The organism is Mesorhizobium sp. M1169, assembly GCF_040318345.1.
Taxonomy (GTDB): domain Bacteria; phylum Pseudomonadota; class Alphaproteobacteria; order Rhizobiales; family Rhizobiaceae; genus Mesorhizobium.
Genome location: NZ_JAMYME010000017.1, coordinates 1 through 54,414 on the forward strand (window position 1 = coordinate 1; position 54,414 = coordinate 54,414).

General features: G+C 63.2%; 58 protein-coding genes (1 of these 58 only partly in view). 36 read left to right on the forward strand and 22 right to left on the reverse strand.

The features are described 5' to 3' along the window. The first annotated feature begins 891 nt into the window (after nucleotides 1-891). Nucleotides 892-1,389, forward strand: coding sequence for a methyltransferase family protein (locus NKH41_RS17940; protein WP_352772940.1), 498 nt, complete (start codon nucleotides 892-894; stop codon nucleotides 1,387-1,389). A gap of 19 nt (nucleotides 1,390-1,408) precedes the next feature. Here NKH41_RS17940 and NKH41_RS17945 read toward each other — a convergent pair whose 3' ends face one another. Next, complete coding sequence (locus tag NKH41_RS17945) at nucleotides 1,409-2,161, reverse strand: SDR family oxidoreductase (RefSeq protein ID WP_352469808.1); 753 nt, start codon at nucleotides 2,159-2,161, stop codon at nucleotides 1,409-1,411. Between the two features lie 122 nt (nucleotides 2,162-2,283). Between NKH41_RS17945 and NKH41_RS17950 the strand changes: the two genes are divergently transcribed. Beyond that, the gene (locus NKH41_RS17950) at nucleotides 2,284-2,928 is read left to right on the forward strand and encodes a TetR/AcrR family transcriptional regulator (RefSeq protein ID WP_352772937.1); all 645 of its coding nucleotides are present in this window, start codon (nucleotides 2,284-2,286) and stop codon (nucleotides 2,926-2,928) included. 104 nt (nucleotides 2,929-3,032) lie between these two features. On the opposite strand, the gene NKH41_RS17955 is transcribed toward NKH41_RS17950, so the two are convergent. Together NKH41_RS17955 and trxB are read right to left on the reverse strand one after the other, a co-directional pair. Then, nucleotides 3,033-3,929: a LysR family transcriptional regulator gene (locus NKH41_RS17955; protein WP_023678345.1), complete on the reverse strand. Its 897-nt coding sequence runs from the start codon at nucleotides 3,927-3,929 to the stop codon at nucleotides 3,033-3,035. A 98-nt stretch (nucleotides 3,930-4,027) separates the two neighbouring features. After that, nucleotides 4,028-5,002: a thioredoxin-disulfide reductase gene (gene trxB, locus NKH41_RS17960; protein ID WP_352469805.1), complete on the reverse strand. Its 975-nt coding sequence runs from the start codon at nucleotides 5,000-5,002 to the stop codon at nucleotides 4,028-4,030. A gap of 255 nt (nucleotides 5,003-5,257) precedes the next feature. Between trxB and NKH41_RS17965 the strand changes: the two genes are divergently transcribed. After that, nucleotides 5,258-5,734 (forward strand): Lrp/AsnC family transcriptional regulator, encoded by a 477-nt coding sequence (locus NKH41_RS17965; RefSeq protein WP_352469300.1) that lies wholly within the window; start codon nucleotides 5,258-5,260, stop codon nucleotides 5,732-5,734. Nucleotides 5,735-6,156: 422 nt separating this feature from the next. Here the strand turns inward: NKH41_RS17965 and NKH41_RS17970 are convergent, their stop codons facing one another. The 3 genes from NKH41_RS17970 to NKH41_RS17980 all read right to left on the reverse strand — a co-directional run bounded on the left by NKH41_RS17970 (nucleotide 6,157) and on the right by NKH41_RS17980 (nucleotide 8,990). Continuing rightward, entirely contained in the window at nucleotides 6,157-6,732 is a 576-nt protein-coding gene (locus tag NKH41_RS17970; RefSeq protein ID WP_352541065.1) for a D-sedoheptulose-7-phosphate isomerase, read from the reverse strand. A 7-nt stretch (nucleotides 6,733-6,739) separates the two neighbouring features. Continuing rightward, a complete protein-coding gene (rfaE1, locus tag NKH41_RS17975) occupies nucleotides 6,740-8,218 on the reverse strand; it encodes a D-glycero-beta-D-manno-heptose-7-phosphate kinase (protein ID WP_352771004.1) in 1,479 nt (492 codons plus the stop codon). Between the two features lie 139 nt (nucleotides 8,219-8,357). Continuing rightward, the gene (locus NKH41_RS17980) at nucleotides 8,358-8,990 is read right to left on the reverse strand and encodes a LysE family translocator (protein WP_352771003.1); all 633 of its coding nucleotides are present in this window, start codon (nucleotides 8,988-8,990) and stop codon (nucleotides 8,358-8,360) included. 176 nt (nucleotides 8,991-9,166) lie between these two features. Between NKH41_RS17980 and rfaD the strand changes: the two genes are divergently transcribed. From rfaD to waaC, 3 genes are read left to right on the forward strand one after another with little or no spacing between them, the layout of a single operon-like run. After that, complete coding sequence (gene rfaD / locus NKH41_RS17985; protein ID WP_352771002.1) at nucleotides 9,167-10,117, forward strand: ADP-glyceromanno-heptose 6-epimerase; 951 nt, start codon at nucleotides 9,167-9,169, stop codon at nucleotides 10,115-10,117. Beyond that, nucleotides 10,090-11,097 (forward strand): lipopolysaccharide heptosyltransferase II, encoded by a 1,008-nt coding sequence (waaF, locus tag NKH41_RS17990; RefSeq protein WP_352771001.1) that lies wholly within the window; start codon nucleotides 10,090-10,092, stop codon nucleotides 11,095-11,097. The genes rfaD and waaF overlap by 28 nt, the downstream gene beginning before the upstream one ends. Continuing rightward, nucleotides 11,094-12,077 (forward strand): lipopolysaccharide heptosyltransferase I, encoded by a 984-nt coding sequence (gene waaC / locus NKH41_RS17995; protein WP_352770999.1) that lies wholly within the window; start codon nucleotides 11,094-11,096, stop codon nucleotides 12,075-12,077. The genes waaF and waaC overlap by 4 nt, the downstream gene beginning before the upstream one ends. Before the next feature lie 207 nt (nucleotides 12,078-12,284). Here waaC and greA read toward each other — a convergent pair whose 3' ends face one another. After that, nucleotides 12,285-12,758 (reverse strand): transcription elongation factor GreA, encoded by a 474-nt coding sequence (gene greA / locus NKH41_RS18000; protein WP_023719113.1) that lies wholly within the window; start codon nucleotides 12,756-12,758, stop codon nucleotides 12,285-12,287. Nucleotides 12,759-13,076: 318 nt separating this feature from the next. Next, nucleotides 13,077-13,616, reverse strand: coding sequence for a tetratricopeptide repeat protein (locus NKH41_RS18005; protein ID WP_352770997.1), 540 nt, complete (start codon nucleotides 13,614-13,616; stop codon nucleotides 13,077-13,079). Between the two features lie 236 nt (nucleotides 13,617-13,852). Here NKH41_RS18005 and NKH41_RS18010 point away from each other — a divergent pair, with 236 nt between their 5' ends. From NKH41_RS18010 to NKH41_RS18025, 4 genes are all read left to right on the forward strand, one after another. Beyond that, entirely contained in the window at nucleotides 13,853-14,278 is a 426-nt protein-coding gene (locus tag NKH41_RS18010; protein WP_023678354.1) for a DUF3775 domain-containing protein, read from the forward strand. 112 nt (nucleotides 14,279-14,390) lie between these two features. Beyond that, nucleotides 14,391-15,323 (forward strand): extensin-like domain-containing protein, encoded by a 933-nt coding sequence (locus tag NKH41_RS18015; protein ID WP_352770995.1) that lies wholly within the window; start codon nucleotides 14,391-14,393, stop codon nucleotides 15,321-15,323. Nucleotides 15,324-15,439: 116 nt separating this feature from the next. After that, the gene (locus tag NKH41_RS18020) at nucleotides 15,440-16,294 is read left to right on the forward strand and encodes an extensin-like domain-containing protein (RefSeq protein WP_352770993.1); all 855 of its coding nucleotides are present in this window, start codon (nucleotides 15,440-15,442) and stop codon (nucleotides 16,292-16,294) included. Nucleotides 16,295-16,360: 66 nt separating this feature from the next. After that, the gene (locus NKH41_RS18025) at nucleotides 16,361-17,068 is read left to right on the forward strand and encodes an LssY C-terminal domain-containing protein (protein ID WP_352770991.1); all 708 of its coding nucleotides are present in this window, start codon (nucleotides 16,361-16,363) and stop codon (nucleotides 17,066-17,068) included. 47 nt (nucleotides 17,069-17,115) lie between these two features. On the opposite strand, the gene NKH41_RS18030 is transcribed toward NKH41_RS18025, so the two are convergent. Further along, the gene (locus NKH41_RS18030) at nucleotides 17,116-18,135 is read right to left on the reverse strand and encodes a zinc-dependent alcohol dehydrogenase family protein (RefSeq protein WP_352770989.1); all 1,020 of its coding nucleotides are present in this window, start codon (nucleotides 18,133-18,135) and stop codon (nucleotides 17,116-17,118) included. A gap of 127 nt (nucleotides 18,136-18,262) precedes the next feature. On the opposite strand from NKH41_RS18030, the gene NKH41_RS18035 reads away from it, so the two are divergent. The 3 genes from NKH41_RS18035 (at nucleotide 18,263) to NKH41_RS18045 (ending at nucleotide 21,388) form a co-directional block, all read left to right on the forward strand. Further along, complete coding sequence (locus NKH41_RS18035) at nucleotides 18,263-19,204, forward strand: LysR family transcriptional regulator (RefSeq protein ID WP_352770988.1); 942 nt, start codon at nucleotides 18,263-18,265, stop codon at nucleotides 19,202-19,204. 59 nt (nucleotides 19,205-19,263) lie between these two features. Further along, the gene (locus tag NKH41_RS18040; protein WP_352770986.1) at nucleotides 19,264-20,574 is read left to right on the forward strand and encodes a hemolysin family protein; all 1,311 of its coding nucleotides are present in this window, start codon (nucleotides 19,264-19,266) and stop codon (nucleotides 20,572-20,574) included. Between the two features lie 76 nt (nucleotides 20,575-20,650). Then, on the forward strand, nucleotides 20,651-21,388 hold the full coding sequence (locus NKH41_RS18045; RefSeq protein ID WP_352770984.1) for a class I SAM-dependent DNA methyltransferase: 738 nt from the start codon (nucleotides 20,651-20,653) through the stop codon (nucleotides 21,386-21,388). 119 nt (nucleotides 21,389-21,507) lie between these two features. Here the strand turns inward: NKH41_RS18045 and NKH41_RS18050 are convergent, their stop codons facing one another. Then, nucleotides 21,508-21,768 carry an NAD(+)--rifampin ADP-ribosyltransferase gene (locus tag NKH41_RS18050; RefSeq protein WP_352933218.1) on the reverse strand — a complete coding sequence of 87 codons (261 nt, stop codon included), beginning with the start codon at nucleotides 21,766-21,768 and terminating at the stop codon, nucleotides 21,508-21,510. Between the two features lie 179 nt (nucleotides 21,769-21,947). Here NKH41_RS18050 and NKH41_RS18055 point away from each other — a divergent pair, with 179 nt between their 5' ends. Beyond that, complete coding sequence (locus NKH41_RS18055) at nucleotides 21,948-22,241, forward strand: hypothetical protein (protein WP_352541050.1); 294 nt, start codon at nucleotides 21,948-21,950, stop codon at nucleotides 22,239-22,241. 52 nt (nucleotides 22,242-22,293) lie between these two features. Here NKH41_RS18055 and NKH41_RS18060 read toward each other — a convergent pair whose 3' ends face one another. Next, on the reverse strand, nucleotides 22,294-22,584 hold the full coding sequence (locus NKH41_RS18060) for a hypothetical protein (RefSeq protein ID WP_352450454.1): 291 nt from the start codon (nucleotides 22,582-22,584) through the stop codon (nucleotides 22,294-22,296). Nucleotides 22,585-22,779: 195 nt separating this feature from the next. Here NKH41_RS18060 and NKH41_RS18065 point away from each other — a divergent pair, with 195 nt between their 5' ends. The 4 genes from NKH41_RS18065 (at nucleotide 22,780) to NKH41_RS18080 (ending at nucleotide 26,548) form a co-directional block, all read left to right on the forward strand. Then, complete coding sequence (locus tag NKH41_RS18065; protein ID WP_352771007.1) at nucleotides 22,780-23,097, forward strand: ArsR/SmtB family transcription factor; 318 nt, start codon at nucleotides 22,780-22,782, stop codon at nucleotides 23,095-23,097. Then, nucleotides 23,094-23,582 carry an SRPBCC family protein gene (locus NKH41_RS18070; RefSeq protein WP_352770982.1) on the forward strand — a complete coding sequence of 163 codons (489 nt, stop codon included), beginning with the start codon at nucleotides 23,094-23,096 and terminating at the stop codon, nucleotides 23,580-23,582. Before NKH41_RS18065 ends, NKH41_RS18070 begins: the two co-directional genes overlap by 4 nt. Nucleotides 23,583-23,818: 236 nt before the next feature. After that, nucleotides 23,819-25,816: an ABC transporter ATP-binding protein/permease gene (locus NKH41_RS18075; protein ID WP_352770980.1), complete on the forward strand. Its 1,998-nt coding sequence runs from the start codon at nucleotides 23,819-23,821 to the stop codon at nucleotides 25,814-25,816. A 258-nt stretch (nucleotides 25,817-26,074) separates the two neighbouring features. Then, nucleotides 26,075-26,548 carry a VOC family protein gene (locus tag NKH41_RS18080; RefSeq protein WP_352450557.1) on the forward strand — a complete coding sequence of 158 codons (474 nt, stop codon included), beginning with the start codon at nucleotides 26,075-26,077 and terminating at the stop codon, nucleotides 26,546-26,548. Nucleotides 26,549-26,604: 56 nt separating this feature from the next. Here the strand turns inward: NKH41_RS18080 and gcvA are convergent, their stop codons facing one another. Continuing rightward, on the reverse strand, nucleotides 26,605-27,498 hold the full coding sequence (gcvA, locus tag NKH41_RS18085) for a transcriptional regulator GcvA (RefSeq protein ID WP_352450458.1): 894 nt from the start codon (nucleotides 27,496-27,498) through the stop codon (nucleotides 26,605-26,607). Between the two features lie 205 nt (nucleotides 27,499-27,703). Here gcvA and NKH41_RS18090 point away from each other — a divergent pair, with 205 nt between their 5' ends. The 5 genes from NKH41_RS18090 to NKH41_RS18110 all read left to right on the forward strand — a co-directional run bounded on the left by NKH41_RS18090 (nucleotide 27,704) and on the right by NKH41_RS18110 (nucleotide 30,830). Next, nucleotides 27,704-27,889: a DUF1127 domain-containing protein gene (locus NKH41_RS18090; RefSeq protein ID WP_352770978.1), complete on the forward strand. Its 186-nt coding sequence runs from the start codon at nucleotides 27,704-27,706 to the stop codon at nucleotides 27,887-27,889. 72 nt (nucleotides 27,890-27,961) lie between these two features. Then, the gene (locus NKH41_RS18095) at nucleotides 27,962-28,447 is read left to right on the forward strand and encodes a VOC family protein (protein WP_352770976.1); all 486 of its coding nucleotides are present in this window, start codon (nucleotides 27,962-27,964) and stop codon (nucleotides 28,445-28,447) included. A gap of 34 nt (nucleotides 28,448-28,481) precedes the next feature. Beyond that, nucleotides 28,482-29,207, forward strand: a complete 726-nt coding sequence (locus NKH41_RS18100; protein ID WP_352567972.1) for an SDR family oxidoreductase — start codon at nucleotides 28,482-28,484, stop codon at nucleotides 29,205-29,207. 234 nt (nucleotides 29,208-29,441) lie between these two features. Continuing rightward, entirely contained in the window at nucleotides 29,442-29,876 is a 435-nt protein-coding gene (locus tag NKH41_RS18105) for an FKBP-type peptidyl-prolyl cis-trans isomerase (RefSeq protein ID WP_352468461.1), read from the forward strand. A 276-nt stretch (nucleotides 29,877-30,152) separates the two neighbouring features. Beyond that, nucleotides 30,153-30,830: an HAD family acid phosphatase gene (locus tag NKH41_RS18110; RefSeq protein WP_352770975.1), complete on the forward strand. Its 678-nt coding sequence runs from the start codon at nucleotides 30,153-30,155 to the stop codon at nucleotides 30,828-30,830. 49 nt (nucleotides 30,831-30,879) lie between these two features. Here the strand turns inward: NKH41_RS18110 and NKH41_RS18115 are convergent, their stop codons facing one another. Continuing rightward, nucleotides 30,880-31,860, reverse strand: a complete 981-nt coding sequence (locus tag NKH41_RS18115) for a quinone oxidoreductase family protein (protein WP_352770973.1) — start codon at nucleotides 31,858-31,860, stop codon at nucleotides 30,880-30,882. Nucleotides 31,861-31,958: 98 nt separating this feature from the next. Here NKH41_RS18115 and NKH41_RS18120 point away from each other — a divergent pair, with 98 nt between their 5' ends. Continuing rightward, on the forward strand, nucleotides 31,959-32,351 hold the full coding sequence (locus tag NKH41_RS18120) for a winged helix-turn-helix transcriptional regulator (protein WP_352450464.1): 393 nt from the start codon (nucleotides 31,959-31,961) through the stop codon (nucleotides 32,349-32,351). 74 nt (nucleotides 32,352-32,425) lie between these two features. Here the strand turns inward: NKH41_RS18120 and NKH41_RS18125 are convergent, their stop codons facing one another. After that, complete coding sequence (locus NKH41_RS18125; RefSeq protein WP_352469781.1) at nucleotides 32,426-33,031, reverse strand: NADPH-dependent FMN reductase; 606 nt, start codon at nucleotides 33,029-33,031, stop codon at nucleotides 32,426-32,428. Between the two features lie 90 nt (nucleotides 33,032-33,121). On the opposite strand from NKH41_RS18125, the gene NKH41_RS18130 reads away from it, so the two are divergent. After that, nucleotides 33,122-33,490: a winged helix-turn-helix transcriptional regulator gene (locus tag NKH41_RS18130; RefSeq protein ID WP_023678378.1), complete on the forward strand. Its 369-nt coding sequence runs from the start codon at nucleotides 33,122-33,124 to the stop codon at nucleotides 33,488-33,490. 50 nt (nucleotides 33,491-33,540) lie between these two features. On the opposite strand, the gene NKH41_RS18135 is transcribed toward NKH41_RS18130, so the two are convergent. The 3 genes from NKH41_RS18135 to NKH41_RS18145 form a co-directional block, all read right to left on the reverse strand. Then, nucleotides 33,541-33,861, reverse strand: a complete 321-nt coding sequence (locus NKH41_RS18135; RefSeq protein ID WP_352541039.1) for a hypothetical protein — start codon at nucleotides 33,859-33,861, stop codon at nucleotides 33,541-33,543. A gap of 144 nt (nucleotides 33,862-34,005) precedes the next feature. Next, complete coding sequence (locus NKH41_RS18140; RefSeq protein ID WP_023678380.1) at nucleotides 34,006-34,401, reverse strand: acyl-CoA thioesterase; 396 nt, start codon at nucleotides 34,399-34,401, stop codon at nucleotides 34,006-34,008. A 396-nt stretch (nucleotides 34,402-34,797) separates the two neighbouring features. Beyond that, the gene (locus NKH41_RS18145; protein WP_352770972.1) at nucleotides 34,798-35,724 is read right to left on the reverse strand and encodes a LysR family transcriptional regulator; all 927 of its coding nucleotides are present in this window, start codon (nucleotides 35,722-35,724) and stop codon (nucleotides 34,798-34,800) included. 106 nt (nucleotides 35,725-35,830) lie between these two features. Here NKH41_RS18145 and NKH41_RS18150 point away from each other — a divergent pair, with 106 nt between their 5' ends. The 5 genes from NKH41_RS18150 (at nucleotide 35,831) to NKH41_RS18170 (ending at nucleotide 40,931) form a co-directional block, all read left to right on the forward strand. After that, the gene (locus tag NKH41_RS18150; protein ID WP_352770970.1) at nucleotides 35,831-36,622 is read left to right on the forward strand and encodes an alpha/beta fold hydrolase; all 792 of its coding nucleotides are present in this window, start codon (nucleotides 35,831-35,833) and stop codon (nucleotides 36,620-36,622) included. Nucleotides 36,623-36,842: 220 nt separating this feature from the next. Beyond that, nucleotides 36,843-37,322 carry a GNAT family N-acetyltransferase gene (locus NKH41_RS18155; protein ID WP_352933248.1) on the forward strand — a complete coding sequence of 160 codons (480 nt, stop codon included), beginning with the start codon at nucleotides 36,843-36,845 and terminating at the stop codon, nucleotides 37,320-37,322. Then, on the forward strand, nucleotides 37,303-37,959 hold the full coding sequence (locus tag NKH41_RS18160; protein WP_352683509.1) for a hypothetical protein: 657 nt from the start codon (nucleotides 37,303-37,305) through the stop codon (nucleotides 37,957-37,959). Before NKH41_RS18155 ends, NKH41_RS18160 begins: the two co-directional genes overlap by 20 nt. Nucleotides 37,960-38,106: 147 nt before the next feature. Continuing rightward, nucleotides 38,107-39,723: a GMC family oxidoreductase gene (locus NKH41_RS18165; protein ID WP_352770966.1), complete on the forward strand. Its 1,617-nt coding sequence runs from the start codon at nucleotides 38,107-38,109 to the stop codon at nucleotides 39,721-39,723. Continuing rightward, nucleotides 39,720-40,931 carry a mandelate racemase/muconate lactonizing enzyme family protein gene (locus tag NKH41_RS18170; protein WP_352770964.1) on the forward strand — a complete coding sequence of 404 codons (1,212 nt, stop codon included), beginning with the start codon at nucleotides 39,720-39,722 and terminating at the stop codon, nucleotides 40,929-40,931. Before NKH41_RS18165 ends, NKH41_RS18170 begins: the two co-directional genes overlap by 4 nt. A gap of 101 nt (nucleotides 40,932-41,032) precedes the next feature. Here NKH41_RS18170 and NKH41_RS18175 read toward each other — a convergent pair whose 3' ends face one another. Next, entirely contained in the window at nucleotides 41,033-41,455 is a 423-nt protein-coding gene (locus NKH41_RS18175; protein ID WP_352469774.1) for a GNAT family acetyltransferase, read from the reverse strand. A gap of 128 nt (nucleotides 41,456-41,583) precedes the next feature. After that, nucleotides 41,584-42,522, reverse strand: a complete 939-nt coding sequence (locus NKH41_RS18180; RefSeq protein ID WP_352770962.1) for a diacylglycerol/lipid kinase family protein — start codon at nucleotides 42,520-42,522, stop codon at nucleotides 41,584-41,586. Nucleotides 42,523-43,259: 737 nt separating this feature from the next. On the opposite strand from NKH41_RS18180, the gene NKH41_RS18185 reads away from it, so the two are divergent. The 3 genes from NKH41_RS18185 to NKH41_RS18195 all read left to right on the forward strand — a co-directional run bounded on the left by NKH41_RS18185 (nucleotide 43,260) and on the right by NKH41_RS18195 (nucleotide 45,507). Beyond that, nucleotides 43,260-43,694 (forward strand): hypothetical protein, encoded by a 435-nt coding sequence (locus tag NKH41_RS18185; RefSeq protein WP_352690658.1) that lies wholly within the window; start codon nucleotides 43,260-43,262, stop codon nucleotides 43,692-43,694. Between the two features lie 6 nt (nucleotides 43,695-43,700). Continuing rightward, nucleotides 43,701-44,831, forward strand: a complete 1,131-nt coding sequence (locus tag NKH41_RS18190; protein WP_352770960.1) for a hypothetical protein — start codon at nucleotides 43,701-43,703, stop codon at nucleotides 44,829-44,831. 160 nt (nucleotides 44,832-44,991) lie between these two features. After that, on the forward strand, nucleotides 44,992-45,507 hold the full coding sequence (locus NKH41_RS18195; RefSeq protein ID WP_352770959.1) for a hypothetical protein: 516 nt from the start codon (nucleotides 44,992-44,994) through the stop codon (nucleotides 45,505-45,507). Between the two features lie 8 nt (nucleotides 45,508-45,515). Here the strand turns inward: NKH41_RS18195 and NKH41_RS18200 are convergent, their stop codons facing one another. After that, a complete protein-coding gene (locus NKH41_RS18200; RefSeq protein ID WP_352770957.1) occupies nucleotides 45,516-47,138 on the reverse strand; it encodes an FAD-binding oxidoreductase in 1,623 nt (540 codons plus the stop codon). Between the two features lie 118 nt (nucleotides 47,139-47,256). Here NKH41_RS18200 and NKH41_RS18205 point away from each other — a divergent pair, with 118 nt between their 5' ends. Further along, nucleotides 47,257-47,742, forward strand: coding sequence for a YegJ family protein (locus tag NKH41_RS18205; RefSeq protein ID WP_352770955.1), 486 nt, complete (start codon nucleotides 47,257-47,259; stop codon nucleotides 47,740-47,742). Between the two features lie 26 nt (nucleotides 47,743-47,768). On the opposite strand, the gene NKH41_RS18210 is transcribed toward NKH41_RS18205, so the two are convergent. Both NKH41_RS18210 and NKH41_RS18215 read right to left on the reverse strand, forming a co-directional pair. Then, a complete protein-coding gene (locus NKH41_RS18210) occupies nucleotides 47,769-48,740 on the reverse strand; it encodes a hypothetical protein (RefSeq protein WP_352450482.1) in 972 nt (323 codons plus the stop codon). 61 nt (nucleotides 48,741-48,801) lie between these two features. After that, nucleotides 48,802-49,842 carry a CapA family protein gene (locus NKH41_RS18215; RefSeq protein WP_352450483.1) on the reverse strand — a complete coding sequence of 347 codons (1,041 nt, stop codon included), beginning with the start codon at nucleotides 49,840-49,842 and terminating at the stop codon, nucleotides 48,802-48,804. Nucleotides 49,843-49,986: 144 nt separating this feature from the next. Between NKH41_RS18215 and NKH41_RS18220 the strand changes: the two genes are divergently transcribed. Together NKH41_RS18220 and uvrB are read left to right on the forward strand one after the other, a co-directional pair. Further along, nucleotides 49,987-51,240: a hypothetical protein gene (locus NKH41_RS18220; RefSeq protein WP_352770953.1), complete on the forward strand. Its 1,254-nt coding sequence runs from the start codon at nucleotides 49,987-49,989 to the stop codon at nucleotides 51,238-51,240. 112 nt (nucleotides 51,241-51,352) lie between these two features. Continuing rightward, nucleotides 51,353-54,414, forward strand: partial view of an excinuclease ABC subunit UvrB gene (gene uvrB, locus NKH41_RS18225; protein WP_352770951.1) — the 5' portion only. Its footprint extends 229 nt past the window's final position; 3,062 of the gene's 3,291 nt are visible here — the first part of the coding sequence; its start codon is at nucleotides 51,353-51,355; its stop codon lies off the right edge, out of view.

The window sequence follows — 54,414 nt, forward strand, 5'->3', positions numbered from 1 at the left end:
TTGTTGTATACGCCCCCGCAACCCACCGGCCGGTGGCCCGCCGACGCGCTCAACCCCAACGCCACGGCCGCCTTCGCTGCCCTTGCGCCCCAACCGCAACCGCCGCCCGGATGCCCGGGGCGCCGTTTCTTGCGGACCGTCTTCGTGGGAGGCGAAACGGCAGGTCCGCCGCATGCTTGCCGCCGGTGTTTTGGCGGAGGAAGGTTCGGACGCGGTAGCTGCCTGAGCCCGGGTCGTCCGAGTGATGCCCCCATCCCCCGGACGAGCCACACCGCGTCCTATGCTCTGCTTAATCGATTTGGCGCGCCCGCGGCATGTTACCCGAGGTTACATGTCACTGTTACGCGACCGTTCCGGCCGATTTTCTGGCGATGTGTTGGTTTCGGGCAACAAAAAAGCCGGATCAATGAAGACCCGGCTGAGTTTGATTGGAAGTGCCTGTTAAGGCTAACCTCCAGAGGGGAACACTCGAGAGCGCTAATGGGAGGAGAACGCGCTCAGGAGATGATCTATATATGTGCTCTTCATGCCCAAGAAACAAGCATCTATTTTGCAACACTCACATGCAAAAAGGCGCCGGCTGTGGTCTAATCCGTCCCGAAGCGCAATAGGACCAGTTGAATCGCTGAAATACAGCCTGCGGCAAGGCAAAAATCGATCCGCGGCCGCGAATCAGCAGCGATTCCTGCTCGGAAAGTCGAAAAACGCAGGATGACGTGGAATCGTGCAGCACGCGTTTGTTTTTTCGGCAGGCAGACCTTGCTGGTGCATGCCGCCCAAAAGCCCGCCATCGAGCTTGACCTGAGGTGCGGCGGCTTGGGTTACGTGCCGGACAAGACCTGAAGCGCGTTGCAGGAGACCGTTCAAGGCCGCGCCCGTAAGGAGAGCTATATGCGAGCCACTTCGGCGATCGCCGGCAGCGTCATCTTCCTTGCTGTAGTGCCCGGCGTGGTCGCCGGACTGTTGCCTTGGCTGCTGACCGATCGCTATCGCCTGCCCTGGTCGAGACTGCCCGGTTTCGTTCCTGTGGGCTGGCTGCTGGTTGTCGCCGGCACAGCCATACTGCTGCACGCCTTTGCCCGGTTTGCCCTGGAGGGCCTGGGTACGCCCGCCCCGGTCGCGCCGACCGAGAGGCTGGTCGTCGGCGGCATCTACCGCCACGTCCGCAATCCGATGTACGTCGCCGTGCTGTCGATCGTCCTCGGCCAGGCATTGCTGTTTTCGAGCTGGACGGTCGCCGCCTATCTAGTCATCGCCGCGGTCGCCATGATCTCCTTCGTGAGACTATATGAGGAACCGACGCTTGCCCGCCGCTACGGTGACGAATATGAGGCCTACCGCCGTGCCGTACCAGGCTGGCTGCCCCGCCTGACGCCTTGGCGCGGCTGAAGCAGGCTCCAACGCAACGTCACCACGGCAGCGGGCCGTCCTCGTTCGAGAACGTGCCCGTCGGACCGTTCGCGTCGAGAAGCGCGAGGCGCACGGGCTCCCGCGCGGCCTGTTCGACTGTGCGCGGACCTTCGAAGTTGTTGAGCTCCGTCGCGGTGTAGCCCGGGCACGCAGCGTTGACCTTGATGCCGGTCTCCTCGAGCTCGATGGCGAAGGCGAGCGTCATCGCGTTGACGGCCGTCTTTGACGGGTTGTAAACGGCGCCAAACGACGTGCGGTACGGAAAGGCCGGATCCGCGTTCAATGTCAGCGAGCCGGCGCCGCTCGATACGTTGACGATACGCGCCGCCGGCGCCTCACGAAGGAGCCGCAGCATCGCTTGCGTAACGGCAACGATGCCAAACACGTTCGTCTCGAATACCGCGCGTACGTCGTCGAGGGAGGCAATGCTCGGGCGGCCCGAATTGATGATCTCCTCGAGCGGCCTGCCCGGCTTTCCCGCATGGGAGATGCCGGCATTGTTCACCAGCACGTCGAGGCGGCCGAGTTCGATGCGGATGCGCTCTGCCGCGGCGGCGATCGACGCCTGATCGGTGACGTCGAGCTGCAGGGCGTGGGCATCCTCTCCGATGCTATTTGCGGCTGCCTCGGCATGCTCCAGCCTGCGCGATCCTACGAGCACGGTAAGGCCGTTCGCCGCGAGGTCCTTGGCGATCTGAAGACCGATGCCCTTGTTGGCCCCGGTGACCAGGGCGACGGGTTTGTCCTGCATGGTAATCTCCTTTTGTGAACCGATGTGTGGCCAGCACCGCTTTGCCGTGCTAGATACAAGTCAAACGGAACCACGTTCCATATATATCCGGAACAAGGTTCCGTTTGCAAGAGGTAAATTTGATGGGCGAAAAAACGCCGAACGGCAAAACGGATCAAGGCGATGGTCTGGCATCCCGCGACCGCGCGGATCGCCAGGTGCGCGCCGACGCACGGCGCAACATCGACGCGTTGCTCCGGGCGGCCATGGCGGTGTTCGCGACCTCCGGCGTGGAGGCTCCGGTGCGAGAGATCGCGGAAAAGGCTGGCGTCGGCGTCGGCACCGTCTACCGCCATTTTCCACAGCGCTCGGACCTGATCGTGGCCGTCTTCCGCAACGAGGTCGACGCCTGTGCGGACGCCGCGCCGATCCTGGCCGGAAAGCATGAGCCCGGTGAAGCGCTGGCCCTGTGGATGCAGCGCTATGTGGATTTCATCACGGCAAAACGCGGCCTCGCGGCAGCCTTGTACTCAGGCAATCCGGCATTCGACAATTTGCCTGCCTATTTCAACCAACGGCTCCGGCCCGCGCTTCAAACATTGCTGGAGGCGGCGGCCGCGGCCGGCGAGGTGCGCGCCGATATCGAGCCGGGCGATCTGTTAGGGGCGGCCGCCAGCCTTGCCATGCCGGCACATGGCGGCGGCCCTGCCCAGGCGCGGCGCATGGTTGCCCTGCTGGTCGACGGTTTGCGCTACGGCGCCAGCACGCTGGCGGATACGCCTTCCTAAAGCGCGTTGCGTTCGACCGACCTGATGCGACGCGCTTTAGGTTCTTGTTTGATGCATGTCCTTATCGCAAAACCGCTGCACGCTTTTGCGCGACATGCATTAAATCAGAACGACCAGCTGCGCGCCTTGGCGATGATGAAATCGCGGAAGACATGCAGCTTCGCCTGGTTCTTCATCGCATCGGGATAGGCGAAATAGGTATCGAAGGACGGCACTTCGGTCTCGGGCAGCAACTGCACCAGTCCGGAATCCTTGCTGACCACGTAATCCGGCAGCATGGCGATGCCGGCGCCGCCCTGCACCGCCCGCTTGATCGACAATATGTCGTTGATCTGCAGCGTCGGCACCCTTTGCCCGCCTTCGAAATCGCCGACCGTCTCCAGCCAGTTCAGTTCCGACAGATGCGCCGGCACCGGCACGCCGAAGGTGACGATGCGATGGGTTTTCAGCTCGGCGATCGAATTCGGCTTGCCATATTTGTTTACATAGGATGGCGCCGCGTAGAGATGGAAATGCACGGTGAACAGGCGGCGCTGGATGAGGTCCGGCTGCTGCGGCTGGCGCAGCCGGATGGCGCAGTCGGCCTGGCGCATCGTGAGATCGAGCTCCTCATTGGCCAGGATGAGCTGCAGGCTGACCTCGGGATAGAGCTCGATGAATTCCTGCACGCGCTCTGTCAGCCAGCCAGCGCCGAGGCCGACCGTGGTCGTCACCCTGAGCACGCCGGAGGGCCGGTCCTTGGTTTCGGTCAGTCGCGACTTGATGGTTTCGAGCTTCATCAGCACGTCGTGCGCCGTGCGGAACAGCATCTCGCCCTGCTCGGTCAGCACCAGGCCGCGGGCATGGCGATTGAACAGCGGCACGCCGACGTCATGCTCGAGCGCGCTGACCTGCCGCGAGATCGCCGATTGCGACAAATGCAGTGTTTCCGCGGCATGGGTGAACGACCCCGCTTCCGCCGCGGCGTGAAACACGCGTAGCTTGTCCCAATCCAACGCCATGATTTCCCCTCGTCCTGTTTTCTGGCGTCCGCCTGTTTTCGGCGTCTGAATGAAAAATCAGGCTTTTGCGCGGCTTTTCTCAGCCGCTTATCGAACAATCACTCCGCCGCTTCGCGGTGAACCTCGATCCCCGCCAGATATTTTTCCGCCTCGAGCGCGGCCATGCAGCCGAGACCGGCCGCCGTCACCGCCTGGCGGTAGATGTCGTCGGTCACGTCGCCGGCGGCGAACACACCCGGCATATCGGTGCGGGTCGAATCCGGCGCCGTCCACAGATAGCCGTTCGGCTTCTGCTTCAGCTTGCCGGCAAACAGCTCGACCGCCGGCGCGTGGCCGATCGCCACGAACACGCCGTCGACCACCAGATGCATCTCCTGCCCGGTCACCACGTTGCGCAGCTTCAGCCCTTCGACCGACGGCGGCAGCGGCGCCTTGCCGGGCCTGCCGGTGATCTCGTCGACCACCGTGTCCCAGATGATGCGGACATTGTCTTTCCGCAGCAGCCGCTCGCGCAGGATGCGCTCGGCGCGGAAATCGCTGCGCCTGTGGATGACGGTGACGCTCTTGGCCAGGTTGGAGAGATAGAGCGCTTCCTCCACCGCCGAATTGCCGCCGCCGATCACCGCGACATCCTTGCCGCGGTAGAAGAAGCCGTCGCAGGTGGCGCAGGCCGAGACGCCAAAACCCATGAAGGTGTGTTCGCTCGGGATGCCCAGCCATTTCGCCTGGGCTCCGGTGGCGATGATCAGCGCGTCGGCGGTATAGATCGTGCCGGAATCGCCCTTGGCGCGGAACGGCCGCACGTTGAGGTCGACCTCGGTGATGATGTCGTTGACGATGTCGGTGCCGACATGCTCGGCCTGCCTGAGCATCTCGCTCATCAGCCATGGACCCTGGATCGGTTCGGCGAAGCCCGGATAGTTTTCGACATCGGTGGTGATCATCAGTTGCCCGCCTTGCTGCAGGCCGGCGACCAGCATCGGCTTGAGCATGGCGCGGGCGGCATAGATCGCCGCCGTATAGCCGGCGGGGCCGGAGCCGATGATGAGAACAGGCGCGTGCTTGGTGATCATGAAAAACCTCTGCGGGGAGCAGCCATGGATTGTGGCATGAACTCTCGTCGATTGTTGCGCGTAATGTAAGTGTTGCCTGCGACGCCAGCAAGGCAAGTTGCCGTTCGTCCCCGGAAAGCTTCGGCGCCGGCGACAGCGACAAGCAACCCGCAGCAAGATGATGCGAAAATCCTCGATCCAGCGGATGGAATAGACAGCAAAGTCGTTTAATTACAAAGTCGCGAAAGATTCTTTCGCGTCACCACGGAAGCCACCATGCCGATCAAGGCCGATCTCGATGCCATCGACTGGAAGATCCTGCGCGAGCTTCAGCAGGACGGACGCATGACCAATGTCGAACTGTCGGGCCGCGTCGGCATTTCGGCGCCGCCGTGCCTGCGCCGCGTCAGGAGGCTGGAAGAGGCCGGCATCATCCGCGGTTACCGCGCTTTGCTCAACGCTCCGGCGCTCGGCCTCGACGTCGTCGCCTTCTGTCTGATCGGCCTGCATCACCAGGCCGACGCCGAACTCAAGACCTTCGCCGAGCGCACCCGCGGCTGGCCGATCGTGCGCGACGCCTGGATGGTGTCGGGCGAGTCCGATTTCCTGCTGCATTGCGTGGCGAGCGATCTCGGCACCTTCCAGACCTTCGTCATCGAGGAACTGGCCTCGGCCCCCAATGTCGATACGGTGCGAACCGCGCTGACCATCCGCCGGGTCAAAGACGAAGGGCTGGTGGCGTTTTCGGCTTAAGAGAGCAGGCAAAGCGGCTGCGAAACAAAAAACCGGAAACAAAAAACCCGCCTCGGCGGGCGGGATCGTCGGTGGAATCATCACCATACCGAAATTAGTAGCATAGCTGCCGGCACAAAGCAAGAACAAAATTGCCTTCAGCGTTGAAGATTGGCTTCATTCCAGCTTGGGTTCCTCGCCCCACGAAAGTGGGGAGAGGTGGCTCGGCGAAGCCGAGACGGAGAGGGAACCGCGCTCTACGAAGCCCCCTCTCCGGGGGGGGGGGGGGGGCCCCGGCCCCCCCCCCGGGGGGGGGGGGGGGCCCCCCCCCCCCCCCACGCCGCGGCACCCGCGCCCTCCCCCCCCCCCCCCCGGCCCCCGGCCCGGCCACCTCTCCCCCGCTTCGCGGAGGGCGAGGAATCCAGGTCCTGAGAGTTCGAGGATCACCCTGCGTCGCAGAGGCGCGTTTCGACCATTTCGCACAAATGGTGGTAGAGGCACAAATGCCCCTGCTGGATGATCGGCGTCGAGGTCGAGGGTACGTTGAGCAGGACGTCGGAGAGCGGCTTCAGCTTGCCGCCGGTGTCGCCGGTCAGGCTGATCACCGTCATGCCCATCATGCGCGCCTGCTCTGCGGCGGCGAGGATGCTTGGCGAATTGCCGCTGGTCGAGATGGCGAGCAGCACGGCGCCCGCCGAACCATGCGCCTCGACCTGGCGCGCAAACACCGTGTCGAAGCCGTAATCATTGCCCCAGGCGGTCAGCACCGCCGCGTTGGCCGGCAGCGCGATGACGTTATAGGCCTTGCGCTCCCTGAGGAAGCGGCCGACCAGCTCGCCGGCGATATGGATGGCGTCGCTGGCCGAACCGCCATTGCCTGCTATCAGCAGCGCCTTGCCCTGCGAAAGCGCGGCGACGACGGCGCTGACCGCCCGCTCCATCTCGCTGGTCAGGTCGCGCTCGACCATCGCCGAAATCGCGGCCGCCGAGCGCGCCAGGTAATCGTTCAGTTCGGACATGAAACCCTCAGTTCCCGGCGCGCAATCTGCCGATAGTGCCGGTCGTGCTCTTGCCGGCGACGAGGTCGACCAGCACGACGCGCCCGCCGGCCTTCTGCACGACATCGGCGCCAACCACCTGATCGACCGTATAGTCGGCGCCCTTGACCAGTATGTCGGGGCTCAGCGCCTCGATCAGCGAAAGCGGCGTATCCTCCTCGAAGATGACGACGGCGTCGACCGAGGCAAGTGCTGCCAGCACGCAGGCCCGGTCATGCTGGTCGTTGACCGGGCGCCCCGGCCCTTTCAGCCGGCGCACCGAGGCATCGCTGTTGAGGCCGAGCACCAGCCGGTCGCACTGGCTGCGCGCCGCATGCAACAGGCTGACATGGCCGGCATGCAGGATATCGAAACAGCCATTGGTGAAGCCGACGCTCAAGCCCTCGTCTTTCCAGCCCGCCACCAGCCGCGCGGCGGCGGCGGCATCGAGGATCGCATCCAGGTGGGCGACCGGACCGTGCGAGCGAAACAGCGCACCGGTGAGTTCCTCGATCGTCAGCCGCGCCGTGCCGCGCTTGCCGACGACAACACCGCCGGCGGCGTTGGCGATCGATCCGGCCATGACACGATCAGCCCCTGCTGCAAGAGCCAGCGCGAAGGTCGCGATTACCGTGTCGCCGGCGCCCGAAACGTCGAACACTTCGCGCGCCTGCGTGGCGATATGGCGGGCATCGTCCGCACCGATGACGCTCATGCCCTTTTCGCTGCGCGTCGCGACGACGAAATCGAAACCGTGCGCCGAAATCAGCTGGCGTGCCGCCGCCTCGATTTCGTCGTCGGCAAACACTGCGCGGCCGACCGCCTCGCCGAGTTCCTTGCGGTTGGGCGTGATTGCCGTCGCGCCGGCATAACGCGCATAGTCGCGGCCCTTCGGGTCGACCAGCACCGGCTTGCCCGCTTGCCGGCAGATCGAGATTAGCTCGCCGGCGACGCCGTCGAGCAGCACGCCCTTGCCATAGTCGGACAGAATGACGATGTCGGCGCCCGCCAGCGCTTGGCGAAAATGCCCGATCAATGTCGCGCGCTCGGCATCGCCCAGCGGCTTGATTTCCTCTTCGTCGAAACGCAGCACCTGCTGGTTGAGCGCGCTGAAGCGGCTTTTCGACGACGTCATGCGATCGGCATCCTGCGCCAGCCCGCCGGTGTCGACGCCAAAGTCGCCGAGCATGCGCATGAGGTTTTTGCCGGCCTCGTCAGCGCCGATCACGGAGACCGGCATGACGGCAGCGCCGAGCGAAACGATATTGGCGACGACATTGCCGGCGCCACCCATCGCCAGCGTTTCGCCGCGCCCGTGCAGCACGGGGATCGGCGCCTCCGGCGAAATGCGCTCGATCATGCCGTTGACGAAACGGTCGAGGATGAAATCGCCGACCACCAGCACGGTTGCGCCGCCGAAGCGCGAAATGGCGCGGTGAAGAGGTTCGGGAGAGGGCAGCTTGATCATGTCAACGCGTGGGGGAGCCGATTTTCAGTGACGGGGGATTCGATTGGCAGGGCCGGCCGTTCATGGCGATGCCGATATACCGCAATTTCAGCCGACGCAACGGCAGGCCTTCGACCGATCGCGGCGGCGCGATAATGCGTCAGCTTTTCTGCAACGCGACATGCACGCCCAGTCCGACAAGCACCGCACCGCCGGCGCGCCGCATCAGGCGCTGCGCCCGGCTCGACTGCCGCAGCCTGGCGATCACCGCGCCGGCCAGCATCACGCAAACAATGTCGGCCGACGAGAACATCAAATTGACGATCGTTCCAAGCACGACGAACTGCAGCCAGACCGGAAACGCTGCCGAGGCATCGATGAATTGCGGCAGGAACGCCATGAAGAAAATCGCCGTTTTCGGGTTGAGCACCTCGACGGCAATGCTCTCGAAAAAGGCGCGGCGGGCGGATTTCGGCTGAATTCCCGGCAAGACAACCTCGCCTTGCGCCTTGGCGCGAAACAGCGAAACACCGAGCCAGACCAGATACAGCGCACCGACCAGCTTGACCGCCATGTAAAGCACCGGCACGGCATGGAAAAGCACCGACAGGCCGACGGCGGCGGCGAAGACATGAACGTAGCCGCCAAGATGGATGCCAAGCGCCGCCACCAGCCCGGACCAGCGGCCGCGCGCCATGGTTTGCGCGGCGGCATAGAGCATGGCGGGGCCGGGGATATAGGCGAAGATCGCCGTGGTGGCGAAAAAGGCGACAAGCAGTTCGGTTGACGGCATTACCTTGCTCCTGTCGCCGATCGGCCGGCACGCCGACTGAAACGTGACCTTTGCGGCGCCACTATGGCGCTCATCCGGCCGCCCCGCCACCTGCTTTGTCGACAGCCCGGCCCGCCTCCCCTATAAGGCCAGAATCCCACAAGGGCTACAACCGGCACAAGGTACCAGAGGCTTTCATGATCATCGTCACGGGCGGCGCCGGCATGATCGGTTCCAACATCGTCGCCGCGCTCAACGCCGAGGGTTTCAGCGACATCCTCGTCGTCGACGACCTCACCGACGGCCACAAGATCGCAAACCTCGCCGATCTCGAGATCGCCGACTATCTCGACAAGGACGATTTTCTGGCGCGGATGGAGGCCGGTGACCTCGGCCGCATCGAGGCCGTCTTCCACCAGGGCGCCTGCTCGACCACCACCGAATGGAACGGCAAGTTCATGATGGAGGTCAACTACGCCTATTCGAAGCGCCTGCTGCACGCCTGCCTGGCCCTGCGCTTGCCCTTCCTCTATGCCTCGTCCGCTTCGGTCTATGGCAGCGGCGCCGAGTTCCGCGAGGAGCCGCAATGCGAACGGCCGCTGAACGTCTATGCCTATTCGAAAAAACTGTTCGACGACTATGTCCGCCGCACCGTTTTCGATACCGATCACTCGCCGGTCGCGGGCCTGCGTTATTTCAACGTCTATGGACCGCGCGAGGCGCATAAGGGCGCCATGGCCTCTGTCGCCTTCCATCTGTTCAACCAGGTCGAGCAAGGGCAGAACCCCAAGCTGTTCGGCGCCTATGGCGGTTTCGGGCCCGGCGAGCAGAGCCGCGACTTCATCCATGTCGGCGATGTCGCCGACGTCAATCTGTGGCTGTGGAAACGCGGCTCGAGCGGCATCTTCAACTGCGGCACCGGCAAGGCCCAGCCGTTCCGCGCCATTGCCGAAACGGTGATCGATACGCTCGGCCAAGGCCAGATCGAATTCATCGAGTTTCCCGACCACCTCAAGGGCAGCTACCAGAGCTTTACGCAAGCTGATATGTCCCGCTTGCGCGCAGCCGGTTACAATGGCCAGTTCCGCACAGTGGAAACCGGCGTCAGAGACTATGTCGAATGGCTGAAAGCCCAACGATCCTCGTGATCGGCCCACGCTGGGTGGGCGACATGGTGATGGCGCAGTGCCTGTTCCAGGCGCTGAGGGAGCTTCATCCGGATGCCGCCATCGACGTGCTGGCGCCGGCGTGGGCAGCGCCGCTGGTCAAGCGCATGCCCGAAATCCGCCAGCAGATCGACCTGCCGCTGCAATCCGGCACGTTCGAATTCCGCATCCGAAGGCGCTTCGGCCGGCTGCTGCGCGGCCGCTACGACATGGCCTTTGTCCTGCCGGGAAGCTGGAAATCGGCGCTGATCCCGTTCTTTGCCGGCATTCCGCGCCGCGTCGGCCATCTCAAGGAAATGCGCTACGGGCTGCTGACCGACATCGTGCCCTTGCCCGATCGCCTGAAACGGCGCACCGCGCACGCCTATTTCAGCCTTGCACGTGGCGGCGCGTTCCAGGCGCCGAAGCTTGCCGTCGATCAAGCCAACCAGGCAGCATTGTTCGGTCGTTTCGGGCTGACGGCGGGGAAATTCGTGGCACTCATGCCCGGCGCCGAATTCGGTCCGGCCAAGCGCTGGCCGAGCGAACACTATGCCGGGCTCGCCCGCGAGATGATGGCGAAAGGGTTTGGCGTGGTACTGTTCGGATCGAAGAACGACGCTGAGGTGACGGCTGAAATCGCCGCGCTGGCTCCGGGCGCCGTCGATCTTGCCGGCCAGACGCGGCTCGAGGATGCCATCGACCTGATCGCCGCGGCGAGGCTTGCCGTCTCCAACGACAGCGGGCTGATGCATGTCGCCGCCGCCGTCGGCACGCCGGTCGTCGCCGTCTACGGCTCGACCTCGCCGCAGAACACGCCGCCGCTCGCCGATCGCCGCGAACTGGTCTGGCTCGGCCTGTCCTGTTCGCCCTGTCACAAAAAAATCTGCCCGCTCGGTCATCTCAACTGCCTGAAGACGTTGGAGGTCGAACGCGTCGTGGCGGCGGCGGAGCGGCTGCTGGAAATGCCGGCCGCCGCATGAAAGTGCTGATCGTCAAGACATCGTCCATGGGCGATGTCATCCACACCTTCCCGGCGATCGAGGACGCGCGCCGCGCTCGGCCGGATATCTCCTTCGACTGGTGTGTCGAAGAGGCATTTGCCGGCATCGTGGCGCTGCATCCAGCCATCCAAACCATCCACAGCGTGGCGATCCGGCGCTGGCGCAGGAAGCTGCTCGAGCCCGGCACATGGCGGGAAGTGGTCGGCTTGCGCCGCGCCTTGCGCGATTGCCGCTACGACCTCGTCCTCGATGCACAAGGCTTGCTGAAATCGGCGCTGGTGGCGCGGCTGGCGGCAGCCCCGATCGCCGGGTTCGATCGGTCGAGCGCCCGCGAGCCTTCGGCGAGCCTGTTTTATGGCCATCGCTACGCCGTGCCGCGCGGCCTGCATGCCATCGAGCGCACGAGGCGCCTGTTCGGGCTGGCGCTCGGCTACGAGCCGGATTTTTCCCGGCTTGACTCCGGCATCGCGCCGCCGGCCGGAAGATCCATTCTTGTCGGTGAAAAGACCGCCTTCCTGCTGCATGGCACCAGCCGCGACGACAAGAAATGGCCGGTCGCGGACTGGATCGAAACCGCCCGTCTGCTGGTGGACAAGGGAATAACGCCGGTCACCACTTGGTCGAACGACCGGGAAAAGGCGGTTGCCGAAGCGATCGCCGGCGCCGTTTCGCAAACCGTGGTGTTTCCCAGATCGCCGCTTGCCGAGATCGCCGCCGTCATCGGCGGCTCGGCGCTGGTCATCGGCGCCGACACCGGCCTGACCCATCTCGCCAGCGCTTTCGGCCTGCCGACGGTGGCGATATTCCTCGCTACCGAGCCCGGCCTGACCGGTCCGCGCGGACCATTCTCATCGACGCTGCTGGCCAGGCCCGGTCACAGTGTCACGCCGCCGGAGGTGATGGCGGAAGCCGAGAGGCTTGTGGAGCGCCAGACGCTTGGTCAGGCCGGTGACCGCTGATTTGCTCAATCAATTCAATCGGAAAGGTCAGCGCTGCCCCTTCCCTTCTCCCCTTGTGGGAGAAGGTGGATCGGCGCGAAGCGCCGAGACGGATGAGGGGTGTTGGACGGAGTGCGGAGGGAGCCAAGCTGGAACACCCCTCATCCGACCTCGCTTCGCGAGGCCACCTTCTCCCACAGGGGGAGAAGGCAGAGCAGCGCCAATCCCCTAGATAAATTGCACCTGGACGATCTCGTAGCCCCTGGCGCCGCCCGGTGCGTTGACCTCGATGGCGTCGCCGACTTCCTTGCCGATCAGGGCGCGGGCGATCGGCGACGAAATCGAGATGCGGCCGGATTTCACGTCCGCTTCCTGGTCGCCGACGATCTGGTAGGTCTTTTTCTCCTCGGTATCTTCGTCGACCAGCACCACGGTGGCGCCGAACTTGACCTTGTCGCCGCTGAGCTTGGTGACGTCGATCACCTCGGCCCGCGCGATCAGGTCCTCGAGTTCGTTGACCCGGCCCTCATTGAGGCTCTGTGCCTCTTTTGCCGCGTGATATTCGGCATTTTCGGATAGGTCGCCATGCGAGCGCGCTTCGGAAATCGCCTCGATGATACGCGGCCGCTCCTGTTGCTGGCGCCAGCGCAGTTCTTCCTTCAATGACGCGAACCCCTCGCCTGTCATCGGGACCTTGTTCATAATGCCTGACCTTTCCTGCCGCCGCCCCCGCAATCGGGAGCGACCTTGTCGATGGTACAAAAAGAAAACGGTCCGGCAGCCTCGCTAACGGAACCGTCTCACCACAATCTTGCAAGATATAGCAATCTTCGCGGGTTTTTCACGTCCAAAAAGTCGGTTTTTGAAAAATCATCCACCGATTGCGCGGCTGACCTAACGTCAAGGAGCGCATCACGTGTACCGTGATGCCAAATTCCAGTTCGGAGCAGCATGTGAGCACAGCAAAAAACCGGCTGCGATCGCTCGCAGCCGGTTATGAGCAGCGTTCCGGAAGTCGGATCAGCTCCTCATGAAGTGATCGATCTGCTCCGACAGCATGCTGTATTCGCGAGACCCCTTGCCCGTGCGCTTCTCGATCTCGCGGAGCTGTTCCTGGGCGCCGGCAAGATCGCCGATCTGCAGGTGCGCCTCGCCGAGATATTCGCGCACCAGCGTGTAGTTCGGGTCGATGCGCAGCGCTTCCTCGTAATAACCGAGGCCGACGGTGACGCGGCCGGAATGGCGGTGCGAATAGCCGAGATAGTTGAGGATGCGCGGGTCCTGCTTGTTGGCGGCGAGGCTGAGCACGGCGATCGCCTCGTCATAGCGTCCATCCATCGCCAGCGCGCGGCCGGCATCATAGATGCTGTCGTCATCCAGCATGCCTTGCTTCGGCGAGACACATTTCTTCTGCTTCTTGTCCCAGACCTGCCCCTTCTTGCATTGGCTCTGGCCGCCATCGCTGCCGCCCCCTCCGCCTTCACCAGCCGAAAACGCCGGAGCCGCAATCAGCGGCAGGGCGGCGATGGCCATGACCTGAATCAGCAGTCGTCTGCGCATTACACTCTCCTTTGAACCTGACAATGCAACACTAACGCCGGGCCGAAGCCGTTTCGTCCCCGGAAAATGCCATCCTATCTCAAAACCGCGATCTCTCCCAGCAAGGCCATCTTATCCCGGGAAGAGAGGACATTGGAAATCATGCTCACGATCAACGCCGCCGCGCAAGATAACGTGACGAGCGCTGCAAATCCGCTATCATCGGGCCGACCGAGCACGAAGCAGGGAGACGGCCGGTGCAGCAACGCGTTGAACGAGACTGGGAGCTTTCGATCGGTCCCGACACCGTGCGCCTGTTCATCCTGAAGGCGAAGGCGCTCAGCGCCGCCGTCAACGAAGACTATGCCGACGGCGCCGAGCACGAGGTAGAGCTCGACGGCAACGCGCACGACAACCACCATCATGACGGCCTTGCCGAGGAAAGCTCCGAAGATCTCACCGAAGAAGAATTGCGCGAGCTTATCGACGATCTCAATGTCGACGAAGCGGCCGAACTGATTGCGTTGGCCTGGGTCGGCCGCGGCGACTATGACGCGACGGAATGGACGGACGCGCTGTCCGCCGCCCGCGAGCGCGCCAACAAGCGCACGGCAAAATATCTGCTCGGCATGCCGCTGCTGGCGGACTGGCTCGAGGAAGGCCTGGAAGCGATCGGCGCGTGACGGCGCGGTTACCGATTGTGATCGCCTCGAACCTTCGTCCAAGGCAACTTCCCTGCATTCTGGCCGTTGCGAGCTGATGGCGGCGTTTGGTTTTTCCGGATTGTGCAGGCTGATGCTCGCCGTTGCGGCGGCGTCGCTGCTGGCGGGACCTGCATTAGCCAAGGCGCCCGAACTACCGCAAACCGCACCGGTTCCCCAGCCCAACCGGGAAGCCACTTCGCCATCGCCAACCGAGATCCCGGTCCCCGAACCACGCCCCGCTCCGGAGGCTGAGCGGCCCAAAAACGGTCAGCCTCAAAACGATCAGCCCCAAAATGGCCAGTCCAAGACCGAGCAGCCGGAGCCACCGGCGATCGCACCGCAGCCGCCTGAAAAGCCGGCGCAGGCCGAGCCGCCGGCAAACCCATCGGTCGCGCCACCAAACCCGGCCGAGGCAGACGAGAAGGCGGAGCAAAAAATCCTTCCAGATCCTCGATCGGTCGCCATTGCCGGGAAAGAAATGCCGCCGGAGGAGTTGGCCTGCCGCAGGCGGCTGAAGTCGATGGGCGTCGATTTCGAGGAGCGCAAGCCCGAGCATGATACGGCGGTCGGTTGCTCGATCCCCTACCCGATCGTGCTGAAGACGCTCGGCAAATCCATCGCCATCGGCCCGGACCCAGAGCTCAATTGCCAGATGGCGGAAGCGGCCGCACGCTTTGCTGCTTCGGTCATCCAGCCTGCGGCAAAGGCCGAGTTCGGCATGGATATCAAATCGATCGGCCAGGCCTCCGCCTTCGTCTGCCGGCCGCGCCACGCCGGCGGCAAACTGTCGGAGCACGCCTTCGGCAACGCGCTCGACATCGCCAGCTTCACGCTTTCCGACGGCAAGGAGATCGATGTCGGGCCAACGCCGCCGGAAAAGGACGCGAAATTCCTGGACACAGTGCGCAAGGCGGCCTGCGGGCCGTTCAAGACCGTGCTTGGTCCCGGCAGCGATGCCGATCATTCGCTGCATCTCCATTTCGATCTCGAGCCGCGCCGCAATGGCGGCACGTTTTGCCAATGACGCCGGCCGCCGGTACTGGGCGCCGCAATTTGGCCGCAGGCGTGAACGGCGCCGCTGATTTTTCCTTTACTCTTCAGGTTTAGAGTCTGTGCCATCTGGGGACAGGAACCCTTCCGATGGCCGGGCTATTTCGCGCTGCGCTTGCCGCTGCGCGGCACACAGAATGCGCGCGCATGGCCGGAAGGCTTGCCGCCCTGCTTGCCGTGGCGGCGGTCTCAGCCTGCAATACCGGCAGCGTGCTGTCGCTGCAGCCGGCCGTCGATGTCGGCAGCCAGACCGCTGCCGTCCCGCCCAATTCGGACCCGCAATATTCCGGCGCGCAAGATTCCGGGCCGCAATATTCGGGTATGCAGCGCCTCGTCCCATCCAACCCCTATATGACCGCCGCCTATCCGCGCCTGGACAACCCGATGTCGCCGGCCGAACAGATGCCGGCCACAGAGATCGATTGCCGCAAGGAACTGAAACGCCTCGGCGTTGTCTACACCGACGTTGCGCCGATCCATGAAGGCCAGTGCGGCATCGACTATCCGGTCAAGGTCTCGGCCATCGGCAGCGTCGAGATGAAGCCGGCCGCGACGCTGACCTGCGACATGGCCGCCAGCTTTGCCGGCTGGACCAGGAACGAACTCGTGCCGTCGGCCCGCTGGCGCTATTTTTCAGGCGTCAAGACCATCCACCAGGGCTCGAGCTATTCCTGCCGCAGGATTGCCGGCGAAGGTGTTTTGTCGGAACACGGCAAGGGCAATGCGCTCGACGTGATGAGCATCGAGCTTAACAATGGCGACGACATCGACGTCCGCAAGCCCGGCCTGTTCGCCTTCCGCACGCGCGGCTTCCTCAACAATGTGCGCGCCGACGGCTGCCAGTATTTCACCACCGTGCTCGGCCCCGGCTATAACTACGACCACCGCAACCATTTCCATTTCGACATCAAGAACCGCAAGAACGGCTATCGCGCCTGCCGCTGATTGCAGCCCCTGCCCAAGACTTGCTGCGCCGGTTAAGATGGTGCGCAGACGCTTGGGTGGTGCCTCTTGAGCCAACGGAGCCTTCGACGACGTGCAACGACCTGGCTGGTGGCATGCTGTGCCGCCTATCTTTCGCTCGCCTATTTCGCCGCGCCTGAGTTCTGGACATTACGGGACCGCAATTTTCGCAATCAGCAATTCGAGATGGTGACGCACACGCCGCAAGGCATTCCGGGCGATCCGATCAATGTCGGCCTTGTCGGCACCAAGAAGGAGGTTGTCCATGCTTTTGCCGTCGCCGGCTGGGATACGGCAGACGCCATCACGCTGAAGACCGCCATCGAGATCGGCGAAAGCGTGCTGTTCAACCGCCCCTATCCCGACGCGCCGGTCAGCCGGCTTTTGTTCGAAGGCCGCGCCCAGGACCTCGCCTTCGAAAAGCCGGTCGGCGACAGTGCCGACCGGCGCCATCACGTCCGCTTCTGGCAGACCGATGCGACCGGAGACGACGGCCGGCCGCTCTGGCTCGGCTCGGCAAGCTTCGACCGGGGCGTCGGCCTCAGCCATGACACCGGCGCGATCACCCATCATATCGGCCCCGACGTCGACGCCGAGCGCGACGGGCTGATGCGCGACCTCTCCGCCGCCGGCATGCTGATCTCGACCAGCGAGATACCAGGCGTCGGCGCCACAAAGACCGGGCGCAACGGCGAAGGCGATCCCTATTTCACCGACGGCAAGGCCATCATCGGGGTCCTGCTGCAACTGCCGTAGGCGCGCAATCGGCCTTCCCGTCTGACAGCCATTTCGTCCCGACGGGCTCAGGGCACGGTGATCACGATCTTGCCGAACGGTCCTGTCTCCAGACGCTCAAATGCCTGCGGCACCTCGTCGAAGCCAAACACCTTGTCGATCACCGGCTTGATCGCGAGCGTCTCGATCGCCTGGTTCATTCGCTCGAAAGCGCGGCGGTGGCCGATCGATATGCCTTGTACGACGATCCGGTTGCGTATGAACGGCAGGACCGGAAAATTGAGTTCCATGCTGCCGAGAAGGCCGATCACCGAAAGCCGGCCGTCGGCGCCCAGCGCGTTGAGCGAGCGTCGCGCATTGTCGCCGCCGACCATTTCCAGCACGTGGCTGACGCCGGCGCCGTTTGTCAGCTCACGCGCGGCCTCGTCCCACGCCGGCCGGCTGCGATAGTTTATCCCTTGCCAGGCGCCGAGCGCCTTCGCCCGTTCGAGCTTCTCGTCGCTGCTCGAGGTGACGATGGCGCGCAGGCCGAAGGCGGCGGCAAATTGCAGCGCAAACAGCGACACGCCGCCGGTGCCCTGGATGAGAACGGTTTCGCCCGGGATCGGCTTGGCCGCCTCGACCAGCGCGAACCACGCCGTCAGCGCCGCAATCGGCAGCGTCGATGCCTCGACGTCGCTGAGCTGCGGCGGCGCCGCCACGGCGGCATCCTCATGAAAAAGCACATGCTCGGACAGCATGCCGGGCAGTGACGAACCAAGCGTATGCTTGTGCAGCACCGGCGGGGCGTCGCCGTCCGGCCAGTCGGCGATCACCTGGCCGAGCACGCGCTGCCCGATGCCGAAGCGGCTGACTTCGCTGCCGGTGGCGACTACTTCGCCTACCGCGTCCGATGTCGGCACGAACGGAAAGCTGAGGTCCGGTATCAGCACGCCATCGACGATCATCCTGTCCTTGTAATTCAGCGATACCGCTGTGACTCGTACCAGAAGATCATGCGGCCCGGGTTGGGGCAGCTTTCCATCAGCCGGCTTCAACCTGGACAGGCCGAAACCGTTCATCTGCCAGGATCTGTTTTCGGTGCTCATTTGGTTCGCGCTCCGTGGTTGATGATTGCGCGAGACATTTACGCCGTTTCACTATGGAGAAAAGTGCTTCCATGTGGCATGTTCTGCAACAGATTAAGGAGCAAAACTCTACAATAGGAGCGCTTCATTGGAATCAGCCAATTTGCAAGGCATCGTCGCATTCGTTCACGCGGTGGAGGCCGGCAGCTTCACCGGCGCCGGCGCGCGGCTGCATGTCACGAAATCGGCGGTCGGCAAGTCGATCGCGCAGCTGGAACAGCGATTAGGCGTTCGCCTGCTCAACCGCACCACCCGCAGCCTCAGCCCGACCAGCGAGGGCCTGAGCTATTACGAAGCCTGCGTCAGGGCATTGGCCGAGATCGATGCCGCCCAGTCGCTGCTCGCTTCCCGCAAGCAGGTGCCTTCCGGCCGGCTTCGTGTCGACCTGCCTCTGGCCTTCGGCCGCCGGTGCGTCGCCCCAGTGCTGTTCGAGATTTCCAAAAGATATCCGGATCTGACGATGGAAATCTCCTTCAACGACCGGCGCGTCGACTTGATCGAGGAAGGCATCGACCTGACGGTGCGTATGGGCGACCTCGACGACAGCTTGTCGCTCGCCGCGCGCCGCATCTATGCCCAGCGTTCGGGCGTCTGCGCCGCCCCCGCCTATCTCGACGCCCATGGCAGGCCGCAATCGATCGAGGACCTGGGCAGGCACAGCCTCATCGGCTACGGCCGCGACGGCACGGTCCATCCCTGGACCGTCAGGCATGCCGACGGCCGTCTCGAAAAATTCGCGCCCAAGGCGCGGCTGGTGCTCGGTCACGGCGAACCGATGCTCGATGCGGTACTGGCCGGCTGCGGCATCGTCTATCTGCCGACATGGCTGACGGCCGACAGCATCAGGCGCGGCGAGCTCGAAATGGTTCTGTCGGACTGTCTTGTCGAAAACACCGTGGTGCATGCCATCTGGCCGGTAACACGCAATCTCGCGCCAAAGGTGCGCGTCGTCGTCGACGCCCTGATCGAGCATTTTGCCGCGCCGTCCTGGGATGCGGCAGGAGTGCCGCCTGATTGCCCGGCTCGCTAAATTTAAAAAGCGCGACCGTCCTATTTTCGAAAACAGCGCGGCAATGCTATGGACCCGGCATGCTTTATGCTGAAATTGCCATCGTGGTCGTCCTCATCTGCATTAACGGCCTTCTGTCGATGTCCGAGCTCGCCATCGTCTCGTCGCGGCCGGCGCGCCTCAAGACGATGATCGACCGCAACGTCAAGGGCGCCGGCCGGGCCCTGGCGCTCGGCGCCAATCCGGGAAAATTCCTGTCCTCGGTGCAGATCGGCATCACTTTGGTCGGCGTCTTGTCCGGTGCCTTTTCCGGCGCCACGCTCGGCGAGCGGCTGGCCACCTCCCTGGCGTCCGCCGGCATCCGCGAAAGCCTCGCCGATCCGCTCGGCGTCGGCATCGTCGTCGCCCTCATCACCTATGGCTCGCTGATCATCGGCGAACTGGTGCCCAAGCAGATCGCATTGCGCGACCCCGAACGGGTAGCCGTCAGGGTCGCCCCGGCAATGACCATCCTCGCCGGCGTCTCGGCGCCGCTGGTCTTCCTGCTCGATTTTTCCGGCCGCGCCCTCCTGTGGCTGCTTGGCCAGCGCGGTCAGAGCGAGGATAAGGTTACCGACGAGGAGATCAAGATGCTGGTCGCCGAAGCCGAGCACCACGGCACCATCGAATCCGACGAACGGCGGATGATCGCCGGCGTCATGCGGCTCGGCGACCGTGCCGTGCGCGCGGTGATGACGCCGCGCACCGAGGTCGACTGGATCAATCTGCAATCCGACGAGGCGGCCATCAGGAAGCTGCTGATGGACACCCAGCATTCGCGCCTGCCGGCCGGCGACGGCGGCGTCGACGCCATGATCGGCGTCGTCCAGACCCGCGACGTGCTGGCCGCAATGCTCGGCGGCCGCGCTCTCGACCCGCGCCGGCACGTGCGCGCCGCGCCGATCGTGCATGACCAGGCCGACGCGCTGGACGTGCTTGCGACGCTGAAAGAATCCGACGTGCCGATGGCGCTGGTGCATGACGAATACGGCCATTTCGAAGGCATCGTCACCCCGGCCGACATACTGGAAGCGATCACCGGCGTCTTCCGTTCCGATCTCGATGCCGGCGAAGAGGAAAACGCCGTCAAGCGCGAGGACGGCTCATGGCTGCTCGCCGGCTACATGCAGGCCGACGAGATGGCGGAGGTCCTCGGCATCGACCTGCCTGAGAACCGCGATTACGAAACCGTCGCCGGCTATGTGCTGTCGCATTTGCACCATCTGCCGGCGACCGGCGAATGCGTCGACGCGCAAGGCTGGCGCTTCGAGGTCGTCGACCTCGACGGCCGCCGCATCGACAAGCTCATCGCCACCCGCCTGCCCGGCGGCCACCGCGAGGTCGTGCGGTAACGATCGACGCGACTTATGGGCTATATGCTCGCGGCGACACCGCTCGCACAGTCAAAGTTGATTGGGAATACCGCCTATGGTCGACCACCTTTTCGCCGACCCGTATCTCGCTGCCGTCTACGATGCCTGGCACCCGAGATCTGCGCGCGACGACTATGATTTCTACCTGCCCCGCATTCTAACAGCAGACGCGGTGCTTGATGTCGGATGTGGAACGGGCACCCTCCTTCACGAGGCACGCCTGGCCGGACATTCAGGGCGGCTCTGCGGCATCGACCCAGCACCCGTCGTGTTGAATCGCGCACGAACGCGCGCGGATATCGAATGGGTTCTCGGCGATCTCCAATCGGCCGGCTGGACAGCCGAATTTGATCTCATTGTGATGACGGGGCACGCATTCCAGGCCCTTGTCAGCGACGAAGACCTGAGGGATTTCATGGCGGCTGTCCGACACGCCCTTGTCCCAGGCGGATGCTTCGCGTTCGAAACGCGGAACCCTTCGGTGCGGGCGTGGGAGCACTGGACACCCGAAAATGCGGTCGTCGTTGAGCTGCCTGACGGGTCGCTGGTGCAGATCACAACAGAGGTGATCGTGCCGTTCGATGGACAGACGGTGACATTCACCCACAGGTTCGGCGGAAAGCATCCGAGCCTTCCGCAAGTTAGTCGCAGCACCTTGCGATTCCTCGAGACGGACGCCTTATCGAGCCTGCTGGGGAACGCGGGGCTACGGATCGAACAGCAATTCGGCGACTTTGACGGCAGCCCACTTGGCCCTTCGAGCCCAGAGATCATCACGTTCGCGGCCAGATGAAAAGGAGCATCCGCTCTCCAGCCCTGCAAGCAACGACAACTCGCGGCCCCATTGCGGACGTGGAGCCGTATTTTGCGGCGGCTGCGACGCAGAAATGAGACTGCCGACCGTCAGCCAGGTCAAGCTTGGCAATCGCAGGACTCAGCGATCAATCGATTGCCTCGATGCCTTGTGCCCTCAGCCGTTCGAGATGGTCCATCATCCAGAGTGCCGGTTAGATAGACCCAGGCTGCCTGCTTTCGCGCGCCGTAGTTGGAGCTGTAACCGGCTTCGATCAGGTCTCCCGGTTTAAGATCGGCCCGCGTGCCGTGGTAGAATTGGCGCGGCTGGTCGGAGGCTGTCATCGGCTCGCTACTCATCCTCGTCGTCCCAGGCATCATGGTGTCGTGGCGCGCACTATTTCATGCACGCCATCGAATCAAGCCTCCGGCCGCGCGGTTATCGGCCGTCCGCGCTTAGCGCTGCCGACACCCATTTCGGCCATACCGCCCGATGCGCGCTAGCGGTCGGCTGCCGGCGCGGTTATTATCGGCGCCTGCACCGTCGCTAAGGTGGAAAGATGGATCTGCAAGCCTTCAGGGAATCGATTGCGAAACCACAGCCGCCAGCCGGCTTGAGCCCTGCCCTGCAGGCGCTGTGGTGGGATGCAAAGGGCGATTGGGCTAAGGCGCACGAGTGCGCGCAGCAGCGCGACGATACGGCGGGCATGCACGTGCATGCCTATCTCCACCGCAAGGAAGGCGACCAGTCGAATGCGGAATATTGGTATCGCCGCAGCAACGCGGCGCCGTCGACCTTGACGCTTGACGAGGAATGGCAAGAGTTGGCGCGTACACTTTTGCAGCAAAGCTGACGCTTGCTCAGTCATCGTAAAATAGCCGGTCCTGCATCCACTCTCCGGGGTTTCAGCTGGCGCCCTGTGGCTTGTCCCTGCCGTTCCATTCCGCATTGCGCGCCTGCGCCTCTTCGGCGATCAGCTTGAACTCCCGCATCTTCGCAGCTTCGATGGCGAATGCGCGGCTTGGCAGGACGCCAGGGTCCTCCTGACTGTTCTGAAACTGAAAACGGGCCTCCAGTTCGGCCCATATTCGCTCGGGTGCCGTATCCTTGCTGGCAAGCAGCGCAACAACCAGCGCCAGAGTCTCGCGCTGGGCGTTCAGCCGCCCTTCGATCTCTTCATTCGGCAATTCGGACATGCGGGTCGCTTCCAGTTTCTGGCTCAACGGCAAAATCGCACCCTTGTTCCGGAATCCAGCGACGGCACGTGAGCAATTCCGAAAACGCGAGCAACAGTTTTCCCGTTAACCGACAGGGTCCGACCGGGGCTGTGGTTCCGCATCGTCGACCCCTCCAGGTTGACAGCGCAGGCCCATCGATTTAAGTTCGCGTTAGTGGCCACTAACGCGAAACATTGGACAGCGCTCGGAGACTCGACGAGGCGCACGATATTCGAATTGTTGGTCGAACAGCCTTGTTCGGTCAGCGGACTTGCTCGTGTGCTGCCTGTAACCAGGCCGGCGGTCTCTCAGCACTTGAAAGTACTCAAGGATGCCGGGCTTGTGGCCGACGCGCGCTCAGGCAAGGAACGAATATACCGTATCGATCCGGACGGCCTAGCAAGTCTGCGCGCGGAAATCGATCAGTTCTGGAGCAAGACCCTGGCGAGCTACAAACTGGCCGTCGAGCACCCAAAGAAGGACCAGCCATGAGCAAGCTTCCTGCAACCGCGCCCGTAAGGCATTTCGTCGTTGTCGAGGCACCTATCGCGCGTGCCTTCAAGGTCTTCATCGAGGATTTCGGGAAATTCAAACCTCGCGAGCACAATCTTCTTGCCGTACCGATCGCAGAGACGATTTTCGAACCCTGGGTCGGGGGCCACGTTTACGATCGCGGCGTGGACGGCAGCGAGTGCCGCTGGGCTCGTGTGTTGGCTTACAATCCCCCCAGCCGGCTGATTCTGAGCTGGGACATCAGCCCTCGGTGGCAGATTGAGAGCGACCTGAACAAAACCAGCGAATGGGAAGTCCGGTTCACGGCTGAGACGGAGAACCGAACCCGGGTTGAGATCGAGCACCGGAATCTCGAACGCCATGGCGAAGGCTGGGAGGGCGTGCGCGGGGGGGTTGATAGCGATCAAGGCTGGCCGCTGTACTTGCGGCGGTTCCACGACCTTTTCCCCGGTGCGACCGCCTGACACCGTTGGCGACTTTGAGGGCGTGACTGGCAAGAACCAATGGCGGAAACGCCGCCAAGGGAGATAGTCTCGGGACGATTCTGTACGTCTCTGGAGCGTTGGTCACGTTGGCCCTCATCCTTTTGACTGGATGGGCAGCGCTCAATTGACGTTGGCGCCACTTCTTGAGGCTACAGTTCGCGAGACTCGGCGGCTGACGCTATGAAACCTTCTGATTTTTAAGCCGTTATCGCCGGATGCCCGAGGCTAAATTTAAGCTGAAATCGGTTGACGGCGCCCGAACGCGCGATTCCGAGAAGTCGCGCCGCGAGAAACAATCGACTGTCGAAGTCGCGTCAGAGGTCGTCGGCCAGCCCGCGCCGCCGCCGGACGTCACCGAACCCGATCCTGAGCTGACACCTGAAGAGGCCGAGCGGGCGCGCAAGAGATACCTGCTTAAGCGCTTCTGGATCAGCGCGCGCGGTTACTGGGGCGGCAGCGGCGACAGGGTCGCCTGGCCGTTGACGATCGGGCTGCTGGTCCTGATCATCGCCAATGTCGGCTTCCAGTATGGGATCAATGTCTGGAACCGCGCAATTTTCGACGCCATTGAGCAACGCAATGCCCACACCGTATATTGGCTGAGCGCCGTATTCCTGCCACTCGTGCTCGGAAGCGCCAGCCTTGTGGTGGCACAGGTCTTCTTTCGCATGAGGATACAGCGCCGCTGGCGGTCCTGGCTCACCACCGCGGTCATTGCGCGCTGGCTCGCAAGCGGCCGCTACTATCAGCTTAACCTCGTCGGCGGCGATCATAGCAACCCCGAAGCCCGCATCGCCGAGGATTTGCGGATTGCCACCGAATCGCCCGTCGATTTCATCGCCGGTGTCATCGTCGCATTTCTGTCGGCCTCGACCTTCATCATGGTGCTGTGGACGATCGGCGGCGCCCTGACCCTGACGATTGCAGGTTCGACCGTCACCATTCCCGGCTTCCTGGTCATCACCGCAGTGCTCTATTCCGCGATCACGTCCACTTCGATGGCGGTCATTGGCCGTCATTTCGTCCACCTCTCCGAGGAAAAAAATCAGGCGGAAGCCGAGTTCCGCTACACGCTGACGCGCGTGCGGGAAAACGGCGAGAGCATCGCATTGCTCGGCGGCGAGGAGGAGGAGCGCAGCGGCATGGACAAGACATTTGCCCATGTGCTCAGGCAATGGGCGCTCCTTGCAGGCCAGCACATGCGCACGGCGCTGGTGTCTCAGGGGTCGAGCCTGTTTGCGCCTGTCGTGCCGGTCTTGCTTTGCGCTCCAAAGTTCCTCGAAGGCAGCATGACACTTGGACAGGTCATGCAGGCTGCCTCGGCCTTTGCCATCGTGCAGGGCGCGTTCGGATGGCTGGTCGACAACTATCCCCGTCTCGCCGATTGGAACGCCTGTGCTCGACGCATCGCTTCGCTGATGATGTCGCTCGACGGGCTCGAGCGGGCGGAACAGAGCAACACGCTGGGACGCATAAAGCGCGGCGAGACCGGCGGCAATGCGATGCTCAGCCTGAACAATCTCTCCGTGTCGCTCGACGACGGCACCGCCGTGGTCAAGGAAACCGAGGTCGTGATCGAACCAGGCGAGCGGGTGCTCGTCGCCGGCGAATCCGGCTCGGGCAAGAGTACGCTGGTGCGGGCCGTCGCGGGTCTGTGGCCATGGGGTAGCGGCAGCGTCAACATCCGCGCCGACAGACGGTTGTTCATGTTGCCGCAACGGCCCTACATCCCGACCGGGACGCTTCGCCGCGCTGTCGCCTATCCAGGCGCCGCCGACAACTGGACGCTGGATAAGATCAAGGCTGCCCTCGACAAGGTGGGGCTCGACTACCTCAACGACCGGATCGAGGAGGACGCGCCATGGGACCAGACCTTGTCGGGTGGCGAAAAGCAGCGCCTCGCCTTTGCGCGTCTTCTGCTGCACCGCCCCGATATCATCGTGCTGGACGAGGCAACGTCGGCACTCGATGAGAAGAGCCAGGACAAGATGATGGAGATGATTATTCGCGAATTGCCGAAGGTCACCATCATAAGCGTAGCGCACCGCGCCGAGCTGGAGGCCTTCCACAGCCGCAAGATCACATTGGAGCGGCACAAGGGCGGCGCAAAACTTGTCAGCGATATCGAACTCGTCCCGCGCAAGGACAGACGGAACTTGCTCATGCGCCTTCTGAGGCAACGGCGCGCCAACGGAAAGCCAGCGCGACCTTGAGCAAAGCGGCGCTGCCCTACGCAAAGAGTGAAGCCGCCGGTCGGACCAGGCGGACCATCGCCGGTTCGAGTCACTGCCCGTATCTGGTCCTGAAAGCACCAGCCGTGGTACCTTGATTCCGGGCAGCTGCTGCTGTCGGAACGTCGATGGCACGAGCGCATTTCCATGTCCGGTGCAACGCCGAGGCCAGCTGTGAAAAACCCGGGTTGATTTCAAAAGCCCAGATTGATTTCGAAAGCAAAGGGACCAGCAATGACAATCGCCAAGAACACGATCTGCCTTTGGTACGACAAGGACGCCGAGGCTGCGGCCCGCTTCTATTCCGAGATTTTTCCCGACAGTTCGGTGAAATCCGTCCACCGCGCTCCCAGCGACTACCCGTCCGGCAAGGCAGGCGACGTGCTGACGGTCGAGTTCACGGTCGCCGGCATCCCCTGTCTCGGCCTCAATGGCGGGCCCGCGTTTAAACACAACGAAGCCTTCTCCTTCCAGATCGCCACCGACGATCAGCAGGAGACCGACCGCTATTGGAACGCAATCGTCGGCAATGGCGGCCAGGAAAGTGCCTGCGGCTGGTGCAAGGACAAATGGGGCATCTCCTGGCAAATCACGCCGCGCGTGCTGACCGAAGCGATGGCCGCCGGCGGCGATGAAGCAAAGCGCGCATTCGAGGCGATGATGGAGATGAAGAAAATCGACGTTGCAGCGATCGAGGCGGCGCGGCGCGGCTGACAGTTCGGGGGTGGCCCGACGCGGAAGTCGGTGCATCACCCGGTCCGGCCTTCCCGTCAGTCCATTTGCGGCGTGACTTCTGAGAGCAGCCAATCCCTGAAAGCCTTGACTTTGCGCTGACGGATCGCCTCCGGCGGGTAGACGAAATAGAAGCTGGAGGGGGATTTCAGGGCGTGGCCGAAGGGGCGGACGAGCCGCCCGGCGGCAAGGTCGGCCGCAACGAGCATGGTCCGGCCGAGCACCACGCCCTCGCCTTGTGCGGCCGACTCCATGGCAAAGGTGGCAGAGTCGAAGGTAATCCCGCTCTGCGGGTCCACGCCCTCGACCCCGGCGCTTGCCAGCCAGGTCGCCCAGTCGATCGGAAAGCTGTCGCGGATCAGCGTGTGGTGTTTGAGGTCCTGAGGCGTGCGGAGCGGATGTGCACCCTCAAGGAGCTTTGGGCTGCACACTGGAAACACCTCCTCGCCGGTGAGGAACTCTGACGTGAGCCCCGGATAGTTTCCGTTGCCATAACGGACGGCGACATCGATGCCGTCGCCGAGGAAGTTGGTCAGCTTCCCGCTTGTCGAAACCCGCACATCGACGTCGCCATGCGCACGGTGAAAGCGATAGAGGCGCGGCACCAGCCATCTGCCCGCGAAGCCATCGGAGGTGCTGACGTTCAATGTCGAGCTCGAATAGCGGGCTGTTGCTGCAGCGGTGGCGGTGGCCAACTGGGCGAGCGCCTCGCGCACCGCCCGCGCATAGGGCTCGCCGACGGCTGTCAGACTCACCGAACGCGTACCGCGCTCGAACAGCTGCACACCGAGCTGATCCTCAAGATTCTTGATCGCCCGGCTGATCGCACCGTGGGTGACATGAAGTTCCTCTGCCGCCTTGGAGAAACTCAACAGGCGCGCCGCGGCCTCGAAACTTGGCAAGGTGGTGAGGGGAGGCAGCTTCCGGGGCATGGACCGATACCTATGTGTGAGCATCGCTCACACATTGTCGCCGATAAGTCGTTTGTCGTCCAGGCCAGAAGCCGGCATGTTTGCTTGCGTAATCAGTCATTCACCGCCGCTGCAAAAGGCGAGTTTGATGTGACTGATACTCTCGCTGACAAAAGTCGCGGGGCAACTGCTGAAACCAAAACTGCCGCCACTCTGGGAGAGCACCATGAACGCCAAACAAGTTGAACCCATCGTCGACGTCCTGACCGGCATGGCTGGCCGCATCCTCGCCTCGAGCAGCCGGCGCCGGACCGAGCGGCAGATTGCACGCTTCTCGACCCGCCGGCTCGAAGACCTCGGATTTGCCCGCGACTGGGACGGCTCGGTCTATCGGCCGTCGGACTACCGCTAGCCTGAACGAAAGCAACAGCGGACAGGCTCTTCGCAAAAGATCGCTGTCGCAAGGAATTAATGGAGAACGGACATGGCCACCATCCACCCATTCCTCTGGTTCAACACCGACGCGGAGCAAGCCCGCGATTTCTATCTCTCGGTCTTCAAGAACAGCAAAGCGCTCCAGACCGTCCAATACACCGACTGGGTGTCCGGAACCAACAAGACGGTCCCGCATGCCACCTTCGATTTCGAGCTCGAGGGTCTGCACCTTACAGCGCTCAACGCCGGGCCGCAGCCGCCTTTCAACGAGCGGCTCTCGCTCTACATCGAGACCAGGGACCAGGCCGAGACCGACTACTACTATGAGGCGCTCACCGCCGGCGGCGGCAGGGCACAACCCTGCGGCTGGCTCACCGACAGATACGGCGTCTACTGGCAGGTCATCCCGGAAATCCTGCCGCGGCTCAGTGCCGATCCGGACCGCGAAAAGGCCAACCGCGTCCGGCAGGCGATGTACGGGATGCGCAAGATCATCATCGCCGACCTCGAAGCCGCATATGCCGGCAAGGCCTGACCCTCACCGCAATCGCAACGAACGGAGAACCCTCATGACATCGCTCGTGGACAGGAAAGTCATCGTCGTCGGCGGTAGTTCCGGCATCGGTCTCGGCGTCGCGGAAGCTGCTCTCAACGGCGGAGCGAAGGTCGTGATCGTCGGACGCTCGCCCGAGAAACTGCTGGCTGCCGAACGGACGCTCAATGCGGGCCGCGTGACAAGCGTGGTCGCCGACATGACCGACGAAGCGGACGTCGCTCGCCTGTTCGACGAGGTCGGTCCCTTCGATCACCTCGTATCGACCGCCGGAACACTGCCGCCCGGCGATCCCATCGGCAGTACCGACATGGAGGCTGTGCGAGGCTTCGTCGACAACAAGCTGATTGGCGCCGTCTTGCTCTCCAAGCACGCTGTGCGCACCCTGAAAGCCGGCGGCTCGATGACCTTCACCTCGGGAATAAATAAGGATCGGCCGCCGGTGCCGGGAGGCTCGGTCGTCTCTGCGATTGCCGGTTCGTTCAGCTACTTCGCCCGCGCCCTGGCGCTCGAACTGGCCCCGACGCGCGTCAATGTCGTGTCGCCCGGATGGGTCGACACACCGATGTGGGACATTGTTGGAGAAGCCAAATCCAGCTTCTTTGCCGACATGGCTGCCCGGTTGCCATCGAGAAAAATTCCGACCGCTGCGGACGTCGCCGCCGCCTACCTCTACCTCATGGAAAGCGACTTCACGACCGGCGAGACGATCCGCATCGATGGTGGCCATAACCTGATCTAGCCGCCATTTGCACGCTGCCTGAATGGGTTGAGCCGGCATGACTGCTAGACCGGTGCACTGCTGCCGAAGGCGACGAACGCCGGCGGGTCATGCCGGCGTCGCGCAATCGGGGTTTACATCGGCAGCCAGGTCCCTAGTTTTAGCGTTTCGCGCCGCGCACCTAAGTGCGTGGATGATCGAGGACGGGACCGTGAGCTTTGGCCGGCCCCTCGAAACTTTCAAAGGATGGCTATCATGACACAGGCCAAGAATGGCGACACCGTGCGCATCAATTACAATGGACGCCTGGCAGACGGCACCCAATTCGATTCTTCCGGCAACGAACCGCTGCAATTCACGTTGGGTGAAGGACAAGTGATCGCCGGTCTCGAAACCCATGTCGAGGGTATGGAGGTGGGCGCGAAAAGCACCGTCACCATTCCCGCCGAGGCCGCCTATGGCCCCCACCGCCCCGAAGCGGTCATGACCGTCGATCGCGCCCGCGTACCAGACAACATCAATGTCGATATCGGCGCTCGACTGCAGGTCAGAACCCCGGAAGGGCGCCCGATGCCGGTAACAGTCGTCGGCGTGGACGACACCAGCGTCAAGCTCGACGGCAATCATCCGTTGGCCGGACGGGATCTGGTGTTCGACGTTGAACTGGTCGAGATCGTTCAGGCGGCGTAGGACACGGCTAAGGCCGCGGTGGCTATGATTTCGGGTGACGCACTTCTGCTGGCGGTTTCGGCGGTGCGTCACCTGTCGGAGGGAAAGACCGCGACGGCGGAAATCGTGTTGCACCAACCCATAGAGACATTCGGCATCTGGAATGTCCAATTCAGCGTCGCAGGTTCGCGGACCTGTGGAAGACCTCGCTTGACAGCCGACTTCCCGTGACCGCAAAGTCCCGTGATGCGGGCGATTGGCTGGAATAGAATTGCGCGTGTCGGGGCAATCGTGCTGATGATTGGCACAAATGTTCCTGCGCCGGCACGTTCCGACTCGCTCCTTCTCACAAGCCCGTCCCAGCCGGCCAATGTCGGCGATGCGATGCTGGCGGCTGCTAATTATCATGATTCCGGCGACTATGATCGCGACCTTGCCGCTGTGGCGAAGCAGGCAGGCGACTGGGTCGTCAAGCGCGCAATGGAGGTGCCTCGCCCCGCACTGGTGCTCGATATCGACGAGACGGCTTTGGCCAACTGGGAAGTGATCACACGTGACAATTTCGGCCGCCCTATCGGCGGCGCCTGCGACATCGCAATCGACGGTCCCTGTGGCTGGGCCGCCTGGGATCAGCTTGCGAAGGATCCGGCGATCGACCCGGTGCTGGAGGTTTTCCGGCAGGCGCGAACGGCGAAAGTCGCGGTGTTCTTCATCACCGGACGTCCGGAGGACCAGCGTCAGGCAACCGAACAGAACCTGCAGTCGGCCGGCTATGCCGGCTACGAGCACCTTTACATGGTCCAGCCTGGGGCCAAATACGGTTCCGCCGCAGATTTCAAGGCACCCATAAGGGCCGAAATCGAAAAGGCCGGCTACACAATAATTGCCAATGTCGGTGACCAGCCATCCGACCTGTTCGGTGGGCATGCCGAGAAGCTGTTCCTGCTGCCTAATCCGTTCTACCGGGTTCGTTGACGGCCGGAACGGCACAAGCCCGGATCCTCGGCTCCTTGCCGAGCACCTACTAAGGTATCAAGACAACTTTGCCGGTCGCGCCGCGCTCCTCCAGCAGGCGATGTGCGTGGCTGGCCTGGTCGAGCGGGAAGCGGCCACCTTTGGTCACCACAAGCTGACCACCAGCGGCCAGATCGAACAGCTCCAAAAGGCCGTCACGGAGCCCGTCCGTAGACAGCAACGGCAGCAGGGCAAAACCCTTCAGCGACTGGTTGCGGCCGATCATCGCCTCCATCTCCGGGGCGCCGAGCGCGTATCTGCCGAGTGCTGCAAACACCAACTCTCCGCGAGGTGCCAGAGCCTCCAGCGCAACCGCCGTCAGCGGGCCGCCGACAATGTCGTAGATGATGTCAACGCCGGCGCCGTCTGTCGCCGCCCGGACGTGCACCGGCCAATCCGTGTTGCTGTAGTCGACGGCAGCATCGGCTCCCAGCGACAAAGCAAGGTCGAGCTTGGCCTTGCTGCCGGCTGCCGCGATGACACGGCCTGCGCCGGCGCGCTTGGCAAGCTGGACGAGCAACGAACCGACGCCGCCCGCGGCAGCGGCGACCAGCACCGATCTGCCGGCGGGCGGGCTTTGCCGCGATAGATACAATGCCGTCAGTCCTTGCACCATCAATGCCGTCGCGTTTTCGAACGAGAGCGAATCCGGCAAGGGCACGGCCAGGCTTGCGTCGATCGTCACATACTCGGCATAGCCGCCAAACGGGCGGCTCGAGGCGAACAACGGCGCGGCGACGCGCGTGCCGAGCAAGGAAGCGTCCACCCCCTGCCCAAGCGCCTCCACGATCCCGGCGGCCTCGACGCCAGGGATCATCGGCAGTTGCGGCGTCACCGCATAGCGATCCGCGCGCATCAGCACTTCGAAGAAATTCACCCCGGCCGCATGAACGCGGACCAGGACCTCGCCGGCTTGCGGCTCAGGCTTCGGCACCGTGACTATGTCGAGAACGTCGGGCCCGCCGAAGCGGCTCAGTTGAATGGCTCTCATCGCATGCACCGATAGCTGTTGGCATCGGCCGCTGTTTGCCACTATCTGCCTGGCTTCGACTACACACCAATTTGTCCGCTGCTGACCGGGAGGTGACCATGGCCAAGCCGATCAAGAGACTGCCGATGCTGCCGGCGGAGCGCGCGCTGAAAGTGATTTCGGGGCGCTGGAAGGCGGTCATCCTGTACCATCTCTTCGACGCGCCCCGGCGGCTGTCGGCGCTGCAGGCGCTGATGCCCGATATCACCCAGAAAGTGCTGATCCAGCAGCTTCGCGAAATGGAAGAGCACGGCCTCGTCCGCCGCGAGATCTTTGCCGAGATACCTTCGCGCGTCGAATATTCGGCGACGCGGCTCGGCCTCAGCCTCGAACCGATCCTGCTGGCACTTTGCCAGTGGGGCCAGCATCACGCCGACGAGCTGAATGAGATGGACCGCCTTGCCGATTGCATCATCAGACCACGGCAAGCGCAGGACGCCCATGCCGTGTAAACAAAAGGGGCGGCGCATGCGCCGCCCCAATGCTTGGGAGAATTAATCCTTGGGAGGACTGTTCGAACCTGTGCTCAGGCCGCCTTGACTTCCTCGGCGACGGCATCGGCCTGACGCGCCGTCTTCAGCACCCTGGCCCACCATGCAATGTCGTTGACCAGCGCGGTTGCCGCCTGGTTGAGGTGCTCGAACTCATCGAGCTTCTTGTCGCCTTGCTTGACCGCAAGGAAATCGGCCCAGGAGATGTGTACGGCGGACTTCACCGGCGCCATCTGCAACTCGACCGCATGCAGCCTCAGCTGCTCGACCGCGCGCGCGCCACCGACGCTGCCATAGCCGACGAAGCCGGCCGGCTTCTTGTTCCACTCGTTGGCGGCGTAGTCGATGGCGTTCTTCAGCACGGCCGTCGGGCCATGATTGTATTCGGCGGCGGTGAAGATGAAGCCGTCGAATCCGGCGACCTTCTTTTGCCAGCGCTGCGCCACTTCGTTCTGCGACGGCGCCCAGGCGGAGGATGCGACCTCATCGAAGAACGGCAGCGGGAAATCGCGCAGGTCGACGACTTCGACGTCGATGTCGGCGTGCGACTTGGCGATCTTGGCAATCCATTCGGCCGGGACGTCGGCAAAGCGCGCGGCGCGGGTCGAACCAATGACGATGGCAATTTTGGGTTTTGACATAGAGGGGCTCTCCTTACAGGAATACTGGTATCGTTTAGATACCTGAGCTATATGAGTAACTGGCCGCTCAATGTGCAAGGAGGCACTTTTTTGTTACCAAGGCACCCGCACCGCACCGAGGACTGCCGCGCCATCTCGGAAATCCTGCAGCGCGTCGGCGACAAATGGACGGTGCTCGTGGTCGGCAAGCTTGGCAACGGGCCGCTGCGTTTCAACGAGTTGCGCAGCGCGGTCGGCGGGATTTCGCAAAAGATGCTGACCACGACCTTGCGCGGGCTCGAGCGCGACGGCTTCGTTACACGCACCGTGTTCCCGACCATCCCGCCGCGGGTCGACTACGAATTGACCGATCTTGGCTACGAACTGCTGGTGCCGGTCGATGCGCTCGGCGAATGGGCACGCAAGAACACCGAGCGCGTCAAGGCGGCGCGCGAGAAGTTCGACGCCATGCACAGCTGAACCCTTGTGCTGCAAAGGTTTGAACCTGCCCGGGAGCCTCCGGATGAGCGCTACTGCTGTAACTGCATCTTGGTCTTCGGCAGCTTCTCGATCCGGTTCCATTTCGGGTTGGGACTGACCACCCTGCCGCCAATCGTGCAGGTCGTGGTCGTCTCCTTGCGGCAATTGCTCACCGTCGTGCCGCTGGTGTCGCATTTCGTCGCCGAGCAGATCTCGCACTTGGCCGCTTGCCCGTTGATGGTGCGGTTTTCCGACGTGCAGGTGGCACCTGGATCGCCTTTTTTGACCTCGGCAAAAGCGCTTGCGGACGACAGGCAGAGCAAGGCTGCAAAGGCACCCGCCAGGGCAGCGTTCAGCATGTGTTGACGCATTGTCTTTCCTCCCAATATCCCGTCGGTCGCGCTGCAGGCGCGCATGCGGGAAACCCGTTAGCCAAAGACCACGCGGGATCGCTGTCCGCATCCCCCGCGCGGGAGAGACGGCTGTTTAAATCCGTCTTCTGGAATCAGGCCGGGTCAGCCTTCGGCCGGAACCGCCTTCGGCTTGCCTTCGCCGTCCAGCGCCACCATGACGAAGTCGGCATGGGTGACCTTCTCCATCAGGTCGGAGAGATAGCGCTGCGCCCAGGCCTCGACCTTGAGCGTCATCGAGGTGCGGCCGACGCGTTCGACATGCGTATAGATGCACAGCGTGTCGCCGATCTTCATCGGCTTGGCGAAGGACATTTCCTTCACCGCCGCCGTCACCACGCGGCCCTTGGCGCGCTCGGCGGCGCGGATGCCGCAGGCGAGATCCATCTGCGCCATCACCCAGCCGCCAAAAATGTCGCCTGCCGCATTGGCGTCGGAAGGCATGGCCAGCGTCCTGAGCGTCAGATCGCCGATCGGCCGCCCGTCCGCGTAATGCACCATTTGGCCAATCCTCTCGAAGCCGATTGGCCCGATCCCGTATCGTCATGGCACGGACAGGTCAACGCGCCACTGGACAGGTCGCGGCCTGAAGTTCGGCTATCGGTCGACAGTGTTGAAAAGATGCTGTGCGGAGCGGGACGTAGGCATAGGCGTTGCCCTCGCGGATAACATGACCTGCCTGGAAAGCGCAGGTGCATGCCTGCGACGAGCAGGCCATCCGCCGACACCATGTCGAGCACCTTCTTGCGTGTGGCGATTTGCGGCCTCCTGGTCCACGTCGAAGGCGATTGCCCATTCCGGATGCGCAAATTGCAGCGCGGAGGCGTGGATTACGTCAGTGAAGAGCAGCAGGTGGTTGGCCCTCCGAACGGCCTCGCTGAGCCCCGGCTTGGCCGCCTACTGGACAGGTTGCCGGGGTTCGCGCGCTCGGCGCAACGTCGGCGCCTCTTGCTCGATATGATCCCACAGACGGTTCGAGATCGGCCCGTGCGGCCGGTCGCGGCGGCGCGCCACCACCAACTCCTCGGTGCGGCCTGGCAGATGACGGCCGGCAACGGATTGCAGGCGTCCGTCGCGCAGCTCATCCTCGATCAGGAAGCGGGGCATGTGGCCCCACGCGAGGCCCTGCAGGATGATTTCCTTCTTCATCCCCTGGTCGGCCACCATGCATTGCGGCGCACCCTCGATCATGAAGTAGTCTTGTTGCGGTGAATGGCGGGCCGTGTCGCGCATGACACATTGGGTGAACGCGTGCATCTGATCCGGCGTGATGGGGTGCTTGATCCGCTCCGGTAGAAAGCCCGACGCCACTACTGGGACGAAGGGCACCTTGCACAGATCGATCCATTCCACCCGCGGATCGGTCTTGTCGATCCAGTGCAGGATCAAATCGGCTTCGTCATCGAAGAGGCGCTCCCACGGGCCGCCCACCGCCTCGAAGTGCAGATGCAGGCGTGTGCCCGGACACTGGGCGAAGAACCGTCCGAGCATGCCCAATGCCTGCGGACGCGGGCAAAGGTCGCCGATCACCACATGGATCTCGCTTTCTTCGCCCATTGACAGCTGAGCAGCATGAAGCCGCAAGCCCTCGAGCTCGCGCAGCAGCGATTGTGCCCTGCGATGGAACGACAGCCCTGCCTCGGTGGGGCGCACGCGATAGCCGCTGCGATCCAGGAGAACGAGGTCGAGTTGCCGCTCCAGCTTTGCAACGGCTGCGAACACAGCCGGGTGCGAGCGATGCAGCATGGCCGCCGCAGGCTGAAAGCCGCCGCAGCGGACCACCGCATCGAAGCATTGCAGGTCGTGCAAAGTGAATTCGGCCATGTCAGCTTCTATTACAGAGATAGTCCTATCTTTGTAATATCCTCAAAAGCGCGCCGCAGCTAGGCTTTGCCACATTCAACGCTCCAAGAAGGAAGGTGTATTCACCATGAATGAGCTGGATTTCGTGACCGTCGGCGATGGCACACGCATCGCCTACCGCATCGACGGCGACGCCGGGAAGCCCGTGCTGATGCTGTCGAATTCCATCGCCACGACGCTGCGGATGTGGGACATGCAGGTCGGCGAGCTGTCGAACCATTTCCGTGTTCTGCGCTATGATTTTCGCGGCCACGGAGGGTCGAGCGTTCCGGCCGGCGCTTATTCGCTCGACCGGCTTGGCCGCGACGTGATCGAGTTGCTCGACACCCTGGGCATTGAACGCGTACACTTCCTCGGTCTGTCGTTGGGCGGCTTCGTCGGGCAGTGGCTCGGCATCCACGCGCCCGAGCGGATCGAGCGCTTGATCCTGAGCAACACCTCGTCCTACCTCGGACCGGCAAAGCAGTTTGACGAGCGGATTGCCGCCGTGCTGCAGGCGCCGGATATGTCCGAAACCGCCGAGATGTTCCTGGGCAACTGGTTTCCTGCGCGTATGCTGGCGGCCAACGAGCCCGTCATCGAAGAATTTCGCGCCATGCTGCTGGCCATCGACCGGCAAGGCTTGGCTGGTCTGTTCGCGGCGGTTCGCGATGCGGACCTTCGCCGAACCGTAGCGCTGATTTCCAGGCCAACGTTGGTGATCGCCGGCCGGCACGACACTGTGACAGCCGCCAGCCATAGCGAGTTGATCGCGGCGACGGTGCCCGGCGCGAAACTGGTTGTCCTGCCCGCGGTCCACTTGTCGAATGTCGAGTACCCCACCGAGTTCATGGAGGCCGTGCTTGGTTTTCTGCGCTGAGATGGAGCACGACAGGGATGCTGAGTGAAACCCCGGTTTGAACATCCCCGCATGGACCGCAACCTATGATGCGCTAGCGCGCAGTGCAGGCTAGACTGGGCAATATCAATAGCGGATGACGGCTGACATGGAACTTGGCTTTCGCCCATTAACGCCCGATCTGTGGCCGGCGCTCGAGGACCTGTTCGGTGACAGCGCCGTCTGCAGTCGCTGTTGGTGTATGTACGGACGGATCGGCAGTTCTTATCGAAAGCGACCCGGCGAGGAAAACAAGGCAGCGTTCCGGCAGGCCGTCCAGCATGGTCCGCCTCCGGGTTTGCTCGCTTTCGACGGCGATACAGCTGTCGGCTGGTGCCAGGTGACACCGCGAGATGCCCTGCCCTGGCTCGATCGGCTGTGGCAGCTCAAGCGCGTGGATGACAAGCCGGTCTGGTCTTTGTCCTGCCTCTACGTGCGAAAAAGATACCGCAGGCGAGGCGTAACATCCCAGCTGATTGGAGAGGCTCTGGAAATCGCAAGGCGCGCAAATGTGCCTGCGCTCGAAGCCTATCCTTTCGAGGCCGACGTATCGCCGAGTGCTTCCGGCAGCGGATATGCCTCCACCTTCGCGCGCGCCGGGTTCAGGGTCGTCGCTCGCAGAACGCCGACCCGCCCGATCATGCGCTATGATTTCAAGCAGATTGCCGATCATCGCCTGTAATGCTTGGATCGCTTGCGAGGAAGCTCAGGCACTTCGAAATGAAGCCGGATCGTTTTCAACTTTTGGTCAGAGGCACAACGTGGATTGGTTCACACGACGCAAGCCGTTCTCGGGCGCTGCGAAGTCAGCTTTCCCATTCAGCATGTTGACCACCATGGCAGAGGAGGAGCTGACGCCCTTTGTCGACGACACTTACCGAACGACGTCCCGACATCTCATTTCTGATGGAGCGGTCATCTATATTCCTTATCGGTTACATTTTCTGCCAAGCGTGCGAGAGCATCACCTTGGCTTTTCATTTCCGTCGCATTGCCTGCTGACACGATCGACAGATGGCTTTTTGCGGCAGAAATCAGCCAAGGTGATCCTGTCGCTGAACGAAAGTTGGAGCATCGCCTTCGTCGTTCTGCTGTTGGGCGAATATGTCGTCGAAATCGCCGAAGACATCTACGCCGCAGTACCTGATCTGGACGCTTCAGCCTATGCCAGTTTTGTCCGACAGAACCGAGACGTAATGCGTGCAATGCGCAGCAAGGCCACAAGCTATTGGAATGCCTATTACAGGCGTGCTTATCCCAACCGGAAATCCTATCCAGCCATTGCTGTCCTCAATCAACTCGATGCGTGGGCAAGTTAGGTCTTCATCAATCTTCTTGGCGCTGAAAGTCGAAATTCAAACGAAGTTGCCAGTCGCTTTTTTCACATCGGATGCCGGAAGACCCGGCGACGCCGCGCCGCGCTCAAGTCTAGGCTAGAGCTGAATTCCGGAGCCGGCCCATCCACCATGCAGACCTATGACTTCATCATCGTTGGCTCCGGTTCGGCCGGCTCGGTCCTGGCCGAAAGACTGTCAGCCTCGGGCCGCTTCTCGGTGCTGGTGCTCGAGGCCGGCGGCAGCGACCGTCGCTTCTACGTGCAGATGCCGCTCGGCTACGGCAAGACCTTCTTCGACCCGGCGGTCAACTGGAACTACAAGGCCGAGCCGGATCCCGGCCTCGCCGGCAATGCCGACCACTGGCCGCGCGGCAAGCTGCTCGGCGGCTCGAGCTCGATCAACGCCATGGTCTGGATCAGGGGCGCGCGCGAGGATTTCGACGCTTGGGCAGCGGCCGGCAATCCCGGCTGGGGCTTCGATGACCTGCTGCCCGCCTTCAAGGCGCTGGAGGATAACCAGGCCGGCGCCGACCAATGGCGCGGCGTCGGCGGGCCGCTGCATGTCACCGACTGCTCGACCTCCGTCCATCCGCTCACCAAGCGCTATCTCGCCGCCGCCAACCAGGCCGGCCTGCCGCTCAACCCGGATTTCAACGGCGCCTCGCAGGAAGGCGTCGGCATCTACCAGATCACCACCAGGAACGGCCGCCGCATGTCGGCGGCGCGCGCCTTCCTGCGCCCGGCGATGAAGCGCAAAAATGTCCGCGTCGAGATCAACGCCCTGGCGACAAAAATCCTGTTCGAGGGCAAACGCGCCGTCGGCATCGAATATCTCCAGAATGGCGCGACGAAAACCGCCCGCGCCGGCCGCGAGATCATCCTGTCGGGCGGCTCGGTCAATTCGCCCCAATTGCTACAGCTTTCCGGTGTCGGCCCGTCGGCGCTTCTTGGTGCGCTCGGCATTCCCGTCGTTCACGCCAACGAGAATGTCGGGGCAAACCTGCAGGACCATGTCGGCATCAACTACACGTTCAAGGGCAGGCTGCCGACGCTCAACCAGATCCTGCGCCCGTGGTGGGGCAAGCTGCTGGTCGGCATGCAATACGTGTTTTTGCGCTCAGGCCCGCTGTCGCTGTCGATGAACAATGCCGGCGGCTTCTTTCGCACCGATCCGGCCACGGCACGGCCCAACATGCAGCTCTATTTCCAGGCGTTTTCAACCGTCATTCCGAAGAGCGGCGAACGCCCGATCCTGACGCCCGATCCATGGCCGGGCTTTTCCATCGGGCTGTCCAATTGCCGTCCGTCGAGCCGCGGCGAAATCATGATCCGTTCCGCCAATCCGCGCGATTATCCCAAAATCGTCGCCAATGCCTTTTCGACCGAGGCGGACGTCGCTGAAATGCTGGCGGCGGTGAAATTCGTCAGGAAGATCGCCTCGATGCCGGCGATGGCCGAGATCATCGAGGAAGAGGTTTTGCCCGGTCCCTCGATCACCTCCGACGCGGATCTCATTCAGGATTTCAGGAAGCGCTCGGGCACCGTCTATCACCCGGTCTCGACCTGCCGCATGGGGCCGGACGCGGCGCACGCCGTCGTCGATCCGCGCCTCAAGGTACACGGCATCCAGGCGTTGCGCGTCATCGATGCCTCGATCTTTCCCGACAACATAACCGGCAACACCAACACCGCCGCGATCATGACCGGATGGAAGGGCGCCGAACTGGTTCTGGAGGATCAGAAATGAAAATCACCGACATCAAGACCTGGGTGGTCGGCAATCCGCCGCCCGGCATCGGCGGCAAGTATTTCATCTTCGTCAAGCTCACCACCGATGGCGGCGTCGTCGGCTATGGCGAGGCCTACAACGCCACCTTCTCGGCCCATGTCACGGCGAAAATGGTCGAGGACATGGCCGAGCGTTATCTGATCGGCCGCGACCCGCACGATATCGAGACCTTCTTCCGCCGCGCCTATTCATCCGGCTTCACCCAGAGGCCCGACGTGTCGGGCATGGGCTGTTTCTCGGCGCTGGAAATCGCCTGCTGGGACATTATCGGCAAGGAGGCCGGCAAGCCGGTCTACAAGCTGCTTGGCGGCCAGGTACACGAAACGCTGCGTTCCTATACCTACCTCTACCCGCACAGCGGCAGCGTCCATTCGGAGGACGCCCGCGGCAAGAACGTCTACAACGACCCAGATCTGGCCGCCGCCTGCGCGCTCGAATATGTCGAGCAGGGTTTCAATGCGGTCAAGCTTGACCCAGCCGGCCCCTACACCGCCTTCGACGGCCACCAGCCGCGCCTCGTCGACATCGACCTCTCCGCCCGCATGGTTAAGGCGATCCGCGAGGCGGTCGGCACCAGGGCCGACATCCTGTTCGGTACGCACGGCCAGTTCACCGCATCGGGCGCGCTGCGCCTCGCCCGCGCCATCGAGCCCTATGATCCGCTGTGGTTCGAGGAGCCGGTGCCGCCCGACATGCCCGAGGTGATGGCGCAGGTCGCCCGCGCGACCTCGATCCCGATTGCCACCGGCGAGCGGCTAACAACCAAATTTGAGTTCGCCCGCGTCATCGAGAACCGTGCGGCGACCATTCTTCAGCCCGACCTTGGCCGCTCCGGCGGCATTCTCGAAACCAAAAAGATCGCCGCCATGGCTGAAGCCTACCACATCCAGGTCGCGCCGCACTGCTACTGCGGGCCGATCGTCGGCGCCGCCAACATCCAGCTTGCGGTGACGCTGCCCAATTTCCTCATTCTGGAATCGCTGAAACAGTGGGACGGTTTTCACGCGAAGTTGCTCAAGAAGAAGATCGAATGGCGGGACGGCAACGTCATCCCGTCGAAGGAGCCAGGCCTCGGTGTCGAACTCGACGAAGCCGTCTGCGAGGCGCATCCCTGGACCGGCAAGGACCTGCATTTGCAGATGCTGCAGACGCCGTTGATGCCGTGAGCGCGCGTCAGAGCTATGCCTTCGTCGGTCTTGGCCATCTCGGCGGCCAGCTCGCCGCCAACCTGATCCACAACGGCTTTGCCGTCACCGTCCGTGCCAGCTCAGGCCTTGGAGAGCAGTTTGCTCATGCTCACGCGCTGCTCGACCTCATACCCGCACTTGCGGTAGAATCCGAGGCCCGCTGAGTTGGAAGCGACAACTTGGAGGTTGATCTTTACGCAGCCAAGGGCGGCGAGCCGTTTTTCGGCTTCGTGGATGAGGGCCTCGCCGATCCCCTTGTGGCGATGGGATTGCAGGACGGCGATCCGGGAAATCCAGCCCCGGTGGCCATCGTATCCAGCCATGATCGAACCGACGACCCGGCCAGATTCAAGCACAACCAAAAAGAGGTTCGGCTGATATCTCAGCTTCTCGGGGATCGAAATATGAGCCGCGTTCCAAGGGCTGTCATCGGGGAATGCGTCCCGCCAAAGCGTATCAACCCCGTCAAAATGACTGTCGGTGTATTCAATGGTCGAGAACATTCATGTCCGTTCCAACTGGCCCGACCGGGGTGTCTGACATCAGGCAGAATATCAGCAATTTCAAAGCGCTGAATGTATCTCCGGAATCAAAGCGGTAACGACCGGATTCAAAGTCTCAACACCTTGATTCAATATCTCAGCGTCAATGCGCCGGGCAGGATCTCGAAAGTCGCTGGTATGCGACCCGGCGATTCGCCGTCTACGTCGATCAGCGCGGCGTTCTTTTGCACATCGCCGAGCGGCTCGACAACCACTTTCTTGCCGCGCAGGATGGTGATCGCAGGATGGTTGCGGTGCCGCCCGCCATAGAGCAGGCGGATGTCCCAGATCAGCTTCAGCTTGCCGGCGGCGCGCAGGATGACGATGTCGAACTCGCCGTCGTTAAGCTCGGCGTCGGGCGCGATCATCATGCCGCCGCCGAAGAATTTGCCGTTGGCCACCGCCACCAATGCCATGCGCGCCTCAACCGGGGCACCGTCGTCGATGGTGATCACAACCTCCTGGAACCGATAGCGGAGGAATTCCCAGACCGTGCGCCAGTAGAACAGTGCCTTGGCCGAAACCTTGCCCTTGCGCCTGTCGGCGTTGACGGCACGGTCGGTAGCGCCGGAAAGCCCGAGGCTGGCGATGTTGATGAAATGGCGGCTGGCCAGTGCGCCATGGTCGTCGACATAGCTGATGCAGCCGGCATCGACCTTGCGCGGCTTTGCCTCGGCAATCCGCTTCAGCGTCAGATCGACATTGTTCGACAGGCCGAGCCCGCGGGCAAAGTCGATGCCGGTGCCGCAAGGCAGCAGCCCGAGTTCGGCCGTCCGGCCGCTTTCCCGGAAAGCCTTCAGCAGCCCGTCGGCGACTTCGCTGGCGGTGCCGTCGCCGCCGGCCGCGATCACCAGCTCGAAGCCGATGGCGGCAAGGTCGAGCGCCAGCCGTTCGGCATCCCCCTCGGCCTGCGTTTCACGCAGCTCGAAATCACCGAAATGTCTTTTCAGCGAAGCCGCAACCTCGGGCCAATGCCGCTTGAGCCTGCCGCCGCCGGCGATCGGATTGAGAACCACCGCGACCTTCAAGCCTGCCTCCCCAAGGCCATCGAACACGCCTTCCAATCATTTGCCGGCATTGAAGCCCGCGCCGGCCTGCGGGGCAAGGGTCGATTACCCGACAATGCGGCTTCGGCATCGAGGCGGCAAATCCCGACCGGCGGCGGCAGAGATCGGAAAGTCGCTATTTTGGCAGGGTCAGTCCCCGATAATCCCGCTATCCACAGGCATGCGGCAGTTCCGCCAAACGCTTATCCGACGTACGTTAAAATCCATCTCAGGCGGCTACCGATCGCCACGCCGAAAGGCAAAGCGGAACGGCGGATTTCCTGAGGCCCGTACGGCCCTGAACGAGAACAGGCTTGCTTGTTGGAGGGATGGACGCCGAGACCTACGGGGCCGCGGAAAGCGTGCGAACGCCGACGGCGGACCGATGCTGCCATGAAGGACGGCAAAAACCTTCGATGGCGCGCTGGGCAAAGCTCGCAAGAGTGGAGACCGGCGTGGTCCGGAACGGACGCTGCCCTCGGGTGGCGACTGGCAGGACCGTCAAAATCAAGGCCGGCATGGCGCGACATCTTTCGGGAGTTGCTGCCGCGACCGTGTCCTGATCTGACAGGGAGGCGCTGGGAGAAATCCCGGCGCCGACTGTCTTTGTGGCCCCGCCTGACGATTTTGCCGGCGACGCTTCACGCTGCGCCAAAATCAGCTACTATCCATTTGTCGTCGGGGGCCGTTTAAAGGGGCTGACGGCAGGGGGACATTTCATGACGCTCATCCAGAAGCTTGCTGTTGCCTATGCTTTCCTGTTCTTCGGCGTTGTTGCCATCGGCTATGTGCCGGCTTTCAACGACGCCGGCGGCAATCTGTTCGGCCTGTTCTCGCTGCAATGGTACGACGATTTGCTGCACGCCTTCTCCGGCGTCTGGGCGCTGGCCGCCGCCTTCATCTCGCACCGCCAGGCGGTGTTCTATTTCAAGCTGTTCGGCTCGGTCTATCTGTTCGACGGCGTGCTCGGCCTGGTCACCGGTTCCGGCTGCCTCGATGGCGGCATCTTCATCAACGGCTTCCGCTCCCTGAACGACATCGAATTCCCGGCCCGCTTCTTCGCCAACCTGCCGCACATCTTCATCGGCGGCTTCGCCGTCTACGTCGGGTTCTGGCTGTCGAAACGTGTGTACGACCATTTCGCCACGGCCTGACCGGCCATGTTCCTGTTCCGCTGGCTGAAGCGCATCATCAAGGCGATCCTCTGGCTCGTCGTCATTGTCGTGTTGATCCCGACCGCCGGGCTGGCCTACGGCTTTCTCACGACGCCGTCGCTGGACACAACGCCATTGCCGGGCGTCGCCGAGGGTGCCCCGCCAAAGGCGCTGGCCGACAAGGTCCGTGCCGAGATCCCCGGCTACCAGCGGCCGGAGGAATCGACCTTTCTTACCTATCCGGAATGGGCCATCGTCTACGCCGCCCGCGAATATGCCGGCTTCGTCGACAAGAACCAGCCGAGCGGTTTTCCCTATCTCTCCTATATCGGCCGCTTCTGGCAGGACTATGCGATGGTCATCCGCGCCAGCTCCACCTACAAGTTCAACCTCGACAACCACCAGATGCTGGTGGTCATCGGCACCAGCCACACGATCGAGCACGCCATCCAGTGGGCCTATGAAAATACGATCGGCCGCGTCACCGAAGCGACAGCCGGCAAGCGCACCGCCGTCGACATCTACCAGGCCAAGGTGGCGGCCGATTATGCCGGTTTTCTCGACCAGGTGCCGTGGTACCAGTTTCCCTATGCCGAAAAGCGTGCCGGCCTGTTTGCCGTCCAGCCGGCAGCGGACGACAGCGCCGTCCGCACCAGCGAACGCAAGCTCGCCTTCGGCCTCGCCGACACGATCAAGCAGGGCTATGCCGATCTGATCAAGTCGGCGCTCGCCGCCACCACCGATCCCGCCTTGCTCGACATTCACGTCTGGGCCAAGGGTCCGGTCGGCGAGATGACGCGCAACGAACCCGACACCTTGCTGGAGCGCGATCTCGGCGCCGACGGCGCGATCTTCGTCACCAGACGCTATCAGGTGTTCACCGACATGATCCCGCGCCTGATCGGCAAGGGCGTCTCCTTCGTCGAGATCGGCGGCAATGACGAGATCATGGTCACCATGCTTTCCAATGACGAGATCAATGTTCCCGAAGGTGCACGCACCTTGTTCAGCTACCCGCTTCCGGCGGAACCTTCGACGCGCCGCACCGGCCTGACCGTCGCCGTGCGCAAGCTGCACATCGTGCTGCCGGCGCTGATGACGGCGGGCGCCAGGCTCGAGCATGTCTACGATTACTGAGGCCTTTCGGTCACAGCCGGCCTCGGCAGGACGTTGCGTGATGCTCCGCCACGCTCATTCCACAATCGCGGCCAAATCCCGCCTTGTTCCGCAACGATTGATGATGCCGTAGACACGTTGTCTTGCGCACATGTGCCAGGCAACTCGGAGGGACAAGACCGTGATCAAGACCGCCCTTGTCGCCATGACCATCGTCGGCTGCGATTGCGACGCCAGGCTTTGCGAATATATCGGCGACACGCCCGCCAAATGGTCGACCATCGCCGAATGCGAAGCGGCGATGAAAAGCCAGATGCTGCACGAGCGCAATTTCGACTATCCGCTGGTCTCCGGCATCTGCCGGACACAGAACTCGTCTTCGTCATCGCAGCTCGCTGCGACCGCTTCCGAGCCTGAATTGACGACGGCCAGTACGGCCGCGACAGACCCGCTGCCACCGGAACTGAGCCATCGGCCCAGTGCAGCGGTCGGAACGCAAGTGACCGCGACGGAAACAGAAGCCGTCCGGCCGGTCGCCTACGAAGCGGCGGTCGATGGCGGCAGCGCCCTGCTCTATCGCACGAAGACCGGGTACGCCGTGGTCAAGACCGATCTCGGCCGCGCCGCATCGGCAACAATCGGCTTCGCCAGGCGTTCGGCGAACTGGCTGGCGGCGAAGCTGCCTGACGGTCTGTAGCCGCCGCTTCAGGCCGTGCCGATCAGTGCCTTGACGGCGCGATAAAAAATCGACGAAAACAGCTCGCCAGGATCGTATTGCAGCTTCTTCGCCAGGAAGGACGGCAGTTCCGGATAGGAGGCAAGCAGCTCCTTGCCTGTGTAGTGGAGCTGGTAGGGCAGGAAAAAACGCCCGCCATGCTTGATCGTCACGTCGATCAGCGCCCTTGTCAGCGCCCGCATCCTGGCATTGCCGTCAGCGTTTGTCGGCTGATTGATGTAGAGCACCAGCGAATAGGCCGGCTCCGGCGCATAATTCAGCGCCACATCCTCCTTGTGGACGATGCGTACCGACGCGTTGAGCACCGGCAGGGTCTGGTTGCGCAGGATCTCGCGCGCTTCCGCGATGAACGGGTTATAGGCCGCCCGCGGGATGAAATACTCGTGCAGGATGTCGGTCTCGTCGAGCAGATCGTTGAACAGATAGGGCACTGAATCGTGCATCGGGTTGTTGCGGGTGACCAGGCAGGCCTCGCCCTCGCCCATTGCCGTCGTCCGCGCCACCGTGCAGCTCTCGAATTGCGGCTCCAGCGTCTTTTCGGTGAACCATTTCAGCTCCTGGAACAGGCTGCCCCATTTCGCCAGGTTAATGATCACCCGCTTGAGCCCGACCGAACCCGGTTCACCGATTGCCGGCTGGTCGGCCGGCGGCTGGTCGGCGACCTTATCATAGCGGTAGACGATCATATCCTCGAGGAAATTGCCCGGCGCAGTCGACAGATGCCCATAAAACAGACCGATCGCCCTGTTTGGCGCCAGAACCTCGGCGAAGAACGTCGGGAAATCGTCCGATTTGATGATCTCGCGCGAGGTCCGGTAGACGGCGTTGTCGACGATGTCGAGTGTCGCCTCCAGCACCACGCCGAACAGGCCGTAGCCGCCGACGACGTGGCGGAACAGCTCGGTATTTTCGGCCGGTGAGCAGGTCGTCACCGAACCGTCCGCCAGCATCACCCGCATCGATCGGATCGAACCGGCGACCGAGCCGGCCTGGTGGTCCATGCCATGCGCGTTGACCGACAGCGATCCGCCGACCGAAAAGATGTCGGTCGACTGCATCGCCTTCACCGCGAAGCGCGGGTGCAAAAGGTTCTGGATGTCGTGCCAGCGCGCGCCCGGCTGCAAGGTCATCGTCTTTGCAGCCGGGTCGATACTGACCTTGTTGAATTTACGCATGTCGAGGACCAGCGCGTTGTCGTCGAAGGCGTGGCCGCCCATCGAATGGCGCACCGCCGCGACCGAGACCTTCAGGCCATTGGCGCGGGCAAAGGCCAGCGCGCTCGCGATGTGGTCTTCCTTGCTGACTTCGATAACGCCGTAGACCGGTGTCATCGACAGGCCGCTGGCATCGTTGATGTTGCCGCCCTTGGTCAGCCATGGCAGCGCCGGATCGTAGGCTGGCGGGCCCTCCAGCGGCTTCTGCGCCAGGTCGATTCCGTCAATGTCGGCGATGCGCCCGGAATTCTTCTGCCCCGACGGACCGCGCGCCAGCCGCGCCACGGTCGTGCCGCCCCAGAGCATCGCGCCGCCGACCACGGTCGTACCCAGCAGCAGCCGCCGCGACAGGCGAAACCCCTTGCGTTCTTCGACCATAGCCCCACCCCACTGCCCCAGGAATAGCGCCTGATGGAGACAAAAACCAGTTGCCAATCAGACGTTCGGCGAACGATGATCCGGTTTGTCTGGCGAAAATGTCGAAAGCAGTCGCATCATGAAGCTTGCAGCCCGTATCGCGCTTGCCCTGTTGCTTGCGTTTGCTCCGGCATCAGCCGACGCCCAAAGCGGTGAGAAGGGAGTCCTCGGTGTGGCAAGGGACGATCCGGAGATGGCGGCGGCGATTGAGCAGGCCCGCGCCAGCCTGGATGACTTCCTGATCCTGTCCGAGGCGCCGCCGTCCGGAACAGCCACGTTCAAATTGAAGGTAAGGATCGAAGACGGAACCGCGACGGAACATTTCTGGATCATTCCCTTTCACCGAACGGCGAGCGGATTTGCCGGAATCTTAGCAAACGAGCCGCAGGCAGTGCACAACGTCGTCGCCGGCCAGGAGATCGAATTCACCCGGGACGAAATTTCGGACTGGGGATACACCAAGAACGGCCATCAGGTGGGCAGCTTTACCGTCTGTGTGATGCTCAAGAAGATGTCGAAGGAAGACGCGGACTATCTCCGCGACAATTACGGCTTCGACTGCTAATGTCCGAGCGCGAGGCGCTTTAGCCGCTACCCCGCCTCCTCGTCCTGCGCCCCAATCTTGCGCACCAGCGCCGCGGTCGCCAGGATCGTGGCCATGTCGGCGATGATCGGCGCAACATGCTTGACATAGTCGAGCGGCACAGAGATGTCCGGCAGCTCGAAGAAGTTCTTCGTCTGCGGAAGCAGCAGAAAGCCGTCGCTGCCGTTGAGCGCGACGCGTGCCGGTTCCTTCGGCCATGTTTCGCCAAGCCATTCGAGCGCCTGCGCCAGCCGGCCGGTCACCAGCGGCCGCGCCGCCTCGATATTGTCGGTGCGGAACTCGTAGGCGGCATCGAGCTCCGGCATGCCGCTGGATAGTTCCTGCATCTTGCTGCCGAAGATGCCGCGGAAGAAGCCGACGGCCTTGTTGGTCCGGCGCGCGGCCACCAATATGCCGGGGAACGGCACGATTGTCTCGAAGGCGACGATGACGCCCTTGAACACCGCCGTCGTGCTCTTGCCCGTCCCTTCCCGGAGATCTGCTTCGTAAAGCTCGAACGCAAACCCCTCATAACGGCCGGAAAAAACATCATCGAAAGATTGCCGGTTGAACGGACCAACCGTCTCGCGCGGCAACCGGTCGAACGAATTCGGCTTGACGTTGTGCCGGTACCGCATGTCCTCGATGAAGCCGAAGATGATCGGCAACAGCGTGCTGCGAAACGACTGCTGCAATTTGCTCGCCGGCTTGATCGCCTGGAAATAGAGCAGGATCGCCGCCAGGAATCCGCCGATATAGAGGAACACATGCGGGGTCGAGAACCACTGCTCGTTGGGGTCGGCAACCCCGTTGAAGAGCCAGGCCACAAGCGCCACGAACACCAGCACCAGCCCGATGAAAAGTGGCACCCGCCAGCGCGTCCGGCGATGGGCCGAAGCTCGTTGCGCCTCATAGGCCTCGATGTTCTTCCTGAGGCCGGCGATCACCGCTTCGCTCGGCATGAAATCCGCAGTTTCCATCACCCACCCGCCGCCACAAGCCTGGCCGCGCTGGGCATGATAGCCGGTTTGGTGGACCGCGTCAGCGCACGGCACCGAAGACCGCATCGAGGCGGGCTAGAACCCTTTGCCTGGATTTTCCCGCCAGCGTTTCAACCGGGACCAGCCGCTCGTGATCGCCGGCGCGCAGCCGCATGAAGGCATGCAGCCGGTAGGCGGCGATGGCCCCGCGCGTGCCGGGATCGTCGCTGATGTCGACGACGAGAATGGCGCCGATGCGGCCGGGCCATGGCTGCCGCGCGAAGGCGGTGCCGATGAAATCGCCGAGCCCATAGGCAACGAGTGTCTTGCCGATCCGCTCGATCGGCTGCACGACATGGGCATGATGTCCGGCGATCAGGCCGATGCCATGTTCGGCCAGAAGTCGCGCCATTGCCCGCGTCTTCGCACGTGGAAAATGCCGGAATTCCCAATCCCAATGCGGCACCGCGCAGAGGAGGTCGACACCCGAAGCGGCAGCGTGCGGCCATTGCGTCGGATCGGCTTGCATCGAGACTCGGCCCGCGAACTGAGCCTCGTCGGTATTGCGCCACAAGGTAAAGGCGGCAAGGCCTATGGTCAGCGAACCAACCGCAAACCGCTCGACCGGAGCCGCAGTGCCGATCGTGCGGATGCCTAATTGCTCCAGCGCGGCGACGGTCTCGTCGAAGCCGGCAATACCCTGGTCGAGCACATGGTTGTTGGCCAGCGACAGCACCAGTTTTTCACGCGAAATGCCGGCGGCGGCCAGCGCCTCGGCAAGGAACCGCTCGCTCATCGCGTGGTGCGTGCCAAGCCTGGTGCCCAAAACAGCGCTCGGCCGCTCCACCACCGGGCTTTCGCAATTGCCGACCACCAGATCGGCCGAGGCAAGCAGTGCCGCAATCGCCGGATCGCAGTCCGGCGCGCGGCGATTGGCCACCGCCGAGATATCGCCGACGAAAGCCAGCCGCACCGTCCGCGCCGGCGGCGGCTCGATCAGGGTCGCTGCCGCAGGCGCAAAGCCGCGCGCGTCGCCGTCGAGCGAAGGCCGGAGGAAGCGTGGCAGCCAGGACAGTTTGTAGGAAAGCGGATAGTTCGACACGCGACGCCCAATCGTTTTGCCTTGTGTAGACCGTCCGCCGGATTGATTGAAGCGTCGACTGTTGTGGGTGAACCACAGGGCCACAGGCGCAGCGAACCAAATGCGTGTATGATCCACTGCGGAGCGACAAAAGGGGCGATCACGATGAAGCGTTTTTCCAGGCTGGTGGCGTGCGCCATCATTCTTCTCCTGCGGCTGGCGTTACCCAGCGCCGCGGCTCCCGAACCGGCGGCCCTGTTCGAGGCAAAAACCGTGACTGAGCGCGACAGCGCTCTTGCCGCTCTGGAAGCCGCCGCGCCGGGCGATCCGGCAGCCGCCTATGCCGCCGGCGCCGGCGAATTCTTCACCGCGCTGGAGATACTGGCCGGCGGCCTGCACCGCCACGGTTTCGACAGCCCGCAATCCTTCATGCTGCCGCTGATGCGGCTGCCGGTGCCGGACAATGCCAATCCCGAGCCGCTGACCTACGAACAATTCCGCGCCATTCTCGTCGCCTTCCGCGACCGGCTGGAGAAATCCGCAGCCACGCTGGGTTCGGTACCCGCCGACGCTGACATCGGCATGGTCATCGACCTCACCCGCCTCGGCATCGACCTCAACGAGGACGGCACGATCGCGCCGGACGAAAGCGCCGCGGCGATCATGGCGTCTCTGTCACGCCGCGGCGGTGCGCCAGACGCGGCCGCACCAGCCCTCACCTTCCGCTTCGACCGGGCCGACGGCTACTGGCTGCAGGGCTATGCCGAGTTCCTGATGGCGCAGGCCGACTTCTGGCTGGCGCATGATTTCAGAAACACGTTCGACGGCTCCTTCCACATGCTGTTCCCGCGCGCAAAACTGCCACTGCAGGACACGCTCGTTCCGCTGGACGGTGGCATGGGCGGCAGCATTCTGTCGTCCGAATGGCGTCTCGCCGATTTCATCTCCCTGGTGCATCTCATTAACTGGCAAGTGGTCGAGCCTGAGCGCCGGCAAGCGGCACGCCGCCATCTCATGGAAATGATCCGGCTGTCGCGCGAGGACTGGAAAGCCATCCGCGCCGAAACCGACAATGACCGCGAATGGCTGCCCGGGCCGCAGCAGAAAGGCGCCAGCCCGCTGACCGGTCTCGAAGTCGGCGAGCAGCAGGTGCAGGCCTGGCTCGCTGCCTTGGCCATGGCCGAGGATCTGCTGGAAGGCCGCACCTTGCTGCCGCATTTCCGCATCGCCGACAAAGGCATCAACATGAAGCGCTTCTTTGATGAGCCAAAAACCTTCGACCTGGTGCTGTCGATCACCGGCCCGGCCATCGCGCCCTATCTAGAACGCGGGAAGATTCTCACCAGCGAGGAGTTCGACCAGATCCAGCGCCAATTCGGCGGCGCCGGGTTTCTGACGTTCGCGCTTTGGTTCAACTGAGGGCGTGCTTAGACGCTACTCCTGACAGCCTGCTGTCAGGAGCCAAATTGCGCCTCGCGCCACCGGCCACTCCGCTCTTTCCATTTTGGCCGATACCTCCCATATTCGGTCCATGGCCCGACTCCCCGACAAGAAAACGCCTCCGCCGGCGAATGACGAGCGCGCTTCACCGCCCAAGCGGCTCAGTCCGCTGACCGATTTCCTCGATGCCTCGGAGCCCCTGTACAAGGGCGGCTTTGCCGAGGCGCCGCAGACCGAGTTCACCGGCGCCCCGCTGACCGGCTCGATCGCCGACTGGGCCGAGCAGATAGAGCAGGAAGCCGAGAAGGAAGGGCGCCAAATCTCCCCCCTCGAGGGGGAGATGTCGCCGAAGGCGACAGAGGGGGTCGCCGGAGGCAGCGCGGGACGCAAAGGAACGTCGAGTACTGCCGCACCGACCCCACCCGGCGGCTCCGCCGCCACCCTCCCCTCGAGGGGGAGGGAAGGCGCCAAGTCTGCCAAGAAAATCCCCGAGCGCTCCTCTTCCCCCGGCCGTACGGCACGCGGTACCTCGATGGGCGGCGCGGCTTCGGCGCGGGAGCGCACCGCGGCCGGTCTCAACCCTGTCGCCGGCCTCGATGTCTCCCTGGAAGAGGCCGAGACCATGGCTTCGGGCGGCGTCACCGCCACCGTCGCGGCGCTGTCGGCGCTGATCGAATCCGGCAATCCGCTGCACAAGGACGGCGTGCTGTGGACGCCGCACCGTCCCGACCGGCCGGAAAAATCCGAAGGCGGCATCGCCATCAAGATGGTCTCGGATTTCGAGCCCGCCGGCGACCAGCCGACGGCGATCAAGGATCTCGTCGAGGGCGTCAACAGCAACGACCGCACCCAGGTTCTGCTCGGCGTCACGGGCTCGGGCAAGACCTTCACCATGGCCAAGGTGATCGAGGAGACGCAGCGCCCCGCTCTGATCCTGGCGCCCAACAAGACGTTGGCCGCGCAGCTCTATTCCGAATTCAAGAAATTCTTCCCGGAAAACGCCGTCGAGTATTTCGTCAGCTACTACGACTATTACCAGCCTGAGGCCTATGTGCCCCGGACCGACACCTACATCGAGAAGGAATCCTCGATCAACGAGCAGATCGACCGCATGCGCCATTCGGCGACGCGCTCGCTGCTCGAGCGCGACGACGTCATCATCGTCGCCTCGGTGTCCTGCATCTACGGTATCGGCTCGGTCGAGACCTATACGGCGATGACCTTCCAGATGCAGATCGGCGACCGGCTCGACCAGCGCGCGCTGCTCGCCGACCTCGTCGCCCAGCAATACAAGCGCCAGGACATCAACTTCGTCCGCGGCTCGTTCCGGGTGCGCGGCGACACGATCGAGATCTTCCCGGCCCACCTCGAGGACCGCGCCTGGCGCATCTCGCTGTTCGGCGACGAGATCGAGGCGATCACCGAATTCGACCCTCTGACGGGCCAAAAGACCGGCGAGCTGAAGAGCGTCAAGATCTATGCCAATTCGCACTATGTGACGCCACGCCCGACCTTGAACCAGGCCATCAAGTCGATCAAGGAAGAGCTCAAGCACAGGCTGGTCGAACTCGAACGGGCCGGTCGGTTGCTCGAGGCGCAGCGGCTTGAGCAGCGCACCCGCTTCGACCTGGAGATGCTGGAAGCGACGGGCTCCTGCGCCGGCATCGAGAATTACTCGCGCTATCTGACCGGCCGCCAGCCGGGCGATCCGCCGCCGACCTTGTTCGAATACATCCCCGACAACGCTTTGGTCTTTGTCGACGAAAGCCACGTCACCATACCGCAGATCGGCGGCATGTATCGCGGCGACTTTCGCCGTAAGGCGACGCTGGCCGAGTACGGGTTCCGCCTGCCGTCCTGCATGGACAACCGGCCGCTGCGCTTCGAGGAGTGGGACGCCATGCGCCCGCTTTCCGTTGCGGTTTCCGCAACGCCCGGCGGTTGGGAGATGGAGCAGTCCGGCGGTGTCTTCGCCGAACAGGTCATCCGCCCGACCGGCCTGATCGATCCGCCGGTCGAGGTGCGCCCGGCCAAGACGCAGGTCGACGATGTCGTGGGCGAAATCCGCGAGACCACCAGGGCCGGCTACCGCACGCTGGTCACCGTGCTGACCAAACGCATGGCCGAGGACCTGACCGAGTATCTGCACGAGCAGGGCATTCGTGTGCGCTACATGCACTCAGACATCGACACGCTGGAGCGTATCGAGATCCTGCGCGACCTGCGCCTCGGCGCCTTCGACGTGCTGGTCGGCATCAACCTGCTGCGCGAAGGCCTCGACATTCCCGAATGCGGTTTCGTCGCCATCCTCGATGCCGACAAGGAAGGTTTTCTCCGCTCCGAGACCTCGCTGATCCAGACCATCGGCCGCGCCGCCAGGAACGTCGACGGCAAGGTCATCCTCTATGCCGACCAGATCACCGGCTCGATGGAGCGGGCAATGGCCGAGACCAACCGCCGTCGCGAAAAGCAGATGGAGTGGAACGCGGCCAACGGCATCACCCCGGAATCGGTCAAGTCGCGCATTTCGGACATCCTGGACTCGGTCTACGAAAAAGATCATGTCCGCGCCGATATCTCGCAGTTCACCGACAGCGCCGGCGCGATGATGGGCAACAATCTGAAGGCGCATCTCGACGCCCTGGACAAGCAGATGCGCGACGCCGCCGCCAACCTCGATTTCGAGAAGGCCGCCCGCATTCGCGACGAGATCAAACGGCTGCGCGAGATGGAGCTGTCCATCTCCGACGACCCGCTGGCCAAGTATGCCGACATGGAAAGCCCGGTCTCGGGCCGCGAAAAGGGCAAGCACAACAAGGGCGTGGCCAAACACCGTACATCGGAGGAACAGGAGCGTTTCCGCAAGCTCGACGAGGCACGTTCGGCCGAAGAGGCGGCCCGGCCCAACCTCTTCCGCAAGCCGGCACTCGACGAGATGGGCGCCGACGGCGCCGTGCCGGTGAAGAAGCCGCTGTTTTCGAAGCCCTCGCTCGACGCCATGGGGCCGGGCACGGATATGCCGACCCCGGCCGGCGCAGTGTCGCGTTCGCTGTTCAAGAAGCAGTCGGCCGAAGAGGCGCACGGCTCCGACTTCGGCATCCCGGGCGAACCGACCAAGCCGCTATTCAAGAAGAACTCGCTCGACGAGATGAC

Coding starts and splice junctions, on each gene's coding strand:
- NKH41_RS17940 (WP_352772940.1), top strand. CDS start 892: ATGCGAGCCACTTCGGCGATCGCCGGCAGCGTCATCTTCCTTGCTGTA.
- NKH41_RS17945 (WP_352469808.1), bottom strand. CDS start 2,161: ATGCAGGACAAACCCGTCGCCCTGGTCACCGGGGCCAACAAGGGCATC.
- NKH41_RS17950 (WP_352772937.1), top strand. CDS start 2,284: ATGGGCGAAAAAACGCCGAACGGCAAAACGGATCAAGGCGATGGTCTG.
- NKH41_RS17955 (WP_023678345.1), bottom strand. CDS start 3,929: ATGGCGTTGGATTGGGACAAGCTACGCGTGTTTCACGCCGCGGCGGAA.
- trxB (WP_352469805.1), bottom strand. CDS start 5,002: ATGATCACCAAGCACGCGCCTGTTCTCATCATCGGCTCCGGCCCCGCC.
- NKH41_RS17965 (WP_352469300.1), top strand. CDS start 5,258: ATGCCGATCAAGGCCGATCTCGATGCCATCGACTGGAAGATCCTGCGC.
- NKH41_RS17970 (WP_352541065.1), bottom strand. CDS start 6,732: ATGTCCGAACTGAACGATTACCTGGCGCGCTCGGCGGCCGCGATTTCG.
- rfaE1 (WP_352771004.1), bottom strand. CDS start 8,218: ATGATCAAGCTGCCCTCTCCCGAACCTCTTCACCGCGCCATTTCGCGC.
- NKH41_RS17980 (WP_352771003.1), bottom strand. CDS start 8,990: ATGCCGTCAACCGAACTGCTTGTCGCCTTTTTCGCCACCACGGCGATC.
- rfaD (WP_352771002.1), top strand. CDS start 9,167: ATGATCATCGTCACGGGCGGCGCCGGCATGATCGGTTCCAACATCGTC.
- waaF (WP_352771001.1), top strand. CDS start 10,090: ATGGCTGAAAGCCCAACGATCCTCGTGATCGGCCCACGCTGGGTGGGC.
- waaC (WP_352770999.1), top strand. CDS start 11,094: ATGAAAGTGCTGATCGTCAAGACATCGTCCATGGGCGATGTCATCCAC.
- greA (WP_023719113.1), bottom strand. CDS start 12,758: ATGAACAAGGTCCCGATGACAGGCGAGGGGTTCGCGTCATTGAAGGAA.
- NKH41_RS18005 (WP_352770997.1), bottom strand. CDS start 13,616: ATGCGCAGACGACTGCTGATTCAGGTCATGGCCATCGCCGCCCTGCCG.
- NKH41_RS18015 (WP_352770995.1), top strand. CDS start 14,391: ATGCTCGCCGTTGCGGCGGCGTCGCTGCTGGCGGGACCTGCATTAGCC.
- NKH41_RS18020 (WP_352770993.1), top strand. CDS start 15,440: ATGGCCGGGCTATTTCGCGCTGCGCTTGCCGCTGCGCGGCACACAGAA.
- NKH41_RS18030 (WP_352770989.1), bottom strand. CDS start 18,135: ATGAGCACCGAAAACAGATCCTGGCAGATGAACGGTTTCGGCCTGTCC.
- NKH41_RS18040 (WP_352770986.1), top strand. CDS start 19,264: ATGCTTTATGCTGAAATTGCCATCGTGGTCGTCCTCATCTGCATTAAC.
- NKH41_RS18045 (WP_352770984.1), top strand. CDS start 20,651: ATGGTCGACCACCTTTTCGCCGACCCGTATCTCGCTGCCGTCTACGAT.
- NKH41_RS18050 (WP_352933218.1), bottom strand. CDS start 21,768: ATGATGCCTGGGACGACGAGGATGAGTAGCGAGCCGATGACAGCCTCC.
- NKH41_RS18055 (WP_352541050.1), top strand. CDS start 21,948: ATGGATCTGCAAGCCTTCAGGGAATCGATTGCGAAACCACAGCCGCCA.
- NKH41_RS18060 (WP_352450454.1), bottom strand. CDS start 22,584: ATGTCCGAATTGCCGAATGAAGAGATCGAAGGGCGGCTGAACGCCCAG.
- NKH41_RS18070 (WP_352770982.1), top strand. CDS start 23,094: ATGAGCAAGCTTCCTGCAACCGCGCCCGTAAGGCATTTCGTCGTTGTC.
- NKH41_RS18075 (WP_352770980.1), top strand. CDS start 23,819: ATGCCCGAGGCTAAATTTAAGCTGAAATCGGTTGACGGCGCCCGAACG.
- gcvA (WP_352450458.1), bottom strand. CDS start 27,498: ATGCCCCGGAAGCTGCCTCCCCTCACCACCTTGCCAAGTTTCGAGGCC.
- NKH41_RS18090 (WP_352770978.1), top strand. CDS start 27,704: ATGAACGCCAAACAAGTTGAACCCATCGTCGACGTCCTGACCGGCATG.
- NKH41_RS18095 (WP_352770976.1), top strand. CDS start 27,962: ATGGCCACCATCCACCCATTCCTCTGGTTCAACACCGACGCGGAGCAA.
- NKH41_RS18100 (WP_352567972.1), top strand. CDS start 28,482: ATGACATCGCTCGTGGACAGGAAAGTCATCGTCGTCGGCGGTAGTTCC.
- NKH41_RS18105 (WP_352468461.1), top strand. CDS start 29,442: ATGACACAGGCCAAGAATGGCGACACCGTGCGCATCAATTACAATGGA.
- NKH41_RS18110 (WP_352770975.1), top strand. CDS start 30,153: ATGATTGGCACAAATGTTCCTGCGCCGGCACGTTCCGACTCGCTCCTT.
- NKH41_RS18115 (WP_352770973.1), bottom strand. CDS start 31,860: ATGAGAGCCATTCAACTGAGCCGCTTCGGCGGGCCCGACGTTCTCGAC.
- NKH41_RS18120 (WP_352450464.1), top strand. CDS start 31,959: ATGGCCAAGCCGATCAAGAGACTGCCGATGCTGCCGGCGGAGCGCGCG.
- NKH41_RS18125 (WP_352469781.1), bottom strand. CDS start 33,031: ATGTCAAAACCCAAAATTGCCATCGTCATTGGTTCGACCCGCGCCGCG.
- NKH41_RS18135 (WP_352541039.1), bottom strand. CDS start 33,861: ATGCGTCAACACATGCTGAACGCTGCCCTGGCGGGTGCCTTTGCAGCC.
- NKH41_RS18140 (WP_023678380.1), bottom strand. CDS start 34,401: ATGGTGCATTACGCGGACGGGCGGCCGATCGGCGATCTGACGCTCAGG.
- NKH41_RS18145 (WP_352770972.1), bottom strand. CDS start 35,724: ATGGCCGAATTCACTTTGCACGACCTGCAATGCTTCGATGCGGTGGTC.
- NKH41_RS18150 (WP_352770970.1), top strand. CDS start 35,831: ATGAATGAGCTGGATTTCGTGACCGTCGGCGATGGCACACGCATCGCC.
- NKH41_RS18155 (WP_352933248.1), top strand. CDS start 36,843: ATGTACGGACGGATCGGCAGTTCTTATCGAAAGCGACCCGGCGAGGAA.
- NKH41_RS18165 (WP_352770966.1), top strand. CDS start 38,107: ATGCAGACCTATGACTTCATCATCGTTGGCTCCGGTTCGGCCGGCTCG.
- NKH41_RS18170 (WP_352770964.1), top strand. CDS start 39,720: ATGAAAATCACCGACATCAAGACCTGGGTGGTCGGCAATCCGCCGCCC.
- NKH41_RS18175 (WP_352469774.1), bottom strand. CDS start 41,455: ATGTTCTCGACCATTGAATACACCGACAGTCATTTTGACGGGGTTGAT.
- NKH41_RS18185 (WP_352690658.1), top strand. CDS start 43,260: ATGACGCTCATCCAGAAGCTTGCTGTTGCCTATGCTTTCCTGTTCTTC.
- NKH41_RS18190 (WP_352770960.1), top strand. CDS start 43,701: ATGTTCCTGTTCCGCTGGCTGAAGCGCATCATCAAGGCGATCCTCTGG.
- NKH41_RS18200 (WP_352770957.1), bottom strand. CDS start 47,138: ATGGTCGAAGAACGCAAGGGGTTTCGCCTGTCGCGGCGGCTGCTGCTG.
- NKH41_RS18205 (WP_352770955.1), top strand. CDS start 47,257: ATGAAGCTTGCAGCCCGTATCGCGCTTGCCCTGTTGCTTGCGTTTGCT.
- NKH41_RS18210 (WP_352450482.1), bottom strand. CDS start 48,740: ATGGAAACTGCGGATTTCATGCCGAGCGAAGCGGTGATCGCCGGCCTC.
- NKH41_RS18220 (WP_352770953.1), top strand. CDS start 49,987: ATGAAGCGTTTTTCCAGGCTGGTGGCGTGCGCCATCATTCTTCTCCTG.